This is a genomic window from Pantoea trifolii (assembly GCF_024506435.1).
GTDB classification, from domain to species: Bacteria; Pseudomonadota; Gammaproteobacteria; order Enterobacterales; family Enterobacteriaceae; genus Pantoea; species Pantoea trifolii.
Window position 1 is genome coordinate 402381 of the sequence record NZ_JANIET010000001.1, and the last position, 57671, is coordinate 460051.

Sequence of the window (57671 nt, forward strand, 5' to 3'; positions counted from 1 at the left end):
GGCCTTAATGGTGTTAGCGATTATCTGTTCCTGCAGGATAATGATAAACGCTACGGCTAATATCCAGTAAACGACAGCTACGACGGGTACCTATGTCGAATGTCGTTTGCAGAAAGTTAACCGCCTGACGCTTTTCATTCGTGGTAAAGAAGTTTTTCAATACGCTTTGCAGCATCTCTTTATCGGAACTCAGAGATTGCAGTTCACGCGTGAGGTTAAGAAGCTGATCTTCCAACTCCTTGATTTTGCGACCTTCCTCGGAAGAGAGCCCAGAAAACTTCTTCTTCCAGCTATAGAAAGTGGCCTCGGAAATGCCAAGCTCCTCACAAATCTCCCTGACTTTCACTCCCGTTTCAGAAGCTTTAATGGCATTTGTGATTTGCTCTTCGCTATATCGTGACTTTCTCATAAATGCTATTACCTTTCTTATCAATTAGTGGATGAGAATTACTGTATTAATATCTGGCACTGCAAAAACACTATTAATTCAGTATTAAAGTGCGCGATTTGAATTGCGAGGGTTAAATTAAGATATTTAGAAGAAATATCATCATGGGATAAATCTTATTTTATTCCGAATGGCATTGAACGCCTTCCTGGCTTTAGGTTTTTGATATAAATTCTCTCCATCCCAAATGCAGAAAAATACTACATTCATTGGAAAATCGGCATAAACCACTTGCAGAAATGTCAGGGTGTGCCAGTAAACCTTTGCTTAGAATTTAAGCTGAAATCGTTTACATCCACCGAGTTTCGCACCGGATATAATCGGAATTTTCCTGAATATAATTCCTAATTGCTGACGCGAGTCTCATTTTTCGGACCAGTTTGGTTTGAAGTTAATAAATTAAGTCAGGCCCACTGAGCGCTTGTTAATTCATTTCAAGGACGTTGTACCGAAAGTTGTTGTAGTTCGTAATACTAAGGATCAGTCAATGAAATTGAGCGTAATGTCTAATGCCGCCTGGATGATGTCTGAAAAGATCGTCTCCGTGTTCGGCGTCATATTTGTGACCTCCTACGTGGCAAAATCCTTTGGTCCAACCATCTTTGGCCAAATGGCGTTTTCGACCTCGCTGTTTTCCATGGTGCAGACCGTGGCGATTTTCGGTACGGAAACCATTCTGTTTAAACGTATCAGTAAGAGTGCGCCGAAAGGGCTGCGCCTTATGACCGTAGCGCGCAACATGCGCATGGTTTTGCTGTTGCTCACATCGCTGCCCGTCTTGATTTGGGTCTGGTACAACATGCAGGAAAACTTCCTCGCCTTTGCACTGGCCTCGTTTATCTCTTCGGTTTTCGTGACGCAGGACACCTTCAGTGTCTACAACAATGCGCGCTTAGCGTCGCGACTGAACACCATCGCCAACTCTGTCGGTTTGCTGCTGGGCTTCAGCTTAAGTTTTGCCATTGCCTGGCTGCACCTCAATCCGCTGTGGCTGACAGTATCGATTGTCGCCGTCACGCTGGTGCCGTATGTGATTAAGCGTTTTAACTTTTACCGCGAAAATCAGGACGTGGCGCCGCCGCAGGATAAGCGCAACACCTATCTGCGCTATTTGCTGTACGCCGGATTACCGCTGGCCATCTCCAGCATCTTTATCTCGGTGCAGGTGAAAGCGGCACAGATGTTCCTGGCGGGCATCGCCTCGGCGCGCGATCTCGGGCTGTTTGCCGCCGCCAATACCATTTCGGCCTCCTGGATTTTTATCCCGGTCGCCATCATCACTTCCTGCTTTTCGGAAATCTTCCGCGAGCGTGGAGAAGCCGCCATCAAGCTGACAGCACGGCTTAATGGTTATGTCATGGGTGTTTCATTGTTGTTGTTAGCGGTGATCGCAATGTACGGCGAAAAAATCATCATCGCTTTATATGGTCACGAGTACACACAGTCAGGAAGTCTCATTACGTTGTTGTCGTTAGCGACCTGCTTTTCGGCGATGGGGACCGTAGCGTATCGCTACATGGTCAAAGAAGGCGGGTTTAATTATCTGTTGAAGAAAATTGTTTGCCTGATGGTGATCAGCTTGCCGCTGTCGTGGTGGCTGATCCAGGGCTACGGCATCATGGGTGCCGCATGGAGCGTTTTCATCTCAGAATTGCTGTCTCTTACCGTAATGAATTACTTCTTCAAAAACGGCGTCATCCAAAAAATCCAGGTTTCCTCACTCAACTACAAAACCTACAAATGAGGTCAGATATGCTCAAGTTGAAAGATGAACTCAGAAGAAGCGTGCAGTACTTCATCAAGAAGATGCCCTGGGCATACCAGGATCGTATCTACTATTTTCATAAGTTCCGCAAACTGCCCAATTTGCGTGAGCCGAAAGTGTTTAACGAGAAGGTGCTGTACCGCAAATTCATCCATGGCGATTATCAGATGTATGGTCGTCTGTCGGACAAATATTCGGTGCGCGAATATATCGCCGAGAAAGTGGGCAGCGAATACCTGATCCCGCTGGTGTACGAGACCAGCGATCCCAGCTCTTTGCACACGCTGCCGAGCTGGAAAAATACCGTTATCAAGCCGAATCACGCCTCTAACATGGTAGAGATTTTGCTGGAAGAGCCGGATGCGCTGAAGAAGCAGCAGATTATTAGCGACTGCCATCGCTGGCTGAAGACCGATTTCGCCAACGAAGCGCGCGAGATTCACTATCGCTACATCAAGCCGCGCATTCTGGTGGAGCAGTACATTGGCGATGGTAAATCGGCGCCGATTGACTACAAGTTCCACATGTTCAACAAGCGCGACGGCAGCTTTGAGTATGTGTTGCAGGTAATCTACAACCGCTGCAATCCGCTGTTGTCGATGAACTTTTACGTCAACAACCTCAACGAGGCGTATCATAAAATTCGTGATACCGGTCTGGACGTGACGCCGCAAATGGCCTCGTTGCAGCACGCGTTGGCGTTGAGTAAAAAGCTGGCGAGTGATTTCGATTATGTGCGCGTGGATTGGTACATCGATAAAGAACAGATCTACTTCGGCGAGTTGACCTTTACGCCAGGCGCGGGTTTGGTGACCGGTCTGGATCGAGGGCTCAATCAGATGATGGGTGATATGTGGATTCAGGATCGTCGCGGTACGAAGATACCGGGCATCACGGTGACGGAAGTAACCATTCCTGCCGTATTGAAGAAAATTTAAGTATCACACAGCAAAATAAAAAACCCCGCTTCGGCGGGGTTTTTTATTGGCGGCGATTAAGGCATTGGCCAATCGGTTGGCGTCTGGCTCATCACTTCAATAAAGGCGTTTTTGGAGATTTCCATGAAGTTATGCAGATTCTCCATGCTCAGCGTGATACCGAGCAGGCCGGTGACAAACCAGCAAGACATGCCCACGCCAATACCACCGCACAGCAGCGCCATCACGTGATGACTGTTCTGACGCAGTCGAATTTTCATGGTGCTGGCGAAGAACATCATTACCGCACTCAGGAGTTCCCAGCGCATAACAATTAAACTGGTGGTTAAGGTGGCCATCTGCAAAAACCTCTTAGAATCAGTGATATCCCCGACATTCAATCGACATCACTGGCGGCGAAGAAGGAAGGTCAGGGAAGTCCTTCAGGCCGTCTTACTGAATACAGGAAAGTGTGACTTGGCTCACATTATATCACTCGATTTTAAATTTTGAACAAAATTTATACCTGGTATGGTAGGAAGATTTTTATCGAACTGGAGGCTGAAGCAGGCAGGAAAAGTGAGGTGCGCCCGCAAGGGGCGCGCAGTAAAGGTTAGCTAACCGGGCAGCACTCGCCGGTTGTACGCTGGGCAAAACTGGTCATGTTGTTGTCTGCACAGTCAAAACTGAGCAAGCGTGGACGCTGAATCATCGCCTGGCGACGCATGGTGTGACGATAAGCGGTAGGCGTTTGTGAGAACTGACGGCGGAACACGCGCGAGAAAGTCTGCTGCGAGTCATAACCGTATTGCATCGCGATATCGAACACCGGACGCTGAGTTTGGCGCAGCGCTTCAGCGGCCAGCGTCAGACGACGTTCGCGAATATAGCCACCCAGCGTTTGTTTCGTGACGGCACGGAACATACGCTGCAGGTGCCATTTTGAGTAACCTGATTTTGCCGCGACTTCATCAATAGACAGCGCTTTATCCAGATTCTGATCGATCCAGTTGGACAGCGAATGAATGATTTCCTGTTGCATCATAGCCTCATCCTTCTGATGTTTTTTGCCTGGTGAGAAATTCGAAGTTTTGCTGGGGTGCGAGTATAATTCCTCAAGTTAACTTGAGGTAAAGGCCCTAAATGAAAAAAGAACGCAATTACCCGAAGCCGGTTTTAACGCCGGGTGAAGTGGCGAAGCGCAGCGGCGTGGCGGTGTCGGCGCTGCACTTCTATGAGACCAAAGGATTGATTTTCAGCTCGCGCAACGGCGGCAATCAACGTCGCTACAGCCGTGACGTGCTGCGTCGCGTGGCCATAATCAAAATTGCGCAACGCATCGGCATTCCGCTGGCGACGGTGAGCGACAGCCTGACACATGTGCCGGCCAATAAGCGCATGTCGACGCAGGAGTGGGACGCGTTGACGCAACACTGGCGCGAGGAGCTGGATAAACGCATCGAAACCCTGACGCGCCTGCGTAACGATCTGGATGGCTGCATTGGCTGCGGCTGTTTATCGATGCGCGATTGCCCGCTACGCAATCCGGGTGACCGCCTGGGCGAGCAAGGTTCGGGTGCGGTGCTACTCGATCCGGAACAAGACGAGCAAAAACGCTGATCGACTATACTTGGCGGAACACTTTTACCGGCAAGGAAACCGTATGATCACCGTTCACCATCTGGAAAACTCCCGCTCGCATCGCGTGTTATGGCTACTGGAAGAGCTCGCGGTGCCTTACCAAATCAAACGCTATCAGCGTGAAAACACTCTGCTGGCACCCGATTCGTTAAAGAAAGTGCATCCGCTGGGTAAATCACCGGTGATTACCGACGGCAATCGCGTGATTGCCGAGTCGGGCGCGATTCTCGAATACCTGCAACTCAAATACGACAGCGAGCATCAGCTGGCGCTGAGCCATGAAGATGAACAGATTCAGGCGCGTTACTGGCTGCATTACGCGGAAGGATCGCTGATGCCGCTGCTGGTAATAAAGCTGGTGTTTGCGCAGTTTGGCAAAAAGCCGGTCCCGTGGCTGCTGCGTCCGGCGGGTATCGCGCTGAGCAAAGGGATTCAGAAAGCCTGGCTGAATAAGCAGCTGGCTTTGCACGGCAGCGTGATTGAAGAGCATCTTACGCAGCATCCATTTTTTGCCGGTTCACGTTTTAGTATCGCCGATGTGCAGATGAGCTTTCCGCTGCTGGCGCTGCAGTTGCGTGGTTCACTGCGCGATATGCCCGCCACCGCCCGCTGGCTGGAAACCATGCAGCAGCGCGCTGCCTGGCAACGTGCAATCCAGCAGGGTGGTGAGATTGAGTTGAGCCGCTAAGTTCAGCCAGGTCGCCATGAATGGCGACCCTACGGGGCGAAAGCCTGGATTTATCCTGTCATGCCCGCGATTAGGAGTTGAAAACCCCATGGCAAACGCCAGATAATCGTTTGCCTTTTTTCCGTGTCCCCTTTTACGACCTGGAATACGCGGCGACGTAAACGTTTGCCTGGATTTTCATCATGAAAATTCGCCATCAGGGAACAGCAAACGTGCGCCGCGCGGCGACTCACATCACAAAAATATTGAGGAAGAATTATGTCTGGCGAATCGCGCCCGGCCAGTGGAAAACTGGACGCCTGGTTCAATATCTCTGCACGCGGCAGCAGCGTGCGTCAGGAAGTCTTGGCGGGTCTGACAACGTTTCTGGCGATGGTGTATTCCGTCATCGTGGTGCCCGGCATGCTGGGCAAAGCGGGCTTCTCGCCAACGGCGGTGTTCGTTGCCACCTGCTTAGTCGCTAGCTTTGGTTCGATTATCATGGGCTTGTGGGCCAACCTGCCAATGGCGATTGGTTGCGCCATCTCGCTGACAGCCTTCACCGCCTTCAGCCTGGTGCTCGGCCAGCATATCAGCGTACCGGTGGCGCTTGGCGCAGTGTTCCTGATGGGCTTACTGTTCACGCTGATTTCGGTCACCGGCATCCGTGCGTGGATTCTGCGTAATTTGCCGATGGGCGTGGCGCACGGAACCGGTGTCGGTATCGGCTTGTTCCTGCTGCTGATCGCCGCTGACGGCATTGGTTTGGTGGTGAAAAACCCGGCTGCGGGCTTGCCGGTGGCGTTGGGTCAGTTCGCGTCGTTCCCGGTGATCATGTCGCTGGTCGGCCTGGCAGCGATTTTCGGTCTGGAAAAACGCCGCGTGCCGGGCGGCATTCTGCTGACCATCATCACCATCTCGATTATTGGCCTGATTTTCGATCCGGCGGTGACCTATCAAGGTCTGTTCGCCATGCCGAGCCTGAAGGATGCCAACGGGCAATCGGCGATGTTTAGCCTTGATATCATGGGCGCGCTGCAACCTGTGGTGCTGCCAAGCGTGCTGGCGCTGGTGATGACCGCCGTATTTGATGCCACCGGCACCATTCGCGCGGTAGCAGGCCAGGCGAATCTGCTGGATAAAGAGGGGCAGATCATCAACGGCGGTCGTGCGCTGACCACCGATTCCGTCAGCAGCCTGTTCGCTGGTTTGGTTGGCGCTTCGCCGGCTGCGGTCTACATCGAATCGGCGGCAGGAACGGCGGCGGGCGGTAAAACCGGTCTGACGGCGATTGTGGTGGGTTTGCTGTTCCTGGTAATCCTATTTATGTCACCGCTAGCCTATCTGGTTCCCGCTTATGCGACGGCTCCAGCATTGATGTACGTTGGCCTGCTGATGCTGAGCAACGTGGCAAAAATCGACTTCAACGACTTCGTTGATGCGATGTCCGGCCTGCTGACCGCAGTGTTCATCGTGCTGACCTGCAACATTGTCACCGGCATCATGCTCGGCTTCGCTTCACTGGTGATTGGTCGCCTGTTTGCCGGCGAGTGGCGCAAGCTAAACGTTGGCACCGTGGTGATTGCTGTCGCGCTGGTGGCGTTCTATGCCGGTGGCTGGGCCATCTGACCTCAAAGTTGAATAATTCCAGGATTATTCGCTTTCTGCGCCACGCCGCACATCGGGTTGCCCCGCTGTGCGGCGTTTTGTTTTACACTTTCCCACGCAACAACATCGCTTTAATGAAATTGATTCGCCTAAGGAAAGCATGGAAATCTTCTTTACTATTCTCATCATGACGCTGGTGGTTTCACTCTCCAGCGTGGCGGCACGTATTCTGCCGTTTCAAATTCCCCTGCCGCTGGTGCAAATTGCCGCCGGTGCACTGCTCGCGTTTCCCGTCTTCGGCCTGCATGTCGATTTTGATCCGGAGCTGTTCCTCGTGCTGTTCATTCCGCCGCTGCTGTTCGCGGATGGCTGGAAAACGCCGATTAATGAGTTCCTGCATCACGGTCGCGAAATCATGGGGCTGGCGCTGGTTCTGGTGCTGATCACCGTGGTCGGGATTGGCTACCTGATTTACTGGCTGGTGCCAGGCATTCCGCTGATTCCCGCCTTTGCGCTGGCGGCGGTGCTGTCGCCAACCGATGCCGTGGCGCTGTCCGGCATTGTCGGTGAAGGGCGCATCCCGAAAAAAATCATGTCGATTGTGCAGGGCGAAGCCCTGATGAACGACGCATCGGGTCTGGTATCGCTGAAGTTTGCCGTCGCGGTGGCGATGGGCACCATGGTGTTTACGTGGGGCGGCGCCAGCGTCGAGTTTCTCAAAGTGGCGGTCGGCGGTTTGGTTGCCGGTGTGGCGATATGCTGGCTGTATGGCCGCTCACTGCGTCTGCTAAGCCGCTGGAGCGGTGATGACCCGGCAACCCAAACCGTGCTGCTGCTGCTGTTACCGTTCGCCTCATACCTGATTGCGGAACACCTTGGCGTGTCGGGCATCCTCGCCGCCGTCGCCGCCGGTATGACCATCACGCGTTCCGGCATTATCCGCCAGGCACCGCTGGCGATGCGTCTGCGTGCGAACAGCGTGTGGCAGATGCTTGAGTTCGTGTTCAACGGCATGGTGTTCCTGATGCTCGGCCTGCAACTGCCCGACATCCTTTCCACCTCGATTGCGCAAGCGCAAGCCGATCCCAACGTCGAACTGTGGATGCTGTTTACCGACGTTCTGTTGGTCTACGCCGCGCTGATGGTAGTGCGTTTCGGTTGGTTGTGGATCATGAAGCGCACCAGTATGCGCTTACTGAAGAAGAAGCCGCTGGAGTTTACCAACTACTCGCTGCGTGAACTGCTGATTGCCTCTTTTGCCGGGGTACGCGGCGCCATCACGCTGGCCGGTGTGCTGTCGATTCCGCTGTTCCTCAGCAACGGCGATCCGTTCCCGGCGCGCTATGAATTGGTGTTCATCGCCACCGGGGTAATCCTGGTGTCGCTGCTGGTGGGTGTGGTGATCTTGCCGATTCTGCTGCGTGACGTTGAGAGCATCGACAAGGTTGGCCATCGTCGTGAGATTCAGTTCGCACGTGCTGCGATGGCGGGCGTGGCGATTGAGAGCCTGCATAAAATGGAGCAGCGTCTCGAAACCGACACCGAAGAGAACATCGATCCGGAACTGCTGAAAGAGGTCAGTTTGCGCGTGATTGGTAATCTGCGTCGCCGCGCGGAGGGCAAAAACGATATCGAACAGGCGCAATTTGCCGAAAACCTCGAACGTCGTTTCCGCCTCAATGCGCTGCGTGCCGAGCGTGCCGAGGTTTATCATCTGCGCGCCACGCAGGAGATCTCCAACGAGACGATGCAGAAACTGCTGCACGATCTCGATCTGCTGGAAGCGCTGCTGATAGAGAAAGAGGAATAGCAGCAAGCCAAACGTAGGGTCGCCATTCATGGCGACCTATCGACATTAATGCGCTGCGGCCGTTTTCACACCGACAGCCGCGGCGCACTATCCGGCCAATGTTCACGGCAACACTCAATCCACGCTTCGGCGCTACGCGACAGATAACTGCCTTCCCGCCAAATCAACCCTAAACTCCACTGCAACTCCGATTCCAGCGGCAGCCACAGCAGCGATTGTTTATCCAACCGCAGACAAATGGGCTCCGGCAGAATCGCCAATCCCATGCCCGCCTGCACCATCGCGGCGAGAAAATCCCACTGCGCGCTGCGCAGCGCAATCGTCGGCGTCAGGTTCTGACGTTGAAACGCTTTGCGGATCTGGCGATTCAGCGCGAACTCTTCATTAAGGATCAACAGCGGATGTTCAGCTAACTCCGCCAAACCGACTGTGTGGTGATCGCGCCATTGTTCACTGCGCGGCAGCAGCACGCACAGCGGATGGTGCATCAGCTCCAGCGTATTGAGCGGCAGTTCTGGCTCAATCGGCAGCGCGGTGAGGGCGATATCCAGCGCGCCACTCAGTACCGCTTGCTGCGCCGTCAATCCACCGAACTCGGATATTTTCAGCTGTACGCCCGGATAACGGCGGCGAAAGGCGGAGATCGATCCGGCCATCTGCATGCCGACCATCGGCGGAATACCCAGCCGCAGCTCGCCGGTTTTCAACTGGTTAATGTCGCCCAACTGCGCTTCGAGCTGGTGGAATTCCTGCAGAATCACCAATCCGCGCTGGTAAACCGCCTGGCCGCTATCAGTAAGATGCAGTTTGCGACCTTCACGCAGCAGCAAGGTGCAGCCGAGCTCCTCTCTCAGCTGGCGCAGCATTTTGCTGATAGTCGGCTGCGTCACGAACAGCTTCTCAGCGGCGCGGGTGAAGCTTTGCTGACGCACCACTTCAGTGAAATAGCGCAGGGCGCGCACGTCCATAAACATTCCTTTTTGGCATAGTTTGAATGATTTTAATTCATTTCTTTCACAGTTTGCGGCGGATTTATACTGGACACCTCAATTCTTCCTCAGGGTACAAGGCAATGATGGCATTAAGTCCGCGCAGAACGGATCTCCTGCAACGTACGTTTGTTCCGCTGCAGCTGGTGCTGTATGTCGGGTTGTTTATTTTTAGCGACAGGCTGGTGAGCTGGCTGCATCTGCCGCTGCCGGCCAATGTGGTTGGCATGGTGCTGCTGCTGGTGTTAATCATGACGCGCATCGTGCCGCTGCGCTGGGTGAAAGCCGGTGCTAACTGGCTGCTGGCGGAAATGCTGCTGTTCTTTATTCCGGCAGTGGTGGCGGTGGTGAACTACAGCGATTTGCTGCGCAGCGAAGGCTGGCGCATCTGCGTGGTGATTGGCGTCAGTACCTTGCTGGTGCTGGCTTCCACTTCACTGGTGGTCGATCGTTTATACCGCTTCGAACTGGCGCGCGCCGCGCGTAAGCAGGTGCATCATGAATGATCTGTTGATTAGCCTGCTGTGTCTGACGTTCACGCTGCTGGTCTATTACCTCAACAAGATTATCTATCGGCGCTGGCGCACGCTGCTATTGATGCCGCTGGTGTTGACGCCGCTGGTGCTGGTGGCGCTGCTGCTGCTCACTCATGTCAGCTGGAAAAATTACATCGCCGAAAGTCACTGGCTGATTTGGTTGCTCGGTCCGGCCACGCTGGCGTTTGCCGTGCCGGTGTATGAGAACCTCGACATCATCAAGCGCCACTGGCTGTCGCTCAGCGTGGGCGTGCTGACGGCCACGCTGGTGGCGGTATGCAGCTCGGTGTGGCTGGCGCGCTTGCTGACGCTGCCGGAAACCATCCAGCGCAGCCTGGCAGTACGCTCGATCACCACGCCGTTTGCGCTGGCAGCCGCGCAGCCGATTGGCGGGCAGCCGGATCTGGTGGCGCTGTTTGTGGTGATCACCGGCGTGTTTGGCATGGCGGTGGGTGATGTACTTTTTCTGCGTATCGCTATCAAACAAGGCGTCGCCAAAGGCGCGGGATTTGGCGCCGCATCACATGGCGCAGGTACCGCGCGCGCTTACCAACTCGGCCAGCAGGAAGGCGTGGTGTCCAGCCTGGTGATGATGCTGTCTGGCGTCGTGACGGTGATTCTGGCGCCGCTGCTGAACCATTTATTATGGGTGTCATAATGCCTTTGTTTTGAGTCATTGCTCATACTGCAACCACATCGCTTTGCTTATTGTTTGCCCGCTTAAACGATAAGGAAGCGAAAAAATGAAAAGTCAGTATTTTGCAATGGGGCTGCTGTTGGCCTCCGCTGGGGTAATCGCTCAGGAAATCGGCGTAAAGGGTGGTAGTGATTTCTTTGCTGCCGCAATCAATAGCCAAAAAACCGCGCCAGGCCTGCAATATGGGATTGAGTATGTGAATGCAAAACATCAGTCAGAATTAGTGGACGCGAATCTGGGGTATGGTGTCGCTATGGGCGCACTGCGAATCATTCCTCGCGTAGGCGTGTTCTGGGCTGAGTTGAACGATGATAAATCCTCCAGCTTCGGGGCAAATGCAGGTATCCGTGCGATGGCTCCGCTGCCGCAAGCTAATCATACCTGGCTCTACCTCGATTTCAGCATGTCGCCAAATGTCGGCAATTATAACCTGGAGCACCTGCATCAGTTTGAGGCGGGAATTTACTACCAACCAGCCCACTGGTTAACGCTAAGTTCCGGTTACCGCTACTTGGGCAGTGGCTTGAGCAGTAATACTACTCATCGTTCGGTTGATGGTCTTTTTCTTGGCGCAGCCTGGCGTTTCTAGTCTTACAAATGGCCCCTCGGGGCCATCTTCCCCCCGCTGTAATCCATTTTTACGTAAAGCTTTCCAAATAATGTTGTCTCTCGTCGCCAGGCTGGTACCCTTGCCGCCGAATTAATTGTCCTTCATGGAGTGGAATCACATGTTAAAGCAACTTGTTACTGGAAGCGTTTTGGGTCTGGCACTGCTGAGCAGCGGCGCGCAGGCAATTGAGGGCAGTGTTGACGTGGGTGAGCATAGCACCAACCTGAACCTTGGCCTCGGCACCACTTCACCGGGCCTGTTCCTGAAAGGCAACTGGCTGCGCAGCGATCACGATGGCAGCACCTACGGCGCGGGCCTCGGCTATAACATCGACGTGGGCGATTTCCGCATTGCACCTACTGCGAAAGCGCTGTTCACCCATCCGGAAGATGGTCGTGATGGCTTCACCGTGGCAGTGGGTGGTGCAGCGCAATACAGCTTCAACAGCATGTGGGGTCTGTACGGCGAATATTACTATGCGCCAGAAGCCTTCTCCGATCGTCTGGATAGCTACCAGGAAGCGTCGGGCGGCCTGAGCTTCACGCCGATCTCTCTGCTGAACCTGCGTGTGGGTTATCAGTACATCGAGCTCAACAATAAAGGCAGCCGCAAAGATAACGTACTGGTCGATGGCCCGTACGTCGGCGCGTCACTGCGTTTCTAATTGTCTGATTAAAGTGCGGCTTGCCCCTCATCCCGACCTTCTCCCATTAATGGGAGAAGGAGAAAAACGCGCCGATCGGTTCCCTCTCCCATTTATGGGAGAGGGTTAGGGTGAGGGGAAGCCAGCACGGACTTAATGCGATTTACCCTGCGAAATCCCAATCCCCGTCTGCGAGCGAATAAACTGCCCACGGAAGCGCGCACGCTCCTGCGCACCGCGTGCTGAATGGTCGGTAATTGAGAACAGCCAGATACCGATAAACGCCGCCAGCATCGAAAACAGCGCCGGATATTCATACGGATAAATCGGCTTCTCATGCCCCAACACCTGCACCCAAATCGTCGGGCCAAGGATCATCAGCAGCACCGCAGTAATCAGTCCCAGCCAACCGCCCACCATCGCGCCGCGCGTGGTCAGTTTCGACCAGTACATCGACAGCAAAATGATCGGGAAGTTACAGCTGGCAGCAATCGAGAACGCCAGGCCGACCATGAAAGCAATGTTCTGTTTCTCAAACAGAATCCCCAGCGCAATCGCCACCACGCCCAACACCAGCACGGTGATCTTCGAGATGCGCAGTTCATCGCGTTCCGTCGCCTTACCTTCGCGGATCACGCTGGCATAAAGATCGTGTGAAACCGCCGACGCGCCCGCCAGTGTTAAACCGGCCACCACCGCCAGAATGGTGGCGAAGGCCACCGCCGAGATAAAGCCGAGAAACAGGCTGCCGCCGACCGCATTCGCCAGATGCACCGCCGCCATATTGGTGCCGCCGAGCAATGCGCCGCTGGCGTCTTTGAAGGCGGGATTCGCTCCCACCAGCAAAATCGCGCCGAAGCCGATAATAAAGGTCAGGAAGTAGAAGTAGCCCATAAAGCCGGTGGCCCAGAACACGCTTTTACGCGCTTCACGCGCATCAGCCACGGTGAAGAAGCGCATCAGAATATGCGGCAAACCGGCGGTACCGAACATCAAACCAAGACCTAATGAGAGCGCCGAAATCGGATCTTTCACCAGCCCGCCAGGCTGCATAATCGCCGCGCCTTTTGGGTGCACCGCCATCGCTTCGGTGAACAGCGTATTGAAGCTAAAGCCAACAGCTTTCATCACCATAATCGCCATAAAGCTGGCACCAAACAGCAGCAGCACCGCTTTGATGATCTGCACCCAGGTGGTCGCCAGCATGCCGCCGAACAGCACGTACAGCACCATCAAAATGCCGACCATCACCACCGCGATATGGTAGTCGAGGCCAAACAGCAGCTGGATCAGCTTACCGGCACCCACCATCTGCGCAATCAGATAGAGCGCCACCACCACCAGCGAGCCGCAAGCCGACAGCGTACGGATCGGTTTCTGCGCGAGGCGATAAGAAGCCACATCGGCAAAGGTATAGCGCCCGAGGTTACGCAACCGTTCGGCAATCAAAAACAGGATCATCGGCCAGCCGACGAGGAAGCCGAGCGAGTAGATCAGCCCGTCGTAACCCGAGGTGTAAACCAGAGCAGAAATACCGAGGAAGGAGGCGGCGGACATAAAGTCACCGGCGATGGCGAGGCCGTTCTGGAATCCGGTGATATTGCCGCCTGCGGTGTAATAATCGCTGCGCGAGCGGGTACGTTTGGAAGCCCAATACGTGATGCCGAGCGTCGCGGCGACAAACACCACGAACATGATAATGGCTTCATAGTTGGTGGCTTGCCGTTGTACCGCGCCGGTAATGGCATCGGTGGCAAACACGCTGGCGGGCACTACCGCGAGAAATATTGAAAGCAGGCGCTTCATGATTTCACCTCGCTCAGGATCTGTTTGGTCAGACGATCAAACTCGCCGTTGGCGCGCCACACGTAGACGCCGGTCAGCACGAATGACATCACGATTAAACCTACACCAATCGGAATACCGCGCGTGACGTTAGTGCCGGCGTGCAGCGGCGTACCGAGCCAGCCGGGTGCGAAGGCGATCAACAGAATAAAGCCGATGTAGAGCACCAGCATGATCACGCTGAGCAGCAGCGCAAACGCCTGGCGCTTGTGCACCAGCTCATGAAAGCGCGGATTATTCTCGACTTGTTGCCAGACTGCTTCCTGTTCAGGGGTTTCGTTCATCACATTTTCTCCAGAGGCAAGGCGGCCAGCATACTCACGATTAAATGATTTAACTGGCTGAATATTCTAGTTTTATAAGTTGTGCGAACTCAGAAATACGTGGCATATAAGGGCGGCCAAATGGTCGCCCCTACAACAGAAGCCGCTTACGGCATTGAGATGGACTGTTTCTCCTCCAGCAATTTCTCTACCACGCCCGGATCGGCCAGCGTAGAGGTATCGCCGAGATTGCTGGTATCGCCGGCAGCGATTTTGCGCAGAATGCGACGCATAATCTTGCCGGAGCGGGTTTTTGGCAGCGAGTCGGTCCAGTGCAGCACATCCGGCGTGGCAATCGGGCCAATCTCTTTACGCACCCAGTTACGCACTTCGGTATACAGCTCTGGCGACGGCTCTTCACCGTGGTTGAGCGTGATATACGCGTAGATCGCCTGACCTTTGATGCTGTGCGGAATGCCCACCACCGCCGCTTCGGCAATCTTCGGATGCGACACCAGCGCCGATTCAATTTCGGCGGTGCCAAGACGGTGACCGGAAACGTTCAGCACGTCATCGACGCGACCGGTGATCCAGTAATAACCCTCTTCATCACGGCGCGCGCCGTCACCGCTGAAGTAGCGATTTTTGAAGGTGGAGAAGTAGGTTTGCTCGAAACGATCGTGATCGCCATACAGCGTACGCGCCTGGCCTGGCCAGGAATCGACGATCACCAGGTTGCCTTCGGTCGCCCCCTCAAGCGGGTTGCCTTCGTTATCCACCAGCGCAGGCTGCACGCCGAAGAACGGTTTGGTGGCGGAACCGGCTTTCAGTTCAGTTGCGCCCGGCAATGGCGTGATCATGAAGCCGCCGGTTTCGGTTTGCCACCAGGTATCGACGATTGGGCAACGGCTGTCGCCAATCTTCTTGTAATACCACTCCCAGGCTTCCGGGTTGATCGGTTCACCCACCGAACCCATGATGCGCAGGCTGCTGCGATCGGTGCCTTCAATCGCTTTATCACCTTCGGCCATCAGCGCGCGAATCGCGGTTGGCGCGGTATACAGCAGCGTCACCTTATGTTTATCCACCACTTCCGCCATGCGGCTCGGCTTCGGCCAGTTCGGCACGCCTTCAAACATCAGCGTGGTTGCGCCGCACGCCAGCGGACCGTATATCAGATAGCTGTGACCGGTGATCCAGCCGACGTCGGCGGTACACCAGTAAACATCATCCGGATGATAATCAAACACGTACTTAAAGGTGCTGGCGGCATACACCAGATAACCGCCGGTGGTGTGCAGCACGCCTTTCGGCTTGCCGGTGGAGCCGGAGGTATAAAGGATAAACAGCGGATGTTCGGCATCAACAGCAACCGGCTGGTGCTGATCGCTGGCCTTCGCCATCAGATCGTGCCACCACAGATCGCGGCCTTCGCGCCAGCCGGTGTCTTTACCGGTGCGCTTAAACACCACCACATTTTTCACCGTGGTGACGTTGGGATTGTTCAGAGCATCATCGACGTTTTTCTTCAGCGGAATGCTGCGACCAGCACGCACGCCTTCATCGGCGGTGATGATCAGTTTGGCGTTGGAATCGACCACGCGTCCAGCAACCGCTTCCGGTGAGAAGCCGCCGAAGATCACCGAGTGCACCGCACCAATGCGCGCACAGGCCAGCATCGCTACGGCCGCTTCGGGCACCATCGGCATATAGATCGCGACCACGTCGCCTTTCTTCACTCCCAGGCTGCCGAGCACATTGGCAAAGCGGCAGACGTCCGCATGCAGTTCGCGGAAACTAATGGTTTTGCTTTCGCTGGCGTCGTCGCCTTCCCAGATGATGGCAGGATGGTCGCCACGCGTGGCCAAATGGCGATCAAGGCAGTTAGCGGCGAGGTTTAGCTCGCCATCTTCATACCAGCGAATGGAAATATTGCCGGGGGCAAAGGAGGTATTTTTCACTTTGCTGTAAGGCTTAATCCAGTCGAGGATTTTGCCTTGCTCACCCCAAAAGGTGTCGGGATCGTCAACCGATTGTTGATACAGCGCCGCATACTGATCGGCATTAATGAGAGCATTCGCTGCAATGGCAGCGGGTACGGGATGCTTGTATATTTGGCTCATGGCTGACCTCCTTGAAGATGTTAATCATATGTCAATCAATGGTTAATTGAAGACCGCAACAGGGCTTTGTTTCTGTTTTGTAGTCTGGATCACGACCTGTTATCACCGCCAAATGCCTCACGAACGCAGAGTCAAAACGCCGCGCGATCAGTCCGATTTTCTGCTTTAAGCCTAAGAGATTTCTGGTTCTTCTGTGCAAATAATCAGCAAACGCGCCGGGCCGCTTTTTGCGCAATATTGCATAGCTATGCTGAAAATTATCGAATTAACACTTTTCATAACAGCGAGTTATGGCTGTTAACCTTTGTCAGCATTTTATGCTACTAACCTGAATAAGATTTGCGCTATCACGCCGGGGGTTGCATTTACCGTAGTGAAAATGGTACTTATCTCGGCCCTGTTCAGCAGGTATCAACTCAGACTGCATCACTCCGCAGGCGCAAAATGCCTGCACAGCTGTAACCGACGTAGTCATAAATAACCCTCTATTTTATCGGGCTTTTGCTCACTTCCCTGTGTGACATTTCTCCTGCACCTTCGCAGCAGAGCAAAGGGGTTTTTAACTGAGGAAATAACGCGTTATGAAAGGTTTTAAGTTCACCCTTGCATGGCAAATCCTCGTCGCGCTGATTTTGGGCGTGATTGTGGGAACCGTGCTGCATAATCAGCCCGACGATCGTGAATGGTTAATCACTAACATTCTGACGCCAGCGGGTGACATCTTTATTCATCTGATCAAGATGATTGTGGTACCGATTGTTATCTCCTCACTGATTGTCGGCATTGCTGGCGTGGGTGATGCGAAAAAGCTCGGACGTATTGGTGTCAAAACCATTATCTATTTTGAAGTGATCACCACCCTTGCCATTGTGGTCGGCATCACGCTGGCCAACGTATTCCAACCCGGCAGCGGCATTGATATGTCAACGCTGGCAACGGTGGACATCTCTAAATACGAAGCCACAACCGAAGCCGTTCAGGGCGCACCGCACGGTCTGGTCACCACCATTCTGTCGCTGATCCCGCAGAACATCTTCGCCTCGCTGGTGAAGGGCGACATGCTGCCGATTATCTTCTTCTCGGTGCTGTTTGGGATGGGCTTGTCGGCGTTGCCATCGGAACATCGCGATCCGCTGGTCACGGTATTCCGTTCGATTTCCGAAACCATGTTTAAAGTGACGCACATGATCATGCGTTACGCGCCAGTCGGCGTGTTTGCACTGATTGCGGTCACCATTGCGAACTTCGGTTTTGCTTCGCTCTATCCGCTCGCCAAGCTGGTGCTGCTGGTGTACGTAGCGATTCTGTTCTTTGCTTTCGTGGTGCTCGGCACGGTGGCGCGCTTCTGTAAGTTACGCATTACTACGCTGATGCGCATTCTGAAAGACGAGCTAATTCTTGCCTATTCCACCTCCAGCTCAGAAACCGTGCTGCCGCGCATCATGCAGAAGATGGAAGCCTACGGTGCGCCGAAAGCCATCACCAGCTTCGTGGTGCCAACCGGTTACTCGTTCAATCTCGACGGTTCAACCCTGTACCAGAGCATCGCGGCGATCTTTATCGCCCAGCTGTATGGCATCGACCTGTCGCTGACCGACGAGATTATTCTGGTACTGACGCTGATGGTGACCTCGAAAGGTATCGCTGGCGTACCGGGCGTCTCCTTCGTGGTGCTGCTGGCAACGCTGGGCAGCGTGGGCATTCCGCTGGAAGGTCTGGCGTTTATCGCCGGTGTGGATCGCATCATGGACATGGCGCGTACCGCGCTGAACGTGATCGGGAACGCGCTGGCGGTGCTGGTGATTGCGCGCTGGGAAGACCAGTTCGACACCAAACAAGCCGCCGCCTACGAGCAGCAGCTGCGCACCCAAAGCGCCAGTTAATGTTCCAGGTGCGCCTAAACGCGCACCCTATTCGCAATCAAACCCGCTTCGGCGGGTTTTTTTATGCCTGCTGTGGCAAAAGCAAAAAAATCACACGCAGCAGAGGAATTAACAATTCTGTGTGATATATAGTTTTACGAATAAATTATTCTCTCACAGGAGTGTCGCATGCAGATCGATCTCAGCCAAATGATCACCGAAGGTCGTAATCCCGCCAGTCAGAACATCGATGAGCTGTCCACCGAAGCCATGCTGCGGGTGATTAATGATGAAGACAAAAAAGTGGCGCTGGCGGTAGAAGCCATCGTGCCGCAGATTGCGCAGGTGGTGGATGGCATTACCCAAGCCTTCAGCAAAGGCGGTCGCCTGATCTATTGCGGCGCGGGCACGTCGGGTCGTCTGGGGATTCTGGATGCCAGCGAATGTCCGCCGACCTTTGGCACGCCGCGCAGCCAGGTGGTCGGGCTGATTGCCGGCGGCCACACCGCGATTCTGCAGGCGGTAGAAAACGCCGAAGACAATGTTGAGCAGGGCGCGCAGGATCTGCGGGATATCCAGTTCAATGCTAATGATGTGCTGGTCGGCATTGCCGCCAGCGGCCGCACGCCGTATGTGCTGGGCGCGCTGGCGTATGCGCGTCAGCAGAGCGCATTTACTGCGGCGTTAACCTGCAATCCCAACAGCCCGATGTCGCAGGCCGCGGATGTGGCGCTAACGCCGGTGGTTGGCCCGGAAGTGGTTACCGGTTCATCGCGCATGAAGGCCGGAACGGCGCAGAAGCTGGTGCTCAATATGCTCACCACCGGCGCGATGATTCGCAGTGGCAAGGTGTACGGCAATCTGATGGTTGATGTCGAAGCCACTAATCAGAAGCTGGTGCAGCGCCAGGTGAACATCGTCAAACAAGCCACTGACTGTGACGATGCCACCGCGCAGCAGGCGCTGGCGGCGTGTCAGGGACACTGTAAAACCGCGATTGTCATGGTGCTGGCGGGATTAACGGCCGCTGAAGCGAAATCGCTGTTAAGTCAGAATCAGGGCTTTATTCGCAACGCGTTACGTGACGCAGGAGCGCAATGATGGCGGCCATTACTGAAGGTCTGGTGCGCGACATTCTGCAGGCGGTGGGCGGCGCCAGCAACGTGCAGCAGTGCGGCAACTGCATGACGCGTCTGCGTCTGACGCTTAACGATGCCACGCGAGTGGACAGCACCACACTCAAAACGCTGCCGGGCGTGCTGGGCGTGATCGACAGCGATGCGCAGTTGCAGATTGTGCTCGGCCCCGGCAAAGCACAAACCGCAGCGGAGAAGATGCAGGCGCTGCTCAATCAACAAGCGCCAGGCGATCTGCAGGCCATCGCCAGCGCGCAAAAGCAGCAGATGAAGGCGAAACAGACCAGCGCGCTGCACCGTTTTCTCTCCTGCTTTGCCACCATTTTTACGCCGCTGATCCCCGGTTTTATCGGTGCCGGTTTACTGCTGGGTTTCGCCACGCTGATCGAGCAGATCTTTCACCTCAATCAGCCGGGCGATCATGCACGCTGGCTGCTGGATACCGTGGCGTACATGAAGGTGTTCGGCAAAGGGCTGTTTACCTTCCTGAGTATTTTGATCGGCTACAACGCGCAGAAAGCCTTTGGTGGGACCGGCGTCAACGGCGCCATTATCGCCTCGCTGTTTGTGCTCGGTTATGTGCCTGACGCCAAAGTTGGCTATTACAGCGGGATGCAGGATTTCTTTGGTATGGTAATTGATCCACGCGGCAATATTATAGGCGTGCTGCTGGCGGCGATATTTGGTGCCTGGATTGAGAAACAGCTGCGAAAAATCATTCCCGATAATCTCGATATGATCCTGACGTCGTTGCTGACGTTATTAATTACCGGTGCGGTGACTTTCCTGGTGATTATGCCGATCGGCGGTGAACTGTTTAAAGGCATGTCATGGTTGTTTATTCATCTCAATAACAATCCATTTGGTTGCGCTATTTTGGCCGGACTGTTTTTGATCGCGGTGATGTTTGGCATTCATCAGGGCTTTATTCCCGTCTATTTCGCGCTGATGGAAACCCAGGGCTTTAACTCGCTTTTTCCCATTCTGGCGATGGCTGGCGCGGGGCAGGTGGGCGCCTCGCTGGCATTGTGGTGCAAAGCGGATAAACACTCGCAGCTGCGTAAACAGATCAAAGGTGCGATTGTGCCGGGGCTGCTTGGTGTCGGTGAACCGCTGATTTATGGTGTGACGCTGCCGCGCCTGAAGCCGTTTATTACCGCTTGTTTTGGCGGCGCGCTGGGCGGCTTCTTTATCGGGCTGGTGGCGTGGCTGGGATTACCGGTGGGTATGAACACCGTGTTTGGCCCTTCCGGTTTAGTCACGCTGCCACTAATGACGTCATCGCAGGGCATTTTTGCCGGAATGGCGGTGTATCTCGCCGGTCTGATTGTGGCGTGGATTGGCGGGTTTGCCTTTACCTGGTGGGGCGGCACCCGCGATGTGGATTTGAGTTGAGTAAAATGCGGATATCGACCAGGTCGCCATTCATGGCGACCTGGTATAAACGTGATTTCGATCACGCTTTAAGATTCTCTCGTCTCGCTCACTCTGGCACTGCCCCATTAATCCATTAAGTGCCATCTGTAAGTTAAGTGTCAGTAAAAAATAAAGGATTTATTAAGGAGATAGATAACCAGAACTTAAATTTATATTGGTATTATTAAGTTTTAAATATTTAATGCACATCGCAACCATTTGTCCGATTTCACAATTAGTTGCCCGAAATTGCTTTTTGCATCGGCAAGCAAAAATGTCTATACCTAAAGCCAATTAATCTATAACAACAACGCCATCCCTTTTATTGCTGCACCGTATTTCTTCACACAGTTGTTCTCAAATTAGATTGCTACACGGGGTTGGTATTCACCTGCCGCTTTATCCCCTCGCGATGAATTTAACGCTGTTGCAATAACAGCGCGGACGCTGCACGCCCATTGGAGGAAGTATGAGGTTTACATTAAATCCTATCGCATTAGGAATGTTGGCGGCGCAATTGCTGGTTTATCCAGCCATGCAAAGTCAGGCTGTTACATTAGGGACTTACACACCACAAAATAATGACAACCAAATAGGTAAAATTACCGTCAGCAGCGGCAATGAAACCCTTACCGGAAATCAGGCGTTCACGGCAGGAACAGATGGCGCAGTCACCACCACGCTTGGACAAGTTGCAATTACCTCAGGCGCACAGTATCTCAATCAGGATCGCCTTGATCCCGGCCCGCAAAACTTTGCCATCACCACGCCCGATGCAGCCACCGGCACCAACAGCACGTTCCAGGTTTACAACTCTGCGAGTCTTGTCGCATTAGCGCCCGTCACCAGCGCCACCAGCGTGCCGGATGTGCAAAACGTCAATAATGGCCAATATATCGACGCGCGTATTGCCGATGTGACAGGTGGCACGCTGGACGTGAATATCGGCCAGGCCAATGCGCTCAGCAGCGCCAGCACCAACAGCTGGACCATGGCAGCCAAGCAGACAGCGCTTTTTGATGTGAGCGGCACCGGCACGGTAAACTGGAACAGCAACAACCGCATTAGCTTCTTCGGCTCAACCGCTACGCCAGACGGCGCAGGCTCGGCCACCAGCAGCTATCAGGTGCAAAATCTCGCCACCTATAACGGGGCCTTCAGCGTGCAGACGCTGGATGGCAACAGCACCAGTTTTAGCGTCACTAACGCCAGCCAACTGCAAAGCTACAATAACTGGCTGATCAGCCAACTTCAGTCAGGCAACCTCGATAAAACGCGCTATCTCACCGAATTCAACAAAGCTGTCACCTTCACCAATGCCAACATCGTCTACAACGTCAGCGCCACGCCACCCGATGAAGTCACGCAACCGATACAAAATCGCATTGTGATTAATGCCAATGGCGCGGGGGCGAAAGTGAATCTGGCGGCGGGTAAAACGCTGGAAGTGGTGGGCGCAACCGGCGGAGCGATTAAAGCTTCGAACGGTGCGCAGGCGGTGATTGATGGCAAGCTGGCGAGCCGAGGCAGCATCACCAATAACGGCACGGCGCTGGTGCTGACCGACAACAGCAGCGGGATTAACAATGGTGTGATTAACGGCGGATTTCTCAACCGTCAGGATGGCACCGGCATTGGTTCGACCGGCTACGGTGCCAACGGCGTAGCCGTGCAAACTGGCAGTACCTTCAACAACAACGGCATCCTCAATTTCGCCACCACCGGCAGCAATTCGCAGTATGGCGTGGCGGGCATCAATCTGGGTGTGTCTTCCAGCGCCAATAACAGCGGCAATATCAACGTCGGCGTTAACGGTTCCAGTGCGCGCGGCACCGCATCCGGCGTATTGCTGACCGATGCCACTTCAAGCTTTACCAATAACGCCAGCGGCAATATCTACATTGGTCGCGGCCCGCAAAACAGCCTGGGTGAGGCGACGGCGGATACCGCGATGAACCAGAGCGGGCTCACCAGCGGTATCGCCTTGGTCGCCAACGGCAACGCGGTCAACGAGGGCAGCATTACCATTGGGACGAAAACGCAAAACGCAGCGGGGATGTCGGCGACAGGTGCTAATAACGCCACCATGATTAATAACGGCACCATCAATGTGAACGGCGCGGCTGCCACCATACCGCGCGAAAACGTCGGCATGCTGGTGACTAACAGTGCGGGCAACATCAATAACGCCGGCACCATCAATCTGAATGGCGTGAACGGCACCGGCCTGAAAGTGCTGGCCACCAATGGCAACACCGCGAGTGCCACCTCAACCGGCACCATTAACGTGGCGGGCGGTGCCGATCCGGCCAGCGGCACGCGCAACTACGGCGTGTGGGTGGAAGGGCAAGGAACGGGCACGGCGCAGGCCACCGTCGATGGCCCGATTAACCTTAGCGGCAATGGCGCGATTGGCGTGCATGCGCGCGGTAATTCCACGGTTACGGTGGATCCGGCTGCCGTACCGACTTTCTCCAATGGCACCAACCAGATTGCCTTCTTCGCCTACGGCCCCAATGCGCTGATCAACGTGCTGGGCAATAATCCGTTTGATGTCACCACGCAGAACTCCACGCTGTTCCGCGTTGAGCAGGGCGCAGACTTTAACGGCAACGCCTTGTCGCTCACCGCTTCCGGAGCAGGTTCAACAGCGGTGCTCGGCAGCGGCGCGGGCACCGATGTCAACAGTGGTGCGGCGGTGATCAACGTCAGCGGCAGCGGCGCCAATGGCATCACGGTGGAAGGGGGCGCAAATGGCGTGATTAACGCGGCAACCACCATGAACCTCACCGGCAGCAACGCGATTGGCGCGATCGTTGACGGACAAAAACACGATATCTTCGGCAGAAACAGCGGCTCGCCGGTGACCAGCACCAGCCTGAACTCTGCGGCGTCTTTAAATGCTGCGCAGAGTGGATTGACCGGCTATGTGGCGCGTAATCGCGCGCAGCTGACCAACACTGGCGATATCACTTTCACCGGCGCCAATTCAACCGGCATCCGCGTCGAAAGCGGTGCAACCGGCACCAACAGCGGCAACATCAATATCAACGATGGCGGCACCGGCATCGCAGTGAACAGTGGCAGCAGTACCTTTGCCACCACCGCCAATAATACCGGCACCATCAACGTTAACGGCGGCAGCACCACCAACCGCAGTCGCGGCGTTAGCGCCAGCGGCAATCGTGCGGTAGCGAACCTGAATGGTGGGACGTTGAATTTGAACGGCACCGGCGCAATCGGGGCGGAAGCGCTCAACGGCGCGCTGGTGAATATCGCTGCTGGTTCAGCGCCGGTATTCAACAACAGCGACCAGATCGCCTATCACGCGGCGGGCAGCGGATCGCGCATCAGCTCCGCCACCAACGCCTTGGACGTTAACACCAGCGGCTCAACCGGTTATCGCATTGATGACGGCGCAGCGCTAAGTTTCGCCTCTCCAACAACCCTTACCTCCAGCGCCAGTAACAGCACCGGCGCGATCATCTCTGGCAGCGGCAGCAGCCTGAATAGCCGCAACGCCAACTTCACCGCCAGCGGCCAGGGTAGCACGGCAATCCGCGCAGAAGGCGGCGCGAGCGCCACGCTGGACAGCGGCAGCAGCATTAATCTCAGCGGCAGCAACGCGGTCGGCGTGCTGGTCAACAATCTGCGTACCGATCTGAGTAACGCGCTGGATGGCACGTCAGCGGCTACCCGCGTCACCAGCAACGGCAACGTCAGCGGCGCGGGCAATGGTGCGATTGGCTTTGACGTCACCAACGGCGCTGAGTTGGTCAACAACGGCAATGTGAATCTCACCGGCAGCAACAACATCGGTATTCGTTCGCGCGCTGGCAGTACGCTGACCAACAACGGCGTGGTCAACGTGGCCAACGGCACCGGGCTGGATGTCTCCGGCAGCGGCAGCACGCTGGCGAAAGGCGGCACCATTAATGTCGATAACGGTACGGCGGGCGTGCGCATCAGCGATGGCGCGCAGCTGGCTTTAACCGGTAGCGACACGGTGATCACCACGCGCGGCAATGCGCACGGCATCTTGCTGGATAGCGGCGCGACCGCACTCAGCGCCAGCGATGCCACGGTTAACGTGCTGGGCAGCGGCAACGGCATCGAAAACCGCGCCGAACTGAGCAACGTCGGCCTGCGCAATCTCACCATTAACGTCGGCGACGGCAACGGCATTCGCACCGCCGTACCGTTCGATCCGGCTTCAACCGTGACCACCAACGTGAACGGCAGCGGTACCGGTTTGAACATCGCCAACGCCGATGGCTCGACCACCGGCGGCGATCTTACGCTGGGTTCGGGCTATCAGTTCAATGTTACCGGCGCGGGCGGCACCGGTATTCGCGCCAACACCACGGGCAACGTCACCACCGCCGCTAATGTGAATATTGATAATGCGGCGGGTGGATCGGCGCTGGTGTCCAGCACCGCGGGCACCATCGTCAATACCGGCAACTTCACCTCCAACAGCCTGACGGCGCCGGTGGTGGATCTGCGTGGTGGTAAAACCATCTTCGAAAACCTCGGCAGCATCATCACCGCCAATCCACAAACCGTGGCGGTGGCGGGCAGCAACGCCGATGACGAAATCCTGCTGACGGAAGGCGCAGTGCAGGGCGATATCAACCCAGGCGGCGGATCGGATCGGTTCCGCTGGACGGGCGGTACGCTCAACGGCAGCCTGACCATGGGCAATGACAACAACAACACCGCTGAAGTGAGCAATGTCGATCTCGGCACCACCTACCATCTCACCAGCGGCACCGGCACCGGTAACACCTTAACCTTCAACCAGATCGATTCACGCGGCGGTAGCTTCAGCGCCGACGATCTCAGCAAAGGGGTCAACCTCGGCAGCGGCTGGAGCACCATCAACTTCGCCAACACCCAATGGACTTTGACCGATAACCTGCAACTGGCGCACAGCACTATCAACGTGGATGCTGACTCTACGCTGTTTGCCGGCGATAACGTGCATCCAACGCTGTCGGGTGGAACGGCGGATTCGCTGGTGGTGAACAACGCCGGTACGCTGGATCTCACCAACGGCGCGGGTTCGCCGGGCAACACGCTGGATATTGCGGGCTCACTGGCATCAAGCGGCGGCCAGCTCAATCTGGTCACCAATCTGAATGAGGGCGGTGCGCTGAGCAACCAGTTCACCGACCATCTCAATGTCACCGGCAATGCCAGCGGTACCACGCTGGTGAATGTGGAGCTTGCCGATGCCAGCACTGGCGCACTGACCGATCTCAATCAAAATGGTGGCGTGGAGGGCAACGAAGGGATCTCGCTGGCACAGGTCGGCGGTAATGCCAGCGCTAACAGCTTCGCGCTGAAAGATGGCTATCTAGGCGCCGGGCCGTGGCAATATCGCCTCTACACCTTCGCACCGGGCAGTAGCGATCCCAATCAACGCTTAGTCAGCGGCAGCGGCAATAACTATTGGGATTACCGTCTGGCGAACTACTACGTGTGTGAAGATAGCAACAGCTGCCAGCCGACCTTCATCACTGATGCCTTTGGTACGCCGCAAAGCTACGATTCGCGCCCAGCGGTGGTGCCGCAGGTGCCATCTTATGTCTCAGCGCCGGTCGGTTTAGCCTATTACACCTCGGCGATTATCGACGATTTGCATAAACGCCTCGGCGAACTGCGCCACGAGCAGACGCGTCCGCAGGGCAACGGCGGCGAGATGTTCCTGCGCTACATCGGCTCGAACCTGAAGTACAAGAGCGATAAGAGTTTCCGCGACTTTGGTTATGACTTTGATCTCGATTACAGCGCGGTACAGGTGGGCGGCAATCTGCTGCGTCTGGATGGCGAGCAGGATAGCCTGCGCGGCGGCTTAGCCTACACGCGCGGTAATACGCGTATTCGTCCACATGCGGCCGACGGCTACAGCAGCACCACGTTCGACAGCGACAGCCTGGCGTTTTATGGCACCTGGCAGCGTCAAAGCGGTTTCTACCTGGATGGTGTGCTGTCGTTTGACTGGCATCGCGGCGAAACCGACATTGCCCGCACGCAAGAGGTGGCGAAGCTGAAAGGTAATGGCTGGACGGCATCGCTGGAGAGCGGCTATCCGTTTGAGTTGGGCGATGGCTACAAGCTGGAGCCGCAGGCGCAGCTGATGTATATGAAGCTGAATATGGACGACTTCACCGATAAAGACGGCAACAAGGTACGTTACGGCGATTACAACCAAACCATTGGCCGTTTGGGCGCGCGCCTCGATCGCACGTGGACCGACGACAGCAATCGCCAATACACGCCTTATCTGCGCGCTAACTACTACAAAGGTTGGGGCGGCTCGGCGGATACGTCGGTGTCTTCGGTGGATAATCCGGCGTTTGGCGCCACCTTCAGCAGCGGGAAGTTTGGCCAAATGTGGGAAGTGGGCGCCGGCGGCACTGCCACCTTGCAGAAGGATGTATCGCTGTACGCCGAGGCGGATTATCGCAAAGAGATTGCGGGCAACGGTGCTAAAGGGTGGCGGTATAACGTGGGGGTTCGCTGGCAATTCTGATTTCCCTGCGCCCTTTGCGCTGCAGGTGCGTTTTAAATTAAAAGATTGATTTGGTTTACTGTAAAACCAGGTTAATAGATGACATCAGTAACCAAAGTGTGAAAGCCGCTGCAAAGCGGCTTTTTTATTGCCCTGAATGTGAAACTGGCGCTAAAGCTCAAGCCGTGCGCTGCCGAAAAGATAAAAAAGCATAATAGATTTTTCTTTTCGCCTGCGTTTTGCAAGGACACACACATGCGTAATAACCAGCCCGTCACTCAGCGCGAATTCGCGTTTGAGGATGACGCCACTTTGATGTCGACCACCGATCTCAACAGCTATATCACCTACGCCAACGACGCCTTTATTGACGTCAGCGGCTTCAGCCCGGAAGAGGTGAATGGCCAGCCGCATAACATGGTGCGCCATCCGGATATGCCACCGGAAGCCTTTGCTGATATGTGGGCGACGCTCAAGCAGGGCGAGCCGTGGACGGCGCTGGTTAAGAATCGGCGTAAGAATGGCGATCACTATTGGGTGCGCGCTAACGCCATTCCGGTGGTGCGCGAGGGCAAAGTGCAGGGCTTTATGTCGGTGCGCACCAAGCCGTCAGCGGAAGAGGTGCGTCACACCGAAACGCTGTACCGCGACTTCCGCGAAGGGCGCGCCAATGGACGTCGTTTCCATAAAGGATTGATCGTTGGCACCGGCTGGCGTGCCCTTGGCTCGATCCTGAAAACCCTGCCGCTGCGCTGGCGCATTCGCTCCACTTTATTCACGCTACTGCCGCTTTCCGTGCTGGGTGTTTGGCTGCTTGATGTGACACCGCTGGCGATAGGCTGCTTTGCTGGCGGCATGGCGGGCCTGTTGCTGCTGGCGAGCCTGTGGCTGGAGCAGCAAATTTCACGTCCAATGGAACGCATGTGCCGTCAGGCATTAAGCGTGGCGACCGGCGCCAGCCATAAAGTGGAACAGATCGATCGCGTCGATGAGATTGGCGTCACGCTGCGCGCCATCGGCCAGCTCGGCCTGATGTTCCGCTGGCTGGTGGATGATGTTAGCGGTCAGGCAATTAACGTGCTCAGTGCCAGCGATGCCATCGCGCGCAGCAATGACGAACTCAGCCGCCGCACCGAACAAGCTGCCGCTAACGTGCAGCAAACCGCTGCCACCATGAACGAAATGACCGCCACGGTGAAGAGCAACACCGATACCGCCAAAGAGGTGAATGGCTTATCGGAAAATACCAGTCATGCGGCGATCAAAGGTGGCAAGGTGATGCAGGAGATGGTGGGGATGATGGCGGAAATCGCCGACAGCTCGAAACGTATCGCCAATATCACCAGCGTGATTGACGGCATCGCCTTCCAGACCAATATTCTGGCGCTGAATGCGGCAGTGGAAGCGGCGCGCGCCGGCGAGCAGGGAAAAGGATTCGCGGTGGTGGCCGGTGAAGTGCGCAGCCTCGCGCAGCGCAGCGCCAAAGCCGCCAGCGAAATTAAAAATCTGGTGGAAACCAGCGCCAGCCGCGTGCAGTCCGGTAGCGATCACGCCGATGCGGCCGGGCACACCATGCAGGAGATTGTTGATCAGGTGCAGAATGTCACCGCGTTGATCGCGCAGATCAGCGGCGCAACTGCCGAGCAGGCCATCGCGCTAACGCAGGTCAGCACGGCGGTGGAAGATCTCGACGATATCACCCATCAAAACGCTGCACGCGTGGCAGAAGGCGCTGAAGCGTCCGGACGCATGAAGCACCAGGCCAATCGTCTGGTGGAAGCGATCAGCGTGTTTCGTTAACGCATTTCCCGTTCGGCGCGCAGTGCGCCGGGCGGCGTACCGACAATGCGTTTAAATGCGCGGCTAAATGCCGCCAGCGAACCGTAACCGAGGTGGAAGGCGACGCTTTCCACCGCTTCGCCTTCATGCACGATACGTTCCACCGCCAATCGCATACGCAGCTCAGTGAGATAGCGCAGCGGCGTCATGCCGGTTGCGCTCTGAAAACGAGCAGCAAACACCGAACGCGAGCTGCCGGATTCCCGCGCCAGCCGTTCCACCGTCCAGTTTTCACCAGGTTCACGATGCATCGCCGCCATCGCCAGGCTGAGACGCGGATCGCGCAGCGCCTGCACCAATCCGCTGCCTTTGCCACAGCCGTTCTCCACCCAGCCGCGCACAATCTGCGCCGCCACTACATCTGCTAACCGCGACAGAATCCCGGCGAATCCGGCTTTGCGCTGCCGCGTTTCGCGCTCCATCGCATCGAGAATCGGCTGGATTTCCGGGTACTGCGCCAGCAGCGTACTCACCAGCATCACATCCGGCATGGTATGGACCAGCGGCTGCATGCCGCCAAGCTCAAACGCCATGCAGGCGCTGAACAGAATCACATCGCTGTCATCCGGGCAGACGTCTACGCCGTCGCCGATGGCACAGACGCTGTCGCAAATTGGGCGACTGTTAAAAGTCGAAATGGGTTCACAGATTGCCTCTTCGCTGGAAATCAACGCATGTGGTTTGCCGTGCGGGATCAGCAACGCATCGCCCGCCTGCAGCGGATAGATCACGCCCGATGCCGAGCGGATCAGTAACGATCCGCGCCCAACAAAGTGCAGCTGCGCCTTGCCTGGCGCGTCCTCATATTGCAGGCCAAAGGGCGCATGCAGCGCGATTCGCTGGTATTTGACGCCGTACAGGCGCATGCCCATCAGCAATTCACTGGTCAGGTCTTCATAGCGGCTCATGGTAATCTCAGACGAATAATCAAAAAACAAAGTTTCTGCATCATAGATCGTCTGGTGATCCGTCACTATGCTTAACGCTAAATATTTTGTGATGGGGATCACAGATGAGCCTGGATACTGACGTTATCGAAACACCATTAGAAGTGGATAAACCGGCGTGGGGCGCCGTGTTTGCCATGGCCTTTGGCGTGTTCGGCCTGATTACAGCAGAATTTCTGCCGGTCAGTTTACTGACGCCGATTGCTGACACGCTGCACATCAGCGAAGGGCAAGCGGGACAAACCGTTACCGTGACGGCGCTGGTGGCGCTACTCACCAGTCTGGTGATCGGCAACGTGACGCGTCAGCTTGACCGTCGTGTGGTGATGCTGGCCTTTACGCTGCTGCTGATTGCCTCCGCACTGCTGGTGGCCTTTGCTGAGAATCTGCCGATGATTCTGCTGGCCCGCGTGCTGCTGGGCGTGGCGATTGGCGGCTTCTGGACGCTCTCCACGGCCATTACCATGCGTCTGGTGCCGAGCGATCAGGTGCCGCGCGCGCTGTCCATCGTGTTCAGCGGTATTTCGCTGGCGACCATTATTGCTGCGCCGCTCGGCAGCTATCTGGGCGGCATTATTGGCTGGCGTAACATCTTTATGCTGACCGCCGCGCTGGGCGTGCTGGCGCTGCTGTGGCAGTTCTTCACCTTGCCCGCGATGCCGCCGATTAATAAAGCGCGCAGCGGTGGCGTGTTGGATCTGCTGCGTAAAAGCGTGATGCGCTGGGGCATGCTGGCGGTGATCATGATGTTCACCGGCCACTTCGCCTTCTTTACTTACCTGCGTCCGTTCCTCGAAGGCAGCGCGCAGCTCAACGTCAATCAGCTGTCGCTGGTGCTACTGGCGTTTGGCGTGGCGAACTTCTTCGGTACTTCGCTGGCCGGTTATCTGGTGACGCGCAGCGTATCGCTGACGTTAACCGCGATGGCGTTGGTGATGAGCGTGACCGCGCTGCTGCTGGTGAGCTTCGGCGAGGTGTCATGGCTGGTCGCGGCGGGCGTGGCGCTGTGGGGACTGGCGTTTGGTTCGATGCCAACCGGCTGGTCAACGTGGATTTCCCGCGCGGTGCCGGACGATGCCGAATCGGGCGGCGGTTTGCTGGTCGCCACCATCCAGCTGGCAATCACCGCCGGTGCCGCCGCCGGTGGCTGGATGTTTGATCTGCAAGGCGCAGGCGGCGTGTTCCTCGCCAGCGGCGTGCTGATGCTGCTCGCCGCCATCACCATCTTCACCCGCGTCCGCCACCACGGTTAACCCGTAGGGTCGCCATTCATGGCGACCTTGCCATCAACCGCATGAATCAAAGGTCGCCATAAATGGCGACCCTACGAAACCTTACCTATCACAGCCATAAATCCTGCCTTTTAATTAAATGTCAGATTTTTAACCCTTTGCACAAAGGTTAACCCAAATGTGCTTTTTAGATTCAAAATATTCGAACAACAACGGCAAATCTCTCCGCTTTTTACTGATCGATTCTGCGCCTATTATATCTCTCAACAAGGCGATGACGCCTTACTCAATCAAACATACATTAAGGAATTGACCATGAAATCTATCAAAACTTTTGCTGCTGTTATCGCTCTGACCGTTCTGCCATTCGCTAGCTTTGCGCAAAGCATCACTGCAACCGCTTCAACGCTGGATGGTGCAGAAGCGCAAATCGCTGCTCAGGCGCACGAAGCTGGTGCTTCCTATAAAGTGACCGAAGCCAATTTCAACAACGGTGTGCACATGACTGCCGAACTGACCAAATAAGTTGCGTTAACGTTCTGTGCTGACAGGGTGCCTTCGGGCGCCCTGGCGGCGTTGGTAACCTGATAAAATCCTGTCACTTTCCCTTCGAAATGATTACTATTCTCAAAAAGTAGCACCCTTCGTCGGCTCGCCTCGGGCTGTCTTTTTAAATATTGGTTGTAATGTCGAGCTTTCACTTCACTGCCATCAGGCGGTGTTTTTGCTATGGAGAAGTTATGAAGGCGAATAAAAAATCGTGGGCGCTGCGTCCACTGCTGCTGGCAACGGCGCTGTTCTCGACCTCTGCGGTGATGGCGGCAGAATCTCAGCCGCTGAATCAGGTGATCTCAAAAGGCGCTTACGAACTGGCATTCAGCAACAGCGATAACGCGCTGTTCCTCGCCACCGCGCAGAGCACAACCGACAAAAAAGGCGGCACCGTTTATCGTCTCGATCCGCAGGATCTGGCGGTGAAGCAAACCATCAATACCGATCTGCCGACCTTTGGCGCGGCGATTAACCAGAAAACCAACACCCTGTACTTCGGTAACACGCGTGACGGTTCACTGACCGCAGTGGATGCCACCAGCGGCAAAGTGATCAACACGCTGGTGCTGGATGGCCGTCAGCGCAGCGAAACCGTGCGTCCGCTGCAGCCGCGTCAGCTGGCCGTCGATCCAGCAACCGATCGCGTTTACATCACCGGCCTCGGTGAGCAGAGCGTGGTGTGGGTGGTGGATGGCAAAACCCTGAAACTGATCAGCACCGTGCCGAACACCGGCAAAATGGGCACCGGTTTGGCCATCGATTCAGCGGCGCAAAAACTGTATGTCACCAACTCCGACGGCGAACTGGTGACCATTAACACGCGCCTGAATGCGATTGAAAAGCGCCAGAAAATCGATGGCGATAAAGATCACTTTTTCCTGAATATCTCGCTGGATACTCAAGGCCATCGCGCCTTCCTCAGCGACTCAAAACAGTCGCAGGTGCTGGTGCTGGATACCCGTACGCAGCAGGTGATCCACAAGATCGATGTGCCGGAATCGCTGGCGGTGCTGTTCAATGCCGATCGTGATGAGCTGTACGTTACGCACCGCAAAGCGGGCGAAATCAGCATCATCGACGCCAGCAACTACAAAGTGAAACGCACGGTGAAAGCGCCGGGCCTGCCAAACAGCCTGGCGGTTTCCGCCGATGGTAAAACCCTGTTTGTCAGCATCAAGCAGCCGGGTTCACGCAAAGAGCCACCTAAAAATCCCGATAGCGTTTTGCGCATCGAACTCTGATCGGTAGTTTTCTGAAACTGAGAGGCGGCTTATGCCGCCTTTTGCATTTCTGCCCTCTGCGCCGTTTTTATCGCCACACATACGCTACCTTGTAGAGCAACAACACCAATGGAGAGGATGCAATGAGCCAGTTTTTTATGCATGAGAAAAACGATCTGGTTAACGAAGCCATCGAAGGGGTTTTGCTGAGCACGCCGTGGCATAACCTCAGTCGCCTCGATCTCGGTGATGAGATTCGCGTGGTGGTGCGCTCGGACTGGGATAAAAGCAAAGTGGCGCTGATCTCCGGCGGCGGCTCCGGACATGAACCGGCGCATGCCGGGTTTGTCGGCAAAGGCATGCTGACGGCGGCGGTGTGCGGCGATATCTTTGCGTCGCCGAGTGTCGATGCGGTGCTGAACGCCATCGTTAACGTCACCGGCGATGCCGGTTGCCTGCTGATTGTGAAGAACTATACCGGCGATCGCCTCAACTTTGGTCTGGCGGCGGAGAAAGCCAAAAACCTCGGCTACAAGGTTGAGCTGGTGATGGTGCAGGATGATATCGCGCTGCCAGAAAACCCGCAGCCGCGCGGTATCGCGGGCACCGTGCTGGTGCACAAAATCGCGGGCTTTGCGGCAGAGCAGGGACAATCGCTGGATGAGGTGAAAGCGCTGGCGCAGCGGGCGATTGATGCCACATCGTCCATCGGTTTGGCTTTTGCCACTTGCCATGTGCCGGGCGAAAAACGTGATGAACGCGTCGAGCCTGGTCACAGCGAGCTCGGCATGGGCATTCACGGCGAGCCGGGCGTCATCACGTTGGATACGCAAGACAGCCGCAACATCACCAGCATCATGACCGATAAACTGGCGCAGGCGCTGCCGGACGGCAAGCAGGCGCTGATGCTGATCAACAATCTCGGCGGCTTCTCGCAGCTGGAGCTGGCGCTGCTGACGCGTGAAGTGTTGCAATCGCCGCTGGCGGCGCGCATCACGCATTTGCTGGGTCCGGCAACGCTGGTGAGTGCGCTGGATATGAAGGGTTTCTCACTGACGCTGCTGGCGCTGGAAGAGCCGTTCCTGGAAGCGTTAAAAGCGCCGGTTCAGGTGCTGGGTTGGGTGCCGGTATACGACTTTGCACCGATCAGCCTGCAACGTGCTGAGAAGATCGGCAGCGTGCTGGATTTTGATGCCTCTGAGAATGCTGAGGTGGCGAAGATTGTCGCAAGCGTCACGCAGACGCTGATCGATCTGGAAAGCGAGCTGAACGCGCTGGATGCCAAAGTGGGCGATGGCGATACCGGTTCAACCTTTGCCGCCGGGGCGAAGAAAATTCAGCGCGGTTTGCAGGAAAAACAGCTGCCGCTGGATGAGCTGCCAACCTTGCTGGCGCTGATTGGCGAGCAGCTGGCCACGGTGATGGGCGGATCGAGCGGCGTATTGATGTCGATTCTGTTCACCAGCGCCGGTCAGCAGCTGGAAGAGGGCAGCGCGCTGCCGCAGGCGCTGATGCACGGGCTGGAACGCATGAAGCATTACGGCGGCGCGCAGCCAGGTCATCGCACTTTAGTGGATGCGCTGCAACCGGCGCTGGAAGCGTTAGTGGCAGGCGAGTCGCTGTCAGCAGCGGCACAAGCGGCGCAGAAAGGCGCCGACGCCACCGCGCAGATGCAGAGCGCCAAAGCGGGGCGTTCCGCGTATCTGAATCAGCAGAGTCTGGATGGGGTGAAAGATCCGGGCGCGTATGCGATTGAGCAGGTGTTTGCGGTGTTGGCGGGTTAAACAGAGTGCGCCTGGCCCCTCACCCTAACCCTCTCCCGCAAGCGGGAGAGGGGACTGACCGAGCACATATTTAACATTTGGCAGCGTCTCCCTCTCCCCGTGGGAGAGGGCCGGGGTGAGGGCGCCAGACCGCACCGCACTACCACCTTACTCCGCGGCTTCGCGCATCATCTCTTCGTGTGGAATATCCTGCAAAATCTGCTCGAAACTGCGCAGACGTTTGTAGATCGACATCAACGTAATCAACGTTGACCACGAGGTGATCAAATACTGGAACGACGAACGCACCTGATCAAACACGTTGGTAATCTGGTTCAACAGGCCCAGCGTAATGGTGCCCGCCACAATCGACGGGAACAGCACAAACAGCCCGAAAACGTTATCCACCTGCAGATACATAATGCGCGTGATGTTGAAGTACAAATAGTGGAAATAGAGGCGGAAATAGTTCTGACGCACGCGGCTAAACAGCTCATGCACCGTCGGCGGTGAAGCGCGTTCGGGATCGTCTTCGCCGTACACCAGCTCTTTACGATAGGCCGCTTCCACCCGCTGATTACGGAACTCCAGCCCCGGCAGTTTAATCCCCACCAACGCCAGCAGCGCGGTACCAAACAGCGACCACAGCAGCGCGGCAATCACCAATGCATACGGAATGCTGCCGAGAATCGGCACCTCTTTCACATGGTGCGACAGCGTGACCAGCACCGGCAGAAACGCCACCAGCGTCATAATCGCCTGAATAAAATTGATGCCCCAATCCTGCAACGTACCCGCGAAGCGCATGGTGTCTTCCTGCACACGCTGTGCCGCACCCTCAACCAGACGCAGACGCTGCCAGTTGTGCATGTAGTAATTGTTCATCGCAGTACGCCAGCGGAACACCCAATGGCTGACGAAGAACGAGTTCATCACGCCAATCACCACCGCGATCAGCGCGATACCGAGAAACGCCAGCACTTGCACATAGAACTGGTGGATGGCGACGGAACCGGCTTTGGTCAGTGCCTGTTGAATCATGTCGTAGAACGGGCCATACCAGGCGTTGACGCCCACGCCGACCTGCACACCAAACCAGGTGACAAAGATGATCAGAATCGATCCCCAAACCGACCAGCGCTGCCACGGATGGTTATCAATCACACGCCAGGTGAGCGCGAAGATGCCGGCAACAATCCAGTAATAGGCGTAAAACCACAGTTGGCTGATATGAATAAAACGGCTGGCATTGGTTGGCAAAGGTTCGTGCATCGCCGCCTGGAGCGCAGGCCAGCGCGCCGGGAAATCACTGAAAAAGCCGAACCAGGCAAAAATTGCTACTAAACTCCAAATCGCAGCTGAGCTGAAAAACAGCGTTGGCCGCGGAAAAAAGGACTTAAACATAGGCACTCCGCTGTTGTGTGTACTCTTTTATACCGCTTCAGACCTCTATCTGTCTGTTGTCGGTTGTATCTGACGATGACAGCTTCGCCGCTGCGATGTAAAGCGACAGCGGCAATTGTTAAGTAATTAGTGCGAATTTGTTTCTAAGAACTAAATTATCCACAGCAATGGTGTTACAATATTTGCACTGTTACCGGTAACAGTGCTGCTGTATCCCTTAAGCTATCAATAAAAAAACAATACAACGCAACTACTTAACATTCATGCCGCATTATATGTGGTACTGAGGCAATGTCATGTCAGAACAAAAAAATGGTCACACTCGCAGGGATTTTCTGCTGAGAACCATCACCCTGGCGCCGGCAATGGCGGTGGGCAGTACGGCGATGGGCGCACTGGTGGCACCGATGGCCGCTGGGGCAGCAGAACAAAACGCATCACCACAACAGGCGCGAAGCTACCAGCCCACCTGGTTCACCGCCGAAGAGTTTGCCTTTATCACCGCGGCCGTGGCGCGCCTGATTCCCGACGATGAACGCGGTCCTGGCGCACTTGAAGCTGGCGTGCCGGAGTTTATCGATCGTCAAATGAACACGCCGTATGCCACCGGTAACAACTGGTATATGCAAGGCCCGTTCAATCCCGATCTGCCGAAAGAGTTGGGTTATCAGCTGCCGCTGGTACCGCAGCAGATCTACCGTCTCGGCCTCGCCGATGCCGATGGCTGGAGCAAAAAGCAGCATGGCAAAGTGTTTGCTGAGCTCACGGGCGAGCAGCAAGATGCGCTGCTGACCGCGTTTGAAAGCGGTACCGCTGAGTTCCCGCAGCTGCCAGCGAAAACCTTCTTCTCCTTCCTGCTGCAAAACACCCGCGAGGGTTATTTCAGCGATCCCATCCACGGCGGCAACCAGGGCATGGTGGGCTGGAAGCTGATTGGCTTCCCAGGCGCACGCGCTGACTTTATGGATTGGGTGGAACGCGGTGAACGTTATCCGTTCCCGTCAGTGGATATTCGCGGGGAGAGGACGTAAGCGTGGCAAATGAATTGAAAAAAGTGGATGCGGTCGTCGTCGGTTTCGGCTGGGCGGGTGCCATCATGGCGAAAGAGCTGACCGAAGCGGGCCTGAATGTGGTGGCGCTGGAGCGCGGTCCGCATCGCGATACCTATCCGGATGGATCTTATCCGCAGTCAATTGACGAACTGACCTATAACATCCGCAAAAAGCTGTTCCAGGATCTGTCGAAAAGCACCGTCACCATCCGTCATGATGCCTCGCAAACCGCCGTACCTTATCGCCAGCTGGCAGCGTTTCTGCCCGGCACCGGCACTGGCGGCGCGGGTCTGCACTGGTCAGGCGTGCATTTCCGCGTTGACCCGGTAGAACTGAACCTGCGCAGCCATTACGAGCAGCGTTACGGTAAAAACTTCATCCCGGAAGGCATGACGATCCAGGATTTCGGCGTCAACTATGACGAGCTCGAACCCTTCTTCGATCAGGCCGAGAAAGTGTTCGGCACCTCGGGCAGCGCCTGGTCAATCAAAGGCAAACTGCTGGGCAAAGAGAAGGGCGGCAACCCGTACGCGCCAGATCGTTCCAGCGACTTCCCGCTGCCGGCGCAGAAGCGCACCTACTCGGCGCAGCTGTTCGCGCAAGCGGCGGAATCAGTGGGTTATCACCCTTATGATATGCCGTCGGCCAACACCTCAGGCCCCTACACCAACACCTACGGCGCACAGATGGGCCCGTGCAACTTCTGCGGTTTCTGCAGCGGTTACGCCTGCTACATGTATTCCAAAGCCTCGCCGAACGTCAACATCCTGCCCGCTCTGCGTCAGGAACCGAAGTTCGAGCTGCGCAACAACGCCTACGTGCTGCGCGTTAATCTGACCGACGATAAAAAGCGCGCCACCGGCGTGACCTATCTCGATGGTCAGGGCCGCGAAGTGGTGCAGCCTGCGGATCTGGTGATCCTGTCGGCGTTCCAGTTCCACAACGTGCATCTGATGCTGCTCTCCGGCATTGGCAAGCCGTATAACCCGATTTCCAACGAAGGTGTGGTTGGGCGTAACTTCGCCTATCAGAACATCTCAACGCTGAAAGCGCTGTTCGACAAAAACACCACCACCAACCCGTTTATCGGTGCCGGTGGCGCAGGTGTGGCAGTGGATGATTTCAACGCCGACAACTTCGATCACGGCCCGCACGGCTTCGTTGGCGGTTCGCCATTCTGGGTGAACCAAGCCGGTACCAAGCCAATCTCGGGTTTGCCAACGCCGAAAGGCACGCCAAACTGGGGCAGCCAGTGGAAATCGGCGGTCGCGGATACCTACAACCATCACATCTCGATGGATGCGCACGGCGCGCACCAGTCTTATCGCGCCAACTATCTCGATCTCGATCCTAACTACAAAGATGCCTACGGCCAGCCGCTGCTGCGTATGACCTTTGACTGGCAGGATAACGACATCAAGATGGCGCAGTTCATGATCGGCAAAATGCGCAAAATCACCGAAGCGATGAACCCGAAAATGATTATCGGCGGCGCGAAAGGACCGGGCTCGCACTTCGATACCACCGTGTATCAAACCACGCACATGAGCGGCGGCGCGATCATGGGTGAAGATCCGAAAACCAGCGCGGTGAACCGTTATCTGCAGAGCTGGGATGTGTCGAACGTGTTTGTGCCAGGCGCTTCGGCGTTCCCGCAGGGGCTCGGCTACAACCCAACGGGCATGGTCGCCGCGTTGACCTATTGGTCTGCCAAAGCGATTCGTGAACAGTATCTGAAAAACCCCGGCCCGCTGGTACAGGCATAAGGAACACGGCGATGATCAAAAGCATTTTAGCCCTGTTTCTGGGCACGATGACGTTCGCCGCAGTGGCGGACGAAGCAGGTTCGGACGCGCTGGTGAAGCGCGGTGAGTATCTGGCGCGCGCAGGCGACTGCGTGGCCTGTCACAGCACCGAAGGCGGTAAACCCTTTGCCGGTGGACTGCCGATGGCGACGCCGATCGGCACCATCTACTCCACCAACATCACGCCGGACAAAGCCAACGGGATTGGTGATTACAGCTATGACGACTTCCAGAAAGCGGTGCGTCACGGCGTAGCGAAAAACGGCGACACGCTCTATCCGGCGATGCCCTATCCGTCTTACGCGGTGGTCAGCGATGACGACATGAAGGCGCTCTACGCCTACTTCATGCACGGCGTGCAGCCGGTGGCGCAGGCGAACAAAGAGAGCGACATTCCGTGGCCGCTGTCAATGCGTTGGCCGTTAGCCATCTGGCGCGGCATCTTTGCGCCGGACGTGAAAGCGTTCCAGCCGGCGGCACAGGAAGATCCGCAATTGGCACGCGGTCGCTATCTGGTGGAAGGTCTCGGCCACTGTGGTGCTTGCCATACGCCGCGTAGCATCACCATGCAGGAAAAAGCGCTCAACAACGGCGAAGGCAACAACTATCTTTCCGGCAGCAGCGCGCCGATTGATGGCTGGACCGCCAGCAACCTGCGTGGCGACAACCGCGATGGTTTAGGCCGCTGGAGCGAAGACGATCTCAAGCAGTTCCTGCGCTTTGGCCGCAACGATCACACCGCCGTGTTTGGTGGCATGACCGATGTGGTGCAGCACAGCCTGCAGTATCTGAGCGATGACGATATCAGCGCGATTGCTAAGTATCTGAAATCCCTTGGCGCGAAAGATCCGAATCAGGCGGTGTTTAAGCAGGATGATGCGGTGTCTCAGGCGTTGTGGAAAGGTGACGACAGCCAGCCTGGCGCATCGACCTATGTCGATAGCTGTGCGGCGTGCCACAAAACCGACGGCAGCGGCTATCAGCGCTTCTATCCCGCGCTGCGCGGTAATCCGGTGGTGATGGCGGACGATCCGACCTCGCTGATTCACATCGTATTGGTTGGCGGCACTTTACCTGGCGTGAAAGGCGCACCCACGGCGATCACCATGCCGGCGTTCGGCTGGCGCCTGAACGATCAGCAGGTGGCGGATGTGGTGAACTTTATCCGTGGCAGCTGGGGCAATGGCGTGAAGTCGAGCGTGTCGGCGAAAGATGTGGCCGAACTGCGTAAAGACGAAACCGTGCAGCCGAAGCAGGGTAATGCAGATATTAAGGTGTTGGAAGGGCAGTAAAATGACAGGAGGCCAGTGTGGCCTCCTTTCTACTATTTTTTAGTACTCATCATTTCATTAATGAATGATCCTGTTTCATGGTCATTTCTAAATTCTGTATTGTTTAACCTCCCGCAAAACACATTTCTAAATATTATTTAATTTCTCATTGGTAAATGAATAAAAATTATCGCTTAATTGTCGAAAGACTTGTCTTGTGTATAATTTTTGTTGAGTTTTTTTATTGCTTTCAAGACCTTTCTGTTTTAATACCGAATGTTAATTATTTAAAAATCCTTTTGCTATTGCTGTTTTTCATATTTTCAACGCTTTAATTAAAAGGAATTTTTATGTCAACTGCCTATGATCCTATGTTGCCTGGTTTTGAAAACTGGGTTAATACGCCCTATCAATACTGGAAATCTAATGCTCCCGATGCTAAGGATGGCATCGTCGAGCTCGTTATTAATGGGAAAAAATTCACTTCAAAAATAGACGCTAATGGCGATTGGGAATTTCAGTTGCCACTGCAATTAGCTGAAGGTGGCCATAATCTTTCCATTCGCTATGTTGATCTCGCCGGGAACTATGGCGATGTTTATCAGACACGCATTAATGTCGATCTTAGCGCACCGGATAAGCCGGGTATTACGCGCATTATGGATGATGTTGGGAGCGTTAAGGGGCCCGTAGGAGACAAGGGATTTACTGATGACCGTAAACCGACGATTTCTGGCTATGCCGAGCCAGACAGTATTGTTCGTGTGTACAGCAATGGCTTCCTGTTGGGTAGTGTACAGGCGGCGAAAAATGGCCAGTGGACAATGGAACCTAAATTGCGTGATGGCGAACAACGCATCTACGTCACCGCTACCGATCGTTTTGGCCAGGTCAGTGAAGATTCTGATGTCTTCACGCTGTTTGTAAATGTACCCACCATCAATAAACCTCAATTGCTGGAGGTGTATGACAATTACGGCCTGGAAACCGGTGTCATCAAACATGGTGAGAGCACGGATGATCTTCGTCCATCATTGCGAGGTAATGCGCCAGTTGGCGCCGAATCCGTTCATATTTATGTCAAAGGAAAACGCGTTGGTATTGCTCCGGTTGAGAATGGAAAGTGGGCTTGGGAAGCAAGCTCAGATGTACTGCACTATGGCAAAAACAGCATTACTCTGCGTTCGCAGAATAGTCGAGGTGAATTAAGCCAGCCAACCGCAGCGTTTGACGTGATTGCAGTTGCCCCCACTACGGTGAAGATTGAGTATGCATGGGATAATTTTGGTGATGCACAGGGTAAACTCGCTTCTGGTGCTGATACCGATGATTTAACCCCAGCCTTTAGTGGCAGTGCTGAAGCTCACAGTATTGTCTACCTTCATGCGCGTCATCAGAATGGCAGTTGGTCCCTCAAAGGCAGTGCCGTAGCCGATGCAAACGGATTCTGGAATATTGAAGTAGCCAAACTGACTAACGGCAATGGCGTCTATGATTTTCAGGCATCCAACTCAACAAGTTATAACGGTAAGAGTGGCGAATTCTCTCTCCAGATCAATACATATGTGCAACCCGTCATTGAATCTGCCTACGACAACAATGGTCTGAAACAGGGCACCATCCAGAATGGTGGCCGAACCGACGACCTGACGCCAACCCTGAAAGGGCATGCCTCTGCGGGCGCGATTGTCTACATTCATGTGAAGTATGAAAGCGGCGCATGGTGGGTAAGCGGCAGTACGAAAGCGGATGCCAAAGGTGAATGGTCATATGATATGCCGCAGTTGCCTTACCACAGCAACTACGATTTCCAGGCATCCGGCAGCACGGTACGCGATCCAAAAGCGTCGACTTTCACGCTGTATGCGGGTCCAGACGCGCAGATTGCGCCGGTCATTGATTACCTCATCGACAACAACGGGCTGAAACAGGGCACTATCCAGAATGGTGGTCGAACCGACGACCTGACGCCAACCCTGAAAGGGCATGCCTCTGCGGGCGCGATTGTCTACATTCATGTGAAGTATGAAAGCGGCGCATGGTGGGTAAGCGGCAGTACGAAAGCGGATGCCAAAGGTGAATGGTCATATGATATGCCGCAGTTGCCTTACCACAGCAACTACGATTTCCAGGCATCCGGCAGCACGGTACGCGATCCAAAAGCGTCGACTTTCACGCTGTATGCGGGTCCAGACGCGCAGATTGCGCCGGTCATTGATACCGCATATGACAACAATGGTAAGCTTCAGGGCACCATCCAGAATGGTGGCCGAACCGACGACCTGACGCCAACCCTGAAAGGGCATGCCTCTGCTGGCGCGATTGTGTACGTTCATACTAAGCATGAAAACGGCAAATGGTGGATAAGTGGCAGCACGAACGCCAACGCCAAAGGAGAGTGGGCATATGATATGCCGCAGTTGACTACCTACGGCACCTACACATTCCAGGTATCCGGCAGTGCGGTACGTGATCCAAGCTCCGCCTTTCTCTCGCTGTATGCAGCGCCTGACAGCAGGATTGTCCCGGTCATTGTTACCGCCCATGACAACAATGGTCTGCTCCAGGGCAATATTGTGAATGGTGGCCGTACTGATGATCTGACGCCAACCCTGAAAGGCTATACATCGGCTAATAGCACCGTCTACATTCATGCCAGACATGACAACGGCAAATGGTGGGTCAGTGGCAGTACCAAAGCTAACGCCAATGGCGAATGGACATTTACTACACCGCAGCTCACCTCCTACGGCACGCACGATTTCCAGGTATCCGGTAGCACGGTACGTGATCCTAACGCGGCTATGTTCACCTTTGACGCTAAACCCGATAGCTTTGCATCCAAAATGAATGAAATTTCATCCGATTACTTAGCTGACTTAATCGCAGCCAGCAACCAAAAATCGGTAGTGAATATGGTCAAAATCAGCTCTGGGAATACGCTCAACATTAATGTCAGTGACATCCTAAGTGCGGGTAGCAAAGATCTCTTTATTCAGGATGGAAAAACGCAATTGGTGGTGAAAGGAAACAAAAATGATGTCATTAAGCTAGATGACTTATTAGGCAATGGCATTGATGAAGGTGATTGGCATCGCCAAAAGGGTAAGGTGTCAGTGGCTGGTTTGAAATATCAGGTATACAGCCACGACGGTTTGGATGTGGAATTGCTGGTACAACAGGGCGTGAAAATCGATCTGATTTAACCACTTCTCATCATGGCGGCCAAGTTGGCCGCCATTTTCTTTAATACTCTTCAAATATTCTCCAAATCCATACCACGGGTTTTCGGCCCATAAATGCCCACCGAAAGCATCACCATCAACATACTCAGCACGATAAAGGCGATCACGCCCTGGCTGCCGGCATACTGCAAAATAATGCCAATCAAAATACTGCTGAACACCGTCGACAGGCGGCTAAACGAGTAGCAGAAACCCACCGCGCGGGCGCGAATGTGCGTCGGGAAAATCTCGGTCTGATAAGCGTGATAGCTATAGGTCAGCCACGCGTTGCTGTAGGTGATCAGGAAGCCGCAGATGATCATCAGCACCGGATTGGTCATAAACGCAAACAGCGTGCCGAACACCACCGTCATCAGCGATGAAAACACGATCTGCCATTTGTTCTCGAGCTTGTCGGCGTAGCGACTGCAAATCAGCGAGCCGAGCGGGTAGGCCAGCGTAATGAAAAACGCATACAGCAGGCTATGCGTGACGGTCGCGCCTTTGCCCGACAGCAGCGCGGGCAGCCAGTTGCCGAAGCCAAAAAAGCCAATCGCCTGAAAGAAGTTCATCACCACCAGCATCAGCGTGCGCTTGCGATAGGCGGGTGCCCAAATCTCACTGAAACGCCCTTGCTTAGGTTGCTCAGGTGCGAACTGTCCCCCATCCCGGCCTTCCCCCACCAGTGGGGGAAGGGGAGAAGAAATACCACAGCGCTTTTCCATCGCGCTCAAAACCTGATGCGCTTCCTGATGCCGTCCTTGTTGTGCCAGCCAGCGCGCGGATTCCGGCAGATTTTTACGAATCAGCCAGATCACCAGCGAGCAGACCGCACCGGCAATCACCACCCAGCGCCAGCCTTCAAGGCTGAGAATGGTTTGCGGCACCAGCCACCACGACATCAGCGCCACCGCCGGTACCGACAGGAACTGGATAAAGAAGGAGAAGGCGAACGCGCGGCTGCGCAGATGCGCCGGTACCCATTCGGAAAGATAGGTATCGATGGTCACCAGCTCGACGCCAAGGCCAATGCCGACCAGGAAGCGGAACAGGATGATCATCTCCGCGCTTTGCTGGAACGCCATCAGCAGCGAAAACGCGCCGTACCACGCCAGCGCGCACATAAAGGTCAGGCGGCGGCCAAAACGGTCGGCGTAGGGCGCAAGCAAACTCGCGCCGACAAACAGGCCAAGGAAAGTCGCGGAGGCAAATGCCGCCTGATCGGCGACGCCGAACACGCCGGCAGAACCGGTATGAAACACGCCCGCCGCCACCAGGCCGGAGCTGATGTAGCCGGTTTCAAACAGATCGTAGAGCTCAAAGAAGCCGCCCAGCGCCAGTAGCGTGATAAAGCGCCACAGACCGGCAGAAGAGGGCAGCGCATCAATGCGCCCGGCTAAGGTGCGGCGATCCGCACTGATGTGGTCGTTCGCCATCCCTGTCGACGTGATTGTTGTCATTGTTGTGTAAACCTCGGTGTTTGCAGAACCCGCTGACGGCTGAGATGGGTTTTAAAAATAATTAACCGTTAGCAAGCGAAGGAATAGCAGGATAATAAATTCGCTGAGCGTTGCCGAGAGGCGGGACGGTGACATTTTGGCAACATACGTTGCAGTTCACAGAAAAGGAGTCGCCATCCGTGGCGCAGGCTTAGTGCAGGCTCGGATAGACGCCCGGACCGATCGGTAAACCGAGCGCATACCACGCCAGCAGCAGCACAATCCAGGTGGTGAAGAACACCAGCGGATAGGGGAAGATCAGCACGTAATAGGTGCCCAGCTGTGCATCTTTTTGATAGCGCTGCAGAAAGCCGAGGAACAGCGGCAGGAACGGCGACATCGGTGCCAGCGGCAACACCGCAGAATCGGCGATGCGGAAAATCATCTGCGCAAACGCCGGATGGAAGCCCAGCAGCATAAACATCGGCACAAATACCGGTGCCAGAATCGACCAGATGGCTGAGCCGCTGGCGATAAACATGCACAGGAACGCCGAGAGGAACATCAAGCCCATAAACGCCGGTGCACCGCTAATGCCCGCGCTTTCCAGCACATCGGTCAGGCCGATAGCCATGAACTTGCCCATGTTGCTCCAGTTGAAGAAGGCAACAAACTGCGACAGCGGAAACACCATCACAATAAAGCCCGCCATGCTCTTCATCGGATCCACCAGCAGCTGCGGGATATCATCCGCGTGGCGAATCTGCTTTGTCACCGCGCCATAGGCAATCGCTACCACAAAGAAGAACAGGATGATGATCGGCACAATGCCCTGAATAAACGGCGACGGAATGATACCGCCGGTTTTCGGATTGCGCAGCGGCGCGTGTTCCGGCACCACCAGCAGCGCCATCAGCGCGATAAACACCAGCGCGGCGATACCGGCAGCTTTCAGGCCGCGATTCTCCAGCGCAGTGAGCGGCGGCAGGCGATCGTTGTTGCCGCCGTTCCACGCGGGCAGGCGCGGCTCGACAAACTTGTCGGTCAGTAGCGCACCGGCGATGGTCAGCACAATCACCGAGCTGGCCATAAAGTACCAGTTGTCGATCACGCTAACGTGGACGGTATCGCTCACCGCTTTGGCGGCTTCGCTACTGATGCCGGACAGCAGCACATCGGTGGTGACAATCAGCAGGTTGGCGGTAAAACCGGACGCCACGCCGGCAATCGCCGCCATCAATCCCGCCACCGGATGGCGTCCCACCGCGAGGAAGATCAGCGCGCCGAGCGGCGGCATCACCACCAGCGCGGCATCGGACGAAATGTGGCTGAAGAAGGCGATAAACAGCACCATGTAGCTGGCGTAGCGACGACTCACACGCGACGCCATTTTTACCATCAGTGATTGCAGCAGGCCGACTTTTTCCGCCAGGCCCGCACCAATCACCAGCGCCAGAATCGATCCCAACGGCGTAAAGCCGCTGAAGTTTTTGATGATGTTGGGCAGGATCCACTGAATCCCGGCGACGCTTAGCAGGTTGTTTACCCGCACCAGTTCGCCGTTGGCCGGATTTTTCACCGCCACGTCGAGGCTGCTGAGTATGGCGGTGGCCACCATCAGCACCACGATCAAATAGACGAACAGTAAGAATGGATTCGGCACTTTGTTGCCGACGCGTTCAATCCAGCTAAACAGCTTTCCGGGGCTGCGGTTCTCCGTGGTCACTTCCATTGCAGGTCCTCATCTCGTCTTGTTATGTTTGCATGCCCGTTGGGGGCTATATTTTTGTATTTTTTTTGGTATTTCAGTGGTCGCCATGAATGGCGATATGTTTCGTGCGTTCATGGTGATGGTCGCCATGAATGGCGACCCTACGTCGTAGGGTGCGCATTTATGCGCACCGTGTTACGAATCGCACGATTACTTCAACTTCGACGGTGTGACATCCGCTGGAATCGGGCAGACGTAAGGCTGCTCGCGGCGCACGCGCTGGAACTCATCGCGGCAGCGCGCCAGCGCCTCGTCATCCTGCAACAAGGTCAGCGCGGTGGCGGCCATCACTTTGGCGGCCAGACACATGCCTTTGTGCGCAATGGACGTGCGGCCCTGCGCCACCAGCTGCCAGGTGTGCAGCGGCGTGCCGAAGGCGAAGCAGGGCGCAAAACACTGCGCGGTGGGCGTCACCCAACTCACATCGCCGACGTCGGTTGAACCGTAAAGGATCTCGCGCGTCACCGCATAAGGCGCCACTTCATCCATCAAAATCTTGTCGCCGAGCGCTTCACTCCAGGCAACGCCCGCTTCACCGCCGGTGCGCGCTGCATTGAGACGCGCGTTGCGCAGATTGTCTTTGCTTAGCGTGGATCGCATCTCGGCGGCAAACGCCTGTTCCGCTTCACTGTAATCAGGCAAACCAAACTGATGCAAATAGCGCTCCATCACGCTTTCCAACGCGCGATTCGGCACGTAATTGGAGCAGGCTTTATCAAAGCGCACCGTCATCTGCGTGTCTGTCATCAGGGCCGCGCCTTTAGCGATGTTGATGACGCGCTGATAGATATCCTGCGCCTGATCGAGCTGCGGCGCGCGAATCAGATACAGCACTTCGGCGTCGGCTTGCACCACATTGGGGGAGACGCCGCCGGCATTGGTCACTGCGTAGTGCAGACGCGCTTCCTGCACGATGTGCTCGCGCAGGAAGTTGGCGCCGGTGTTCATCAGCGTCACCGCATCCAGCGCGCTGCGTCCTAAGTGCGGTGAGTTGGCCGCGTGCGCCGCCACGCCTTTGAAGCGGAAGGCGGCCTGAATATTGGCCAGCGTGCTGAGGTTGAACATGCCGCTGAAACCTTCGGGATGCCAGGTCACGGCCGCATCAACATCGTCGAACAAGCCTTCGCGCACCATAAAGGTTTTGCCGGAACCGCCTTCTTCACCCGGACAGCCGTAGAAGCGCAGCGTGCCGCGCTGGCCGTGCTCGGCCCACCAGGCTTTGATGGCGAAAGCGGCAGCCAAACCGGCGGTGCCGAGCAGATTGTGGCCGCAGCCGTGGCCGTTGCCGTTTTCCACCAGCGGCTGCGGCATGGCGCAACCTGATTGCTGACTCAAACCCGCCAGCGCATCGAACTCGCCGAGAATGGCGATCACCGGTTTGCCGCTGCCAATGCTGGCGATAAACGCGGTGTCGATGTTGCCGACGCCGCGCTTAACGCGAAATCCTTCCTGCTCCAGCGCATCGGCCAGCAACGCGGAAGACTTTGTCTCTTCAAAGCGGGTTTCCGGTACGTCCCAGATGGCATCGCTGAGGGCGGTAAAACGCGGCTGGTTTTGGTTGATGTAGTGATCGATAAATTCGCTGTGGCTCATCGCTGGCCTCCAAACTGCGCTTGATTGAGGGCCAGCGTCGCCAGCGTCTGTACGGCGGTCGCCATGATCGCTTCGTCGAAATCGAACTTCGCGTTGTGATGGCCTGCCGCCAGATCGCAACCGAAAATCACGTAGGAGGATTGGCCGCCGCGCTGCTGCACGCGCTCCAGCATGTAAGTGGCATCTTCCGAGCCCGCCGCCTGCTGTTTCGTATCGACCACTGAGGTAAAAATGCCCAGCGTTTCGGCCTGCTGGTGGATGAACGCCACCCACGGCGGGCTCGGCGTGCAGCTGCGCGCGCCGCCCATCAGCTTGACCTCATATTCGACGCCGTACATCGCCGCCGCACCGGCAATCACGCGCAGCGCCTGCTGATAGATATCGTCGTTAACCTGATTGCTGACGCCGCGCGTTTCCACCTTCATCAGCGCGCAGTCGGGCACCACGTTGCGTCCGGTTCCGGCTTGCAATACGCCGACGTTAACGCGCGCCACGCCGCCGCTGTGCTGCGGCAGATTGTGCAGCGCCAGCGTAGCCTGCGCCGCGGCCAGCAGGGCGTTGCGACCCTCTTCCGGTTTGCCACCGGCGTGCGCGCCGACGCCGGTAAAATTGACGTCGAGTTTGGTGGTGGCGAGGAAGCTGTCGCTGCCACAGACGATTTCTCCAGCGGGCACGCCAGTACCAAGATGGATGGCGGTGAACAGATCGACATCATCCACCACACCGGCCGCGACCATCGCTTTCGCCCCGCGCACGCCTTCTTCGGCGGGCTGGAAAATGAGTTTGATGGTGCCGCTCAGCTGCGCTTTCATCTCCATCAACACGCCCGCCAGCGCCAGGCCGATGGTGGTGTGGCCGTCGTGGCCGCAGGCGTGCATCATGCCGGGATTGCAGGAGGCAAAGCCTTCGCGCGTTGGCAGATGATCGGCGGCGCGGCTTTCGTTCTGATCGAGCGCATCCATATCCACGCGGAAACCCATTACCGGGCCAGGACGACCGGTTTCCAGCGTGGCGACCACGCCACAAAATCCGCCGGAGAAGTGCTTAATCCACTGCGGCAGCGCGCCTTGCTCCAGCGCGCGCGCTTCCTGCTGCACCAGCACCTCAGCAGAGGGCAATCCCATGCGCGAGTCGGCATCGATCACCTCGCGGCCCAGCTTGAGTTGATAACCAAGACGATGCAGCTCTTCAGCCACCAACGTGGCGGTGCGGAACTCCAGCCAGCCCGATTCGGCAAAGTGGTGCAGATCGCGTCGCCAGGCCTGCATCTGCGGGATGCGCGCGTTGACGAGGTCAGAAAGGGTTTTCATCGGCATTTCCTTTGTGTTGGTTTTTTATGCATTCATCCGAATCTACACATTGGTTTTGCCGCGCATAAGATGCGAATATCTTGCTACTGATAAACAACGGTTATCATCAAACCATGTCTGCCAATCTCAAACTTCATCAGCTGCGCGCGTTTGTTGACGTGGCGCGTCAGGGCAGCATCCGTGCCGCCAGCCGCTTGTCCGGGCTTTCACAGCCTGCGCTGACCAAAGCGATTCAGGAGCTGGAGCTGGCGCTGGGCGCGCGCCTGTTCGAGCGGCGACAGCAGGGCGTTACGCTGACCGATATCGGTGATAACTTTTTTAAGCATGCCAGCCTGATACTGGAAGAGTTGCGGGTGGCGCAGGAAGATATTCAGCAGCGGCTGGGATTAGCCGGCGGGCGCGTCAACATCGGCGTGGGCGGCAGTATTGCGCGCACCGTTATGCCGCAGGTGATCAATCAATTTCATCGCGAGTATCCGCTGGTTAAGGTGCGAATTGTTGAAGGTCAGCTGGTTTCGATGGTGCATGAACTGCGCCAGGGCGAACTGGATTTCACCATCAATACCTACGATAAAAATCATCTCGATCAGGAATTGGTGTTTGAACGGCTGATGGAGCGTGATTATCAGGTGGTGATGCGCAAAGGGCATCCGATGGCGCACGCGCGCACGCTGGCCGAGCTGCAACACTGCGACTGGACCATGCCGACGCCGCAGGGCAGCTATTATCGGCTGCTGCACGATCTGTTTGGCGAGCGCGGCATGGCACCGAAAATCGTCGTCACCTGCGAGACCTTTATGGCCTGCACCAGCCTGGTGGCGCAGAGCGATTTCGTCAGCATTATTTCGCGCGATGTGATTGAAGACCCGACGCACGGCGGCCAGCTGATCTCCCTCGAGCTCGACGAACCCTTACCGAAAGCCACTTTCTACCTTATCCAGCGCAAAGACACCGCGCTGACACCGATGAGCGCCTACATGGCGCAGCTGTTTCGGCGCTACTGTCAGCAAAGGTAAGAGTGCGGCCTGGCTCGCAACGGTATAAATAATGCGCACTACACTTGCAGGGGACGTTCCCTTTATGGAGTACAGACCATGCAAGTTACCCCGTATGTGTTTTACAGCGGTCGCTGCGAAGAGGCGATTGCCTTCTACCTCGACGCCACCGACGGCGAGCTGCTGTTCAAGATGACTTATGGCGATATGCCGGATGAAACGCCGGTGGAGGACGAAGGTTGTATCTCGGGCGTGAGCTTTTCGCCGGAGCAGATTATGCATGCCCATCTGCGCATCGGGCAGGGCGAATTGATGATGAGCGATGGCGCACCGCAGGCGGCGTATGGCGGTTTTGCCGTGAGTTTATCCACGCCGGATGAGGCGCAAGGCAAGCGTTGGTTTGAGGCGTTGTCCGCGGGCGGTGAAGTGACGAAAAGCTGGGCACCGACGTTCTGGGCCAATGGCTTTGGCATGTTGACCGATAAGTTCGGCGTACCGTGGATGGTGAATGCGTATAAGCCGCAGATTTGAGTATAGGGTGCGCGCTAGCCCTCACCCAGCCCTCTCCCGCAAGCGGGAGAGAGAGTAGGTAGGGGCACGATCTGTTCCCTCTCCCACTTGTGGGAGAGGGTTAGGGTGAGGGAAACCAACAACTTAGAAGTTGTAACCCACCACCAAATAGTAACCCCAGCCAGTCGATTTCACTTCAAACGGACCGTTACCGAAGTTCACCTCCTGGCCATCAGCCCACTGGCCGCCGTTGTGGAAATAACGCGCCACGGTTGAAACATGCCAGTGATCGTAGTTCAGCGACAGAATGTGGCTCGATGCAATCGAGTTGCTGGTGCGTGAACGATCGGACTTATCACGCAGATCGGAACCCCAGTCGAAGTTGGTGAAGCCGATGTAGCTCAGCTTGCCGCCCCACAGGTCGGTAATCGGTACAAAGTATTTCACCTTGAAGCGATAACCATCCCAGCTGTTCTCGTTCGCCGCACCGTAGTTTTCCCACTGGTATTTCGCGTAAACGTTCAGCGACAGGCCGATATCGCTGTGCGTATCAATGTCAGTGCCGAGACCCATGTACCAGGTGTTCTGACGGCTATCGCTGTTGCGACCCATGTCATAGATGTAGTTGTTGGCGAAGTACCACTCTTTAAACGGACCAAAAGAGAGGTCGGTGCCTGTCAGCTTATCGATGGAGAAACGTGGCTCAATTTCCATGAACATCGGCGAACCGTGGTCGAACACGCCGTTGGCGTTGCTGTTACCCACGCCAAAGAAGTTGGTCAGATCGAGATAGCCGTAGAAATCGAACCAATCCTTTTTAGCAAAGGCTTCGTATTCCAGATACACGTCGTTGTTGAACTGGGGTCCAAAACGGGTGTGGTAGCTGCCCACCACGTTCACGCTCTGATGCCACCAGTCAGAAACGTACTGCGGATCGCTGTCTGCCGCTTGTGCCGCACCAGTCCAGCTGCTGGCCAATAAGGCCCCTGCTATCAACGCTTTATATTTCATTATTGTTAACCACATGCTTTTGATCGCCGGGCCGTCGCCGCGATCGGGTGAAATTGATCCCAGGGGATGGGCAGTGAGTTGTCGTATCCGGTCTGTGTCGCCAGATTTTCAAGCTTGCGTAATGTGCCTGTAACAGAGGCATAGAAAATAGATTTTGGTCACGTTTGTCAAAAAGTGTTGCAGTTTGATTCACTGGAAATGTGATGGTTATCACATAACGGCCGTGAGGCGAACGGAACCCCGCAACCGTTTACGTGTCGCGTTCGTCGGGAAAAAGGGGTTGAGAGAATGGTGCGATAAATTGCAAGGTCGCCATGAATGGCAACCCTACGGGGTTATGGGAGGGTAACGCGCACCTGCAGGCCAGCAATCTGGCCCTGTTGATCGTGGCGGTTCGACAGCGCAACTTGCATCTGATGCTTTTGCGCAACGCTGCGCACAATCGATAAGCCCAGTCCGCTGCCTTGCGCCTGCACGTCCGGCGAACGGGTGAAGCGGTCAAAGGCGCGTTCGATAAAGGATTCCGCCATGCCGGGCCCGTTATCGACAATATCCACCACGGTGTGATTACCGACGCGATGCAGCAGCACATCGACCAGGCTGCCTTCCGGCGTGTGCAGCATCGCATTGCCGATCAGGTTATCGAACAGGCTACGCAGATCGGAGCGGCTGGCGTGCAGGCGATAATGCGTGGTGCCGTTAAAGCCGATATCAATGCCGCGCTTATCTGCCACCACCATCAACTGCTCAATGCTCTCTTTCAGCAGGTCGTCCAGCTCGATGCTTTCCACCGTGGCGACCACCGATTGATCTTCCTGACGCGAGATATTCAGCAGCTGCGTCACCAGATGGCGCGTGCGCGTTACACCCGCTTCCAGCTGATCGAACTGGCGGCTGGCTTCTCCGGGTTGAATATGTTGCCGCAGATTCTCCAGCTGCAAGGTCACTGCGGTGACCGGCGTACGCAGCTCATGCGCCGCATCTTCGAGGAACTGACGCTGCGATGACCAGGCCGCGCGCAGTCTATCCAGCAAGGCGTTGTAAGCTGCCACCAGCGGCAGCACTTCATCCGGCAAGCCATCAGGTGAAACGCTATGCGGATGCAGGGTTTCCTGGGCTGCGATATGGCGCGACGCCACGCGTAAATCGCGCGTTATCGCCCGCACCACCAGCCATATCACGATCAGTGAGAGCGGCATCATCAGTACCAACGGAATGATGGCGGAGAGCGCTCGCTTGACCATGATACTTTTCATGTAGCCGATATTATGCAGCACCTGAATATTGCCGATTTCACTGCCCAGCTCGCCGGGCCGCGTGTAAACACGCCATTCGCAGTCGTCGCCACAGTCACCGACTTTCAAATCGGTCCAGCCTTTTTTCAGCTGCAATGGCGCATGCAGGCCCGGCCACGAGCTGGCGCGCAGATGGTTGCTTTCGTCCCACAGCTGAACGATATAGGTGCTTTTGAGTTTCTCTTCATGCATCACCATCGGCATCAGCGCCGGCATGCGTTGGCTGCTGGCCCAGGCATCGGCGATCTTGGCGAGCTGATCGTCCTTCATGGTGCCCATCATGTCGCCGTAGCAGTGATAGAAATACCAGGTGACGCCGCCAATCATCGCCAGATGCAGAATCACCAGCGTGGCGAGCAGTTTGTTACGCAGCGAGCGCATAAAGGTGAAAGGTTTCATATTGCCGGTACCCGCCAGCCAAGTCCGCGTACGTTGCGGATCACTTCGTTATCCAGTTTGCGACGCATACCGTGAATCAGTACATCCACCGCGTTGCTGCTGACCTCTTCGCCCCAGCCGTAAATGCGGTTTTCTAACTGTTCGCGTGAAAGGATGGCGCCGGGCCGCTCCAGCAAGGCGTAGAGCAGGGCATATTCGCGTGCGGTGAGCTGTTCGCGCTGGCCTTTATACAACACTTCGCGCGTCATGATGTCGATCTGCACGTCGCCGCTGCCGAGCAGAGAATCTGCCGCACCGTGACGACGGCGGGTAATGGCGCGCATACGTGCCAGCACCTCTTGCAGATCAAAGGGTTTCAGCAAATAGTCATCCGCGCCGCTGTCCAATCCCTGAATGCGCTGCTGCACGGTATCACGGGCGGTGAGCACCAGCACCGGCGTCATGTCGCCGCGTGTGCGCGCTCGTCGCAGCACCTGCAAGCCATCTTCACGCGGCAAGCCAAGATCCAGCAACACGCAGGTATAGCCGCCTTCGGCCCAGGCATTGCTGGCATAGACGCCGTCGCGTACCCAATCCACTGACCAACCTGCCGCTTCCAGCGCTTGCTGCAGATTCGCGCCAATCATTTCGTCATCTTCTACCAGCAGCACACGCATGATGCCCTCCAACTTAACTGAACGCAGTGTAGCGACAGATAATTAGGCCAGAATTATACCCGTTTTCCCCCTTGCTAATTCTGCGCTAATTTTCTGCTAATTAAGGGATAAATTTAACGCGCTATTGTGGCGGCACTGGACACATTGCCAACGCAGGAGAATCCCATGAATCAGCGCGAATTTATCCGTAGTTTGCTGGACTGGATAGAGAATAACTTAGGGCACGATCTTCATCTGGATGAAGTAGCACGCCGCTCGGGATACTCCCGCTGGCATCTGCAACGTCTGTTCCGTCAGCACACCGGTTTTTCGCTGGCCGAATACATTCGCCAGCGCCGCTTAACCGAATCGGCATTGACGCTGATTAACAGCGATGAGGCGATTTTGCAGGTGGCGATGAGTTACGGCTTCGATACGCAGCAGGCTTATACTCGCACCTTCAAAAACTACTTCATGGTTACGCCAGGCCAGCTGCGTCGCCAGCGTCGCGTCGAGCCGGATCGTTTATTGTTCCCATTAGCCGTCGCGTAGGGTCGCCATTTATGGCGACCAGGATCGGGGAATTTGTTATAAGCTGCTGTTCTCACTCTCTTAACTGCCAGAGAACATGGACAACAGCGACAATCTCTCCGCCATGATGCTGTTTGCACGCGTAGTGGAACGGCAAAGCTTTAGCGAAGCCGCACGCACCTTAGGCGTTTCCAAATCCCACGTCAGCCGCGAAGTGGCGCGACTGGAAGTGCGGCTCGGCATCAAACTGCTGCAGCGCACCACGCGCAAAGTGGTGCTGACGGAGCTCGGCCAGGCTTACTATCCGTTCTGCGTGCGCATGCTGGAAGAGATGCATCGCGCCGACGCCTTTGTGCAGCAGGTGCATCAACTGCCCGCAGGCAACGTGCGCTTGCAGGCGCCGGTCACCTACGGCTGCCAATGCGTGGTGCCCACGCTGAATGACTTTATCCGCCGCCATATTCACATCAACGTTGATCTCGAACTCACCACTAGCGATGACCCGCAACCCAGCGCCGACGTGGCGATTGTCATCCGCGCACGTGCGCCCGATGCCGCTAACTATCGTGAACTCGCCAGCATTGATTGGGGCTTGTACGCTACGCCGGATTATCTGGCGGCGCATGCGGACATCGATCATCCTGACCGCCTGACGCGCCACGACTTACTGCTGTTTCACGGTCCGGCGCACACCGCCGCGCTGCCATTTCGCCGTGATAAACAGCGGCTGGCGTTGGATGTACATAGCCGTTTCCGCGCTAACAACAGCATGGCGCTGCTCAATGCGGCGCTGGCGGGGACCGGCATCGCTTATCTGCCTGCTTATATGACGCAAGATGCTTTAGCGCGCGGTGAAATCCAGCAGGTGTTACCAGAGTGGCAAATGGATCGCCTGCACAGCTATCTGTTGCTGAAAGAGCAGCCGCAACCCTCTTCGCCGGTGACATTGCTGTGCGATGCCTTAATCAAGGCGCTCGGCATGGCGTAATTGTTGTTATCTGGCAACAATGCTACGCCGCCTGGCAATTATCATAACAACCCTGTTTTCTCTGATTGCTCGCTGTTAGCCTGCTAAAAAAGCAAAAAACAGGGATATCACCATGCAGCAACCTCCACTCGCGTTAGCGCCCGAACAGCAACACTGGAAGCGAAATTTATGTGTCTGCGTGCTGGGTTCGTTCAGCACCATCGTGGCGATGACACTACTGTTGCCGTTTCTGCCGCTCTACGTGCAGCAACTCGGCGTGCAGGAACCGGCGGCGATTGCGCGCTGGTCGGGTGCAGCCTACGGCGCCACCTTCCTCAGCGCCGCCCTGACCGCGCCGCTGTGGGGCAAACTGGCCGATCGCTATGGCCGCAAACTGATGTTGATTCGCGCCAGCCTCGGCATGGCGATTGCGATGTCGCTGATTGGCATGGCCACCGCGCCGTGGCAACTGGTGGCGCTGCGTTTGCTGGCGGGTTTGCTCGGCGGTTACGCCTCGGGATCGACCATTCTGGTGGCGGCGCAAACGCCGAAAGAGCAAACCGGCTGGGCGCTCGGCGTGCTGTCGTCCGGCATCATGGCGGGCAACGTGGTGGGGCCGCTGCTGGGCGGCGTGTTGCCGCCGCTGATTGGTATTCGTCACACCTTTTGGCTGACCGGCGCGGTGATTTTCCTCGCCTTCCTCGCTACCACCTTTTTACTGAAAGAAGTGCCGCGCTCTTTTGGTAAGAAAACCGTGCAAAGCAGTGGAGCCGATGAGGCACCGCCGAATCTGCCGGTGGTGCGCCTGATGTGGCTGTCGGGCATGCTGCTGATTTTCGCCAATATGTCGATTGAGCCGATCATCACGCTGTATATCGGCCAGTTTGTCAGCGGCGATCACGCCATCACCGTCACCGCCGGTTTGGTGATGGCCGCCGCCGCGCTCGGCAGCATTCTCTCCGCACCGCGTCTGGGACGGCTGGCCGATCGCGTTGGGCATGGTCGCGTGCTGATTTACGGATTGATAGCCTGCGCGTTGCTGTTGATCCCGCAGGCGTTTATCAGCGAAGCGTGGCAATTGGTGGTGCTGCGTTTTCTGATGGGCATGGCGCTGGGTGGATTGATGCCGTGCGTCACGGCGCTGATTCGTCACAGCGTGCCGCAGTCGCAGGTGGGTAAGATGCTGGGGTATTCCACTTCGGCGCAGTATGTCGGCCAGGTTTCAGGTCCGCTGTTTGGTGGCTTTGTTGGCGGCGCGTTTGGTATGCGTCCAGTGTTTCTGGCCACCTGCGTAATTATGGCGCTGTGCGCGCTGTTAAACGCCCGCGTGCTGCGTAACCGCTAACTCGTGGGGCCGACATTTATGGCGACCTTCATGATGGGCGCACCGCAAGTTTGTGCGGTTTTTGCAAA

Annotated in this window: 44 protein-coding genes; 28 read left to right on the plus strand and 16 right to left on the minus strand. The window is 56.0% G+C overall.

The window, feature by feature from the left end; genetic code table 11:
* Nucleotides 1-13: 13 nt before the first annotated feature.
* Nucleotides 14-409: an IS3 family transposase gene (locus tag NQH49_RS01790; RefSeq protein ID WP_008109970.1), complete on the minus strand. Its 396-nt coding sequence runs from the start codon at nt 407-409 to the stop codon at nt 14-16.
* Nucleotides 410-935: 526 nt separating this feature from the next.
* Between NQH49_RS01790 and NQH49_RS01795 the strand changes: the two genes are divergently transcribed.
* Both NQH49_RS01795 and NQH49_RS01800 read left to right on the plus strand, forming a co-directional pair.
* Nucleotides 936-2192 (plus strand): oligosaccharide flippase family protein, encoded by a 1257-nt coding sequence (locus NQH49_RS01795; RefSeq protein ID WP_008109971.1) that lies wholly within the window; start codon nt 936-938, stop codon nt 2190-2192.
* A gap of 8 nt (nt 2193-2200) precedes the next feature.
* On the plus strand, nt 2201-3151 hold the full coding sequence (locus tag NQH49_RS01800; protein WP_008109972.1) for an ATP-grasp fold amidoligase family protein: 951 nt from the start codon (nt 2201-2203) through the stop codon (nt 3149-3151).
* Between the two features lie 56 nt (nt 3152-3207).
* On the opposite strand, the gene NQH49_RS01805 is transcribed toward NQH49_RS01800, so the two are convergent.
* Entirely contained in the window at nt 3208-3489 is a 282-nt protein-coding gene (locus NQH49_RS01805) for a YjcB family protein (protein WP_008109973.1), read from the minus strand.
* Nucleotides 3490-3743: 254 nt separating this feature from the next.
* Complete coding sequence (gene soxS / locus NQH49_RS01810; protein ID WP_036649992.1) at nt 3744-4175, minus strand: superoxide response transcriptional regulator SoxS; 432 nt, start codon at nt 4173-4175, stop codon at nt 3744-3746.
* 98 nt (nt 4176-4273) lie between these two features.
* Between soxS and soxR the strand changes: the two genes are divergently transcribed.
* The 4 genes from soxR to NQH49_RS01830 all read left to right on the plus strand — a co-directional run bounded on the left by soxR (nt 4274) and on the right by NQH49_RS01830 (nt 8856).
* On the plus strand, nt 4274-4750 hold the full coding sequence (gene soxR / locus NQH49_RS01815; protein WP_008109977.1) for a redox-sensitive transcriptional activator SoxR: 477 nt from the start codon (nt 4274-4276) through the stop codon (nt 4748-4750).
* A 43-nt stretch (nt 4751-4793) separates the two neighbouring features.
* Nucleotides 4794-5459: a glutathione S-transferase family protein gene (locus tag NQH49_RS01820; RefSeq protein WP_256698162.1), complete on the plus strand. Its 666-nt coding sequence runs from the start codon at nt 4794-4796 to the stop codon at nt 5457-5459.
* 258 nt (nt 5460-5717) lie between these two features.
* Nucleotides 5718-7067 carry an NCS2 family permease gene (locus NQH49_RS01825; protein WP_256698163.1) on the plus strand — a complete coding sequence of 450 codons (1350 nt, stop codon included), beginning with the start codon at nt 5718-5720 and terminating at the stop codon, nt 7065-7067.
* Nucleotides 7068-7206: 139 nt separating this feature from the next.
* Nucleotides 7207-8856, plus strand: a complete 1650-nt coding sequence (locus NQH49_RS01830; RefSeq protein WP_256698164.1) for a Na+/H+ antiporter — start codon at nt 7207-7209, stop codon at nt 8854-8856.
* A gap of 65 nt (nt 8857-8921) precedes the next feature.
* Here NQH49_RS01830 and NQH49_RS01835 read toward each other — a convergent pair whose 3' ends face one another.
* On the minus strand, nt 8922-9824 hold the full coding sequence (locus tag NQH49_RS01835) for a LysR family transcriptional regulator (protein ID WP_256698166.1): 903 nt from the start codon (nt 9822-9824) through the stop codon (nt 8922-8924).
* Nucleotides 9825-9928: 104 nt separating this feature from the next.
* Here NQH49_RS01835 and NQH49_RS01840 point away from each other — a divergent pair, with 104 nt between their 5' ends.
* The 4 genes from NQH49_RS01840 (at nt 9929) to NQH49_RS01855 (ending at nt 12352) form a co-directional block, all read left to right on the plus strand.
* Complete coding sequence (locus tag NQH49_RS01840) at nt 9929-10351, plus strand: CidA/LrgA family protein (RefSeq protein WP_256698167.1); 423 nt, start codon at nt 9929-9931, stop codon at nt 10349-10351.
* Nucleotides 10344-11039, plus strand: a complete 696-nt coding sequence (locus NQH49_RS01845; protein WP_256698168.1) for an LrgB family protein — start codon at nt 10344-10346, stop codon at nt 11037-11039. Before NQH49_RS01840 ends, NQH49_RS01845 begins: the two co-directional genes overlap by 8 nt.
* Before the next feature lie 85 nt (nt 11040-11124).
* On the plus strand, nt 11125-11667 hold the full coding sequence (locus tag NQH49_RS01850; protein ID WP_256698169.1) for a YfaZ family outer membrane protein: 543 nt from the start codon (nt 11125-11127) through the stop codon (nt 11665-11667).
* A 139-nt stretch (nt 11668-11806) separates the two neighbouring features.
* Nucleotides 11807-12352 carry a YfaZ family outer membrane protein gene (locus NQH49_RS01855; protein ID WP_008109987.1) on the plus strand — a complete coding sequence of 182 codons (546 nt, stop codon included), beginning with the start codon at nt 11807-11809 and terminating at the stop codon, nt 12350-12352.
* A 132-nt stretch (nt 12353-12484) separates the two neighbouring features.
* Here NQH49_RS01855 and actP read toward each other — a convergent pair whose 3' ends face one another.
* The 3 genes from actP to acs form a co-directional block, all read right to left on the minus strand.
* A complete protein-coding gene (gene actP / locus NQH49_RS01860; protein WP_256698170.1) occupies nt 12485-14137 on the minus strand; it encodes a cation/acetate symporter ActP in 1653 nt (550 codons plus the stop codon).
* Nucleotides 14134-14460, minus strand: coding sequence for a DUF485 domain-containing protein (locus NQH49_RS01865; protein ID WP_256698171.1), 327 nt, complete (start codon nt 14458-14460; stop codon nt 14134-14136). The genes actP and NQH49_RS01865 overlap by 4 nt, the downstream gene beginning before the upstream one ends.
* Nucleotides 14461-14606: 146 nt before the next feature.
* Complete coding sequence (gene acs / locus NQH49_RS01870; RefSeq protein ID WP_256698172.1) at nt 14607-16562, minus strand: acetate--CoA ligase; 1956 nt, start codon at nt 16560-16562, stop codon at nt 14607-14609.
* Between the two features lie 581 nt (nt 16563-17143).
* On the opposite strand from acs, the gene gltP reads away from it, so the two are divergent.
* The 5 genes from gltP to NQH49_RS01895 all read left to right on the plus strand — a co-directional run bounded on the left by gltP (nt 17144) and on the right by NQH49_RS01895 (nt 29293).
* Nucleotides 17144-18445 carry a glutamate/aspartate:proton symporter GltP gene (gene gltP, locus NQH49_RS01875; RefSeq protein ID WP_007888562.1) on the plus strand — a complete coding sequence of 434 codons (1302 nt, stop codon included), beginning with the start codon at nt 17144-17146 and terminating at the stop codon, nt 18443-18445.
* Nucleotides 18446-18613: 168 nt separating this feature from the next.
* Entirely contained in the window at nt 18614-19525 is a 912-nt protein-coding gene (gene murQ, locus NQH49_RS01880) for an N-acetylmuramic acid 6-phosphate etherase (protein ID WP_256698173.1), read from the plus strand.
* On the plus strand, nt 19525-20955 hold the full coding sequence (murP, locus tag NQH49_RS01885) for a PTS N-acetylmuramic acid transporter subunit IIBC (RefSeq protein ID WP_256698470.1): 1431 nt from the start codon (nt 19525-19527) through the stop codon (nt 20953-20955). Before murQ ends, murP begins: the two co-directional genes overlap by 1 nt.
* A 490-nt stretch (nt 20956-21445) precedes the next feature.
* Complete coding sequence (locus NQH49_RS01890) at nt 21446-27514, plus strand: autotransporter outer membrane beta-barrel domain-containing protein (protein ID WP_256698174.1); 6069 nt, start codon at nt 21446-21448, stop codon at nt 27512-27514.
* 234 nt (nt 27515-27748) lie between these two features.
* On the plus strand, nt 27749-29293 hold the full coding sequence (locus NQH49_RS01895; protein WP_256698175.1) for a methyl-accepting chemotaxis protein: 1545 nt from the start codon (nt 27749-27751) through the stop codon (nt 29291-29293).
* Here NQH49_RS01895 and NQH49_RS01900 read toward each other — a convergent pair.
* Nucleotides 29290-30240: an AraC family transcriptional regulator gene (locus NQH49_RS01900; protein WP_008105638.1), complete on the minus strand. Its 951-nt coding sequence runs from the start codon at nt 30238-30240 to the stop codon at nt 29290-29292. The two genes, NQH49_RS01895 and NQH49_RS01900, sit on opposite strands and share 4 nt — an antisense overlap.
* A 104-nt stretch (nt 30241-30344) precedes the next feature.
* On the opposite strand from NQH49_RS01900, the gene NQH49_RS01905 reads away from it, so the two are divergent.
* The 4 genes from NQH49_RS01905 to NQH49_RS01920 all read left to right on the plus strand — a co-directional run bounded on the left by NQH49_RS01905 (nt 30345) and on the right by NQH49_RS01920 (nt 35067).
* The gene (locus tag NQH49_RS01905; RefSeq protein WP_256698176.1) at nt 30345-31532 is read left to right on the plus strand and encodes an MFS transporter; all 1188 of its coding nucleotides are present in this window, start codon (nt 30345-30347) and stop codon (nt 31530-31532) included.
* 294 nt (nt 31533-31826) lie between these two features.
* On the plus strand, nt 31827-32036 hold the full coding sequence (locus NQH49_RS01910) for a YdgH/BhsA/McbA family protein (protein WP_008105630.1): 210 nt from the start codon (nt 31827-31829) through the stop codon (nt 32034-32036).
* A 215-nt stretch (nt 32037-32251) separates the two neighbouring features.
* Entirely contained in the window at nt 32252-33304 is a 1053-nt protein-coding gene (gene yncE / locus NQH49_RS01915) for a 7-bladed beta-propeller protein YncE (protein WP_008105626.1), read from the plus strand.
* Between the two features lie 122 nt (nt 33305-33426).
* Nucleotides 33427-35067: a dihydroxyacetone kinase subunit DhaK gene (locus tag NQH49_RS01920; protein WP_256698177.1), complete on the plus strand. Its 1641-nt coding sequence runs from the start codon at nt 33427-33429 to the stop codon at nt 35065-35067.
* A gap of 147 nt (nt 35068-35214) precedes the next feature.
* On the opposite strand, the gene sbmA is transcribed toward NQH49_RS01920, so the two are convergent.
* The gene (gene sbmA, locus NQH49_RS01925) at nt 35215-36450 is read right to left on the minus strand and encodes a peptide antibiotic transporter SbmA (RefSeq protein ID WP_008105623.1); all 1236 of its coding nucleotides are present in this window, start codon (nt 36448-36450) and stop codon (nt 35215-35217) included.
* A 296-nt stretch (nt 36451-36746) separates the two neighbouring features.
* On the opposite strand from sbmA, the gene NQH49_RS01930 reads away from it, so the two are divergent.
* The 4 genes from NQH49_RS01930 to NQH49_RS01945 all read left to right on the plus strand — a co-directional run bounded on the left by NQH49_RS01930 (nt 36747) and on the right by NQH49_RS01945 (nt 43784).
* Nucleotides 36747-37481, plus strand: a complete 735-nt coding sequence (locus NQH49_RS01930) for a gluconate 2-dehydrogenase subunit 3 family protein (RefSeq protein ID WP_256698178.1) — start codon at nt 36747-36749, stop codon at nt 37479-37481.
* 2 nt (nt 37482-37483) lie between these two features.
* Nucleotides 37484-39268, plus strand: a complete 1785-nt coding sequence (locus NQH49_RS01935) for a GMC family oxidoreductase (RefSeq protein ID WP_256698180.1) — start codon at nt 37484-37486, stop codon at nt 39266-39268.
* Between the two features lie 11 nt (nt 39269-39279).
* Nucleotides 39280-40599 (plus strand): c-type cytochrome, encoded by a 1320-nt coding sequence (locus tag NQH49_RS01940; protein WP_256698181.1) that lies wholly within the window; start codon nt 39280-39282, stop codon nt 40597-40599.
* Nucleotides 40600-40928: 329 nt separating this feature from the next.
* On the plus strand, nt 40929-43784 hold the full coding sequence (locus NQH49_RS01945; RefSeq protein ID WP_256698182.1) for an Ig-like domain-containing protein: 2856 nt from the start codon (nt 40929-40931) through the stop codon (nt 43782-43784).
* Between the two features lie 50 nt (nt 43785-43834).
* Here the strand turns inward: NQH49_RS01945 and NQH49_RS01950 are convergent, their stop codons facing one another.
* The 4 genes from NQH49_RS01950 to NQH49_RS01965 form a co-directional block, all read right to left on the minus strand.
* Entirely contained in the window at nt 43835-45262 is a 1428-nt protein-coding gene (locus NQH49_RS01950) for an MFS transporter (protein WP_256698184.1), read from the minus strand.
* Nucleotides 45263-45452: 190 nt separating this feature from the next.
* Nucleotides 45453-46973 carry a p-aminobenzoyl-glutamate transporter gene (abgT, locus tag NQH49_RS01955; protein WP_256698186.1) on the minus strand — a complete coding sequence of 507 codons (1521 nt, stop codon included), beginning with the start codon at nt 46971-46973 and terminating at the stop codon, nt 45453-45455.
* A 189-nt stretch (nt 46974-47162) separates the two neighbouring features.
* Nucleotides 47163-48605 carry a M20 family metallopeptidase gene (locus NQH49_RS01960; RefSeq protein ID WP_256698187.1) on the minus strand — a complete coding sequence of 481 codons (1443 nt, stop codon included), beginning with the start codon at nt 48603-48605 and terminating at the stop codon, nt 47163-47165.
* Nucleotides 48602-49915, minus strand: a complete 1314-nt coding sequence (locus tag NQH49_RS01965) for an amidohydrolase (protein ID WP_256698188.1) — start codon at nt 49913-49915, stop codon at nt 48602-48604. The genes NQH49_RS01960 and NQH49_RS01965 overlap by 4 nt, the downstream gene beginning before the upstream one ends.
* A 113-nt stretch (nt 49916-50028) precedes the next feature.
* Between NQH49_RS01965 and NQH49_RS01970 the strand changes: the two genes are divergently transcribed.
* Together NQH49_RS01970 and yjdN are read left to right on the plus strand one after the other, a co-directional pair.
* Complete coding sequence (locus NQH49_RS01970) at nt 50029-50931, plus strand: LysR family transcriptional regulator (RefSeq protein WP_256698471.1); 903 nt, start codon at nt 50029-50031, stop codon at nt 50929-50931.
* 78 nt (nt 50932-51009) lie between these two features.
* The gene (gene yjdN / locus NQH49_RS01975; RefSeq protein WP_137384991.1) at nt 51010-51441 is read left to right on the plus strand and encodes a VOC family metalloprotein YjdN; all 432 of its coding nucleotides are present in this window, start codon (nt 51010-51012) and stop codon (nt 51439-51441) included.
* A 123-nt stretch (nt 51442-51564) separates the two neighbouring features.
* Here the strand turns inward: yjdN and NQH49_RS01980 are convergent, their stop codons facing one another.
* The 3 genes from NQH49_RS01980 to NQH49_RS01990 all read right to left on the minus strand — a co-directional run bounded on the left by NQH49_RS01980 (nt 51565) and on the right by NQH49_RS01990 (nt 54781).
* The gene (locus NQH49_RS01980; RefSeq protein ID WP_008105602.1) at nt 51565-52431 is read right to left on the minus strand and encodes a nucleoside-specific channel-forming protein Tsx; all 867 of its coding nucleotides are present in this window, start codon (nt 52429-52431) and stop codon (nt 51565-51567) included.
* A gap of 335 nt (nt 52432-52766) precedes the next feature.
* Complete coding sequence (locus tag NQH49_RS01985) at nt 52767-54125, minus strand: sensor histidine kinase (RefSeq protein ID WP_008105600.1); 1359 nt, start codon at nt 54123-54125, stop codon at nt 52767-52769.
* Nucleotides 54122-54781 (minus strand): response regulator, encoded by a 660-nt coding sequence (locus NQH49_RS01990; RefSeq protein ID WP_008105599.1) that lies wholly within the window; start codon nt 54779-54781, stop codon nt 54122-54124. Before NQH49_RS01990 ends, NQH49_RS01985 begins: the two co-directional genes overlap by 4 nt.
* Nucleotides 54782-54946: 165 nt before the next feature.
* Here NQH49_RS01990 and NQH49_RS01995 point away from each other — a divergent pair, with 165 nt between their 5' ends.
* The 3 genes from NQH49_RS01995 (at nt 54947) to NQH49_RS02005 (ending at nt 57603) form a co-directional block, all read left to right on the plus strand.
* Entirely contained in the window at nt 54947-55312 is a 366-nt protein-coding gene (locus tag NQH49_RS01995) for a helix-turn-helix domain-containing protein (protein ID WP_008105596.1), read from the plus strand.
* A gap of 76 nt (nt 55313-55388) precedes the next feature.
* The gene (locus NQH49_RS02000; protein ID WP_256698190.1) at nt 55389-56279 is read left to right on the plus strand and encodes a LysR family transcriptional regulator; all 891 of its coding nucleotides are present in this window, start codon (nt 55389-55391) and stop codon (nt 56277-56279) included.
* 112 nt (nt 56280-56391) lie between these two features.
* On the plus strand, nt 56392-57603 hold the full coding sequence (locus NQH49_RS02005; RefSeq protein ID WP_256698191.1) for an MFS transporter: 1212 nt from the start codon (nt 56392-56394) through the stop codon (nt 57601-57603).
* Nucleotides 57604-57671 lie beyond the last annotated feature (68 nt).

Coding starts and splice junctions, on each gene's coding strand:
- yjdN (WP_137384991.1), top strand. CDS start 51,010: ATGCAAGTTACCCCGTATGTGTTTTACAGCGGTCGCTGCGAAGAGGCG.
- soxS (WP_036649992.1), bottom strand. CDS start 4,175: ATGATGCAACAGGAAATCATTCATTCGCTGTCCAACTGGATCGATCAG.
- NQH49_RS01830 (WP_256698164.1), top strand. CDS start 7,207: ATGGAAATCTTCTTTACTATTCTCATCATGACGCTGGTGGTTTCACTC.
- abgT (WP_256698186.1), bottom strand. CDS start 46,973: ATGGAAGTGACCACGGAGAACCGCAGCCCCGGAAAGCTGTTTAGCTGG.
- NQH49_RS01940 (WP_256698181.1), top strand. CDS start 39,280: ATGATCAAAAGCATTTTAGCCCTGTTTCTGGGCACGATGACGTTCGCC.
- NQH49_RS01820 (WP_256698162.1), top strand. CDS start 4,794: ATGATCACCGTTCACCATCTGGAAAACTCCCGCTCGCATCGCGTGTTA.
- NQH49_RS01890 (WP_256698174.1), top strand. CDS start 21,446: ATGAGGTTTACATTAAATCCTATCGCATTAGGAATGTTGGCGGCGCAA.
- NQH49_RS01930 (WP_256698178.1), top strand. CDS start 36,747: ATGTCAGAACAAAAAAATGGTCACACTCGCAGGGATTTTCTGCTGAGA.
- NQH49_RS01840 (WP_256698167.1), top strand. CDS start 9,929: ATGATGGCATTAAGTCCGCGCAGAACGGATCTCCTGCAACGTACGTTT.
- NQH49_RS01960 (WP_256698187.1), bottom strand. CDS start 48,605: ATGAGCCACAGCGAATTTATCGATCACTACATCAACCAAAACCAGCCG.
- NQH49_RS01980 (WP_008105602.1), bottom strand. CDS start 52,431: ATGAAATATAAAGCGTTGATAGCAGGGGCCTTATTGGCCAGCAGCTGG.
- NQH49_RS01905 (WP_256698176.1), top strand. CDS start 30,345: ATGAGCCTGGATACTGACGTTATCGAAACACCATTAGAAGTGGATAAA.
- NQH49_RS01990 (WP_008105599.1), bottom strand. CDS start 54,781: ATGCGTGTGCTGCTGGTAGAAGATGACGAAATGATTGGCGCGAATCTG.
- sbmA (WP_008105623.1), bottom strand. CDS start 36,450: ATGTTTAAGTCCTTTTTTCCGCGGCCAACGCTGTTTTTCAGCTCAGCT.
- murQ (WP_256698173.1), top strand. CDS start 18,614: ATGCAGATCGATCTCAGCCAAATGATCACCGAAGGTCGTAATCCCGCC.
- soxR (WP_008109977.1), top strand. CDS start 4,274: ATGAAAAAAGAACGCAATTACCCGAAGCCGGTTTTAACGCCGGGTGAA.
- NQH49_RS02000 (WP_256698190.1), top strand. CDS start 55,389: ATGGACAACAGCGACAATCTCTCCGCCATGATGCTGTTTGCACGCGTA.
- NQH49_RS01790 (WP_008109970.1), bottom strand. CDS start 409: ATGAGAAAGTCACGATATAGCGAAGAGCAAATCACAAATGCCATTAAA.
- NQH49_RS01855 (WP_008109987.1), top strand. CDS start 11,807: ATGTTAAAGCAACTTGTTACTGGAAGCGTTTTGGGTCTGGCACTGCTG.
- NQH49_RS01900 (WP_008105638.1), bottom strand. CDS start 30,240: ATGAGCCGCTATGAAGACCTGACCAGTGAATTGCTGATGGGCATGCGC.
- NQH49_RS01895 (WP_256698175.1), top strand. CDS start 27,749: ATGCGTAATAACCAGCCCGTCACTCAGCGCGAATTCGCGTTTGAGGAT.
- actP (WP_256698170.1), bottom strand. CDS start 14,137: ATGAAGCGCCTGCTTTCAATATTTCTCGCGGTAGTGCCCGCCAGCGTG.
- NQH49_RS02005 (WP_256698191.1), top strand. CDS start 56,392: ATGCAGCAACCTCCACTCGCGTTAGCGCCCGAACAGCAACACTGGAAG.
- acs (WP_256698172.1), bottom strand. CDS start 16,562: ATGAGCCAAATATACAAGCATCCCGTACCCGCTGCCATTGCAGCGAAT.
- NQH49_RS01910 (WP_008105630.1), top strand. CDS start 31,827: ATGAAATCTATCAAAACTTTTGCTGCTGTTATCGCTCTGACCGTTCTG.
- NQH49_RS01845 (WP_256698168.1), top strand. CDS start 10,344: ATGAATGATCTGTTGATTAGCCTGCTGTGTCTGACGTTCACGCTGCTG.
- yncE (WP_008105626.1), top strand. CDS start 32,252: ATGAAGGCGAATAAAAAATCGTGGGCGCTGCGTCCACTGCTGCTGGCA.
- NQH49_RS01805 (WP_008109973.1), bottom strand. CDS start 3,489: ATGGCCACCTTAACCACCAGTTTAATTGTTATGCGCTGGGAACTCCTG.
- NQH49_RS01835 (WP_256698166.1), bottom strand. CDS start 9,824: ATGGACGTGCGCGCCCTGCGCTATTTCACTGAAGTGGTGCGTCAGCAA.
- NQH49_RS01985 (WP_008105600.1), bottom strand. CDS start 54,125: ATGAAACCTTTCACCTTTATGCGCTCGCTGCGTAACAAACTGCTCGCC.
- NQH49_RS01945 (WP_256698182.1), top strand. CDS start 40,929: ATGTCAACTGCCTATGATCCTATGTTGCCTGGTTTTGAAAACTGGGTT.
- gltP (WP_007888562.1), top strand. CDS start 17,144: ATGAAAGGTTTTAAGTTCACCCTTGCATGGCAAATCCTCGTCGCGCTG.
- NQH49_RS01970 (WP_256698471.1), top strand. CDS start 50,029: ATGTCTGCCAATCTCAAACTTCATCAGCTGCGCGCGTTTGTTGACGTG.
- NQH49_RS01950 (WP_256698184.1), bottom strand. CDS start 45,262: ATGACAACAATCACGTCGACAGGGATGGCGAACGACCACATCAGTGCG.
- NQH49_RS01865 (WP_256698171.1), bottom strand. CDS start 14,460: ATGAACGAAACCCCTGAACAGGAAGCAGTCTGGCAACAAGTCGAGAAT.
- NQH49_RS01850 (WP_256698169.1), top strand. CDS start 11,125: ATGAAAAGTCAGTATTTTGCAATGGGGCTGCTGTTGGCCTCCGCTGGG.
- NQH49_RS01965 (WP_256698188.1), bottom strand. CDS start 49,915: ATGAAAACCCTTTCTGACCTCGTCAACGCGCGCATCCCGCAGATGCAG.
- murP (WP_256698470.1), top strand. CDS start 19,525: ATGGCGGCCATTACTGAAGGTCTGGTGCGCGACATTCTGCAGGCGGTG.
- NQH49_RS01995 (WP_008105596.1), top strand. CDS start 54,947: ATGAATCAGCGCGAATTTATCCGTAGTTTGCTGGACTGGATAGAGAAT.
- NQH49_RS01800 (WP_008109972.1), top strand. CDS start 2,201: ATGCTCAAGTTGAAAGATGAACTCAGAAGAAGCGTGCAGTACTTCATC.
- NQH49_RS01920 (WP_256698177.1), top strand. CDS start 33,427: ATGAGCCAGTTTTTTATGCATGAGAAAAACGATCTGGTTAACGAAGCC.
- NQH49_RS01825 (WP_256698163.1), top strand. CDS start 5,718: ATGTCTGGCGAATCGCGCCCGGCCAGTGGAAAACTGGACGCCTGGTTC.
- NQH49_RS01795 (WP_008109971.1), top strand. CDS start 936: ATGAAATTGAGCGTAATGTCTAATGCCGCCTGGATGATGTCTGAAAAG.